General features: G+C 63.0%; 56 protein-coding genes and 1 pseudogene (2 of these 57 only partly in view). 22 read left to right on the top strand and 35 right to left on the bottom strand.

Going from position 1 to position 55,179, the window contains the following annotated elements:
- Positions 1–166, bottom strand: the beginning of a protein-coding gene (gene arsB / locus ACP3TE_RS08815) for an ACR3 family arsenite efflux transporter (RefSeq protein WP_426736093.1). 890 nt of this gene lie to the left of the window's left edge; the window shows 166 of its 1,056 coding nt (coding positions 1–166); the start codon lies at positions 164–166; the stop codon falls past the left edge of the window.
- 141 nt (positions 167–307) lie between these two features.
- Between arsB (ACP3TE_RS08815) and ACP3TE_RS08810 the strand changes: the two genes are divergently transcribed.
- Complete coding sequence (locus ACP3TE_RS08810; protein ID WP_332489430.1) at positions 308–682, top strand: ArsR/SmtB family transcription factor; 375 nt, start codon at positions 308–310, stop codon at positions 680–682.
- Between the two features lie 29 nt (positions 683–711).
- Here ACP3TE_RS08810 and ACP3TE_RS08805 read toward each other — a convergent pair whose 3' ends face one another.
- Together ACP3TE_RS08805 and ACP3TE_RS08800 are read right to left on the bottom strand one after the other, a co-directional pair.
- Positions 712–1,209: an N-acetyltransferase family protein gene (locus ACP3TE_RS08805; protein ID WP_426736090.1), complete on the bottom strand. Its 498-nt coding sequence runs from the start codon at positions 1,207–1,209 to the stop codon at positions 712–714.
- A gap of 9 nt (positions 1,210–1,218) precedes the next feature.
- A complete protein-coding gene (locus tag ACP3TE_RS08800; protein ID WP_286172296.1) occupies positions 1,219–1,608 on the bottom strand; it encodes a MerR family transcriptional regulator in 390 nt (129 codons plus the stop codon).
- 187 nt (positions 1,609–1,795) lie between these two features.
- On the opposite strand from ACP3TE_RS08800, the gene ACP3TE_RS08795 reads away from it, so the two are divergent.
- The gene (locus ACP3TE_RS08795; protein ID WP_426736089.1) at positions 1,796–3,319 is read left to right on the top strand and encodes a SulP family inorganic anion transporter; all 1,524 of its coding nucleotides are present in this window, start codon (positions 1,796–1,798) and stop codon (positions 3,317–3,319) included.
- A 399-nt stretch (positions 3,320–3,718) separates the two neighbouring features.
- On the opposite strand, the gene ACP3TE_RS08790 is transcribed toward ACP3TE_RS08795, so the two are convergent.
- From ACP3TE_RS08790 to ACP3TE_RS08775, 4 genes and pseudogenes are all read right to left on the bottom strand, one after another.
- Positions 3,719–4,129 carry an arsenate reductase ArsC gene (locus ACP3TE_RS08790; protein WP_426736088.1) on the bottom strand — a complete coding sequence of 137 codons (411 nt, stop codon included), beginning with the start codon at positions 4,127–4,129 and terminating at the stop codon, positions 3,719–3,721.
- Between the two features lie 11 nt (positions 4,130–4,140).
- Positions 4,141–4,863, bottom strand: a pseudogene (gene arsB / locus ACP3TE_RS08785) (ACR3 family arsenite efflux transporter); the annotation flags it as partial.
- 242 nt (positions 4,864–5,105) lie between these two features.
- A complete protein-coding gene (locus tag ACP3TE_RS08780; protein ID WP_133834746.1) occupies positions 5,106–5,321 on the bottom strand; it encodes a CDGSH iron-sulfur domain-containing protein in 216 nt (71 codons plus the stop codon).
- Positions 5,318–6,346, bottom strand: a complete 1,029-nt coding sequence (locus ACP3TE_RS08775) for an iron-containing redox enzyme family protein (protein WP_426736086.1) — start codon at positions 6,344–6,346, stop codon at positions 5,318–5,320. The genes ACP3TE_RS08780 and ACP3TE_RS08775 overlap by 4 nt, the downstream gene beginning before the upstream one ends.
- A gap of 922 nt (positions 6,347–7,268) precedes the next feature.
- Here ACP3TE_RS08775 and ACP3TE_RS08770 point away from each other — a divergent pair.
- From ACP3TE_RS08770 to ACP3TE_RS08755, 4 genes are all read left to right on the top strand, one after another.
- On the top strand, positions 7,269–7,505 hold the full coding sequence (locus tag ACP3TE_RS08770) for a hypothetical protein (RefSeq protein WP_105658704.1): 237 nt from the start codon (positions 7,269–7,271) through the stop codon (positions 7,503–7,505).
- 146 nt (positions 7,506–7,651) lie between these two features.
- Positions 7,652–8,749 (top strand): fatty acid desaturase family protein, encoded by a 1,098-nt coding sequence (locus tag ACP3TE_RS08765; protein ID WP_426736084.1) that lies wholly within the window; start codon positions 7,652–7,654, stop codon positions 8,747–8,749.
- A 464-nt stretch (positions 8,750–9,213) separates the two neighbouring features.
- The gene (locus ACP3TE_RS08760) at positions 9,214–9,417 is read left to right on the top strand and encodes a cold-shock protein (protein ID WP_105658961.1); all 204 of its coding nucleotides are present in this window, start codon (positions 9,214–9,216) and stop codon (positions 9,415–9,417) included.
- A 707-nt stretch (positions 9,418–10,124) separates the two neighbouring features.
- On the top strand, positions 10,125–10,559 hold the full coding sequence (locus ACP3TE_RS08755) for a hypothetical protein (protein ID WP_426736082.1): 435 nt from the start codon (positions 10,125–10,127) through the stop codon (positions 10,557–10,559).
- A 120-nt stretch (positions 10,560–10,679) separates the two neighbouring features.
- On the opposite strand, the gene ACP3TE_RS08750 is transcribed toward ACP3TE_RS08755, so the two are convergent.
- Together ACP3TE_RS08750 and ACP3TE_RS08745 are read right to left on the bottom strand one after the other, a co-directional pair.
- Positions 10,680–11,642 (bottom strand): cation diffusion facilitator family transporter, encoded by a 963-nt coding sequence (locus ACP3TE_RS08750; RefSeq protein ID WP_332489439.1) that lies wholly within the window; start codon positions 11,640–11,642, stop codon positions 10,680–10,682.
- The gene (locus tag ACP3TE_RS08745; protein WP_332727624.1) at positions 11,639–12,070 is read right to left on the bottom strand and encodes a transporter substrate-binding domain-containing protein; all 432 of its coding nucleotides are present in this window, start codon (positions 12,068–12,070) and stop codon (positions 11,639–11,641) included. The genes ACP3TE_RS08750 and ACP3TE_RS08745 overlap by 4 nt, the downstream gene beginning before the upstream one ends.
- 350 nt (positions 12,071–12,420) lie before the next feature.
- Between ACP3TE_RS08745 and ACP3TE_RS08740 the strand changes: the two genes are divergently transcribed.
- Entirely contained in the window at positions 12,421–13,650 is a 1,230-nt protein-coding gene (locus ACP3TE_RS08740; protein ID WP_388025859.1) for a CynX/NimT family MFS transporter, read from the top strand.
- Positions 13,651–13,887: 237 nt separating this feature from the next.
- Here the strand turns inward: ACP3TE_RS08740 and ACP3TE_RS08735 are convergent, their stop codons facing one another.
- From ACP3TE_RS08735 to ACP3TE_RS08715, 5 genes are all read right to left on the bottom strand, one after another.
- On the bottom strand, positions 13,888–14,775 hold the full coding sequence (locus tag ACP3TE_RS08735; protein ID WP_286134397.1) for an ABC transporter ATP-binding protein: 888 nt from the start codon (positions 14,773–14,775) through the stop codon (positions 13,888–13,890).
- The gene (locus ACP3TE_RS08730) at positions 14,772–15,872 is read right to left on the bottom strand and encodes a FecCD family ABC transporter permease (RefSeq protein ID WP_426736079.1); all 1,101 of its coding nucleotides are present in this window, start codon (positions 15,870–15,872) and stop codon (positions 14,772–14,774) included. The genes ACP3TE_RS08735 and ACP3TE_RS08730 overlap by 4 nt, the downstream gene beginning before the upstream one ends.
- Positions 15,869–16,978 carry a FecCD family ABC transporter permease gene (locus ACP3TE_RS08725; protein WP_105662362.1) on the bottom strand — a complete coding sequence of 370 codons (1,110 nt, stop codon included), beginning with the start codon at positions 16,976–16,978 and terminating at the stop codon, positions 15,869–15,871. The genes ACP3TE_RS08730 and ACP3TE_RS08725 overlap by 4 nt, the downstream gene beginning before the upstream one ends.
- A gap of 5 nt (positions 16,979–16,983) precedes the next feature.
- Positions 16,984–17,859, bottom strand: coding sequence for a siderophore-interacting protein (locus ACP3TE_RS08720; protein WP_426736077.1), 876 nt, complete (start codon positions 17,857–17,859; stop codon positions 16,984–16,986).
- A gap of 143 nt (positions 17,860–18,002) precedes the next feature.
- Positions 18,003–18,992 (bottom strand): ABC transporter substrate-binding protein, encoded by a 990-nt coding sequence (locus ACP3TE_RS08715; protein ID WP_426736075.1) that lies wholly within the window; start codon positions 18,990–18,992, stop codon positions 18,003–18,005.
- Positions 18,993–19,125: 133 nt separating this feature from the next.
- Between ACP3TE_RS08715 and ACP3TE_RS08710 the strand changes: the two genes are divergently transcribed.
- Together ACP3TE_RS08710 and ACP3TE_RS08705 are read left to right on the top strand one after the other, a co-directional pair.
- On the top strand, positions 19,126–20,874 hold the full coding sequence (locus tag ACP3TE_RS08710; protein WP_426736073.1) for an ABC transporter transmembrane domain-containing protein: 1,749 nt from the start codon (positions 19,126–19,128) through the stop codon (positions 20,872–20,874).
- Positions 20,871–22,652, top strand: coding sequence for an ABC transporter ATP-binding protein (locus ACP3TE_RS08705; RefSeq protein ID WP_426736071.1), 1,782 nt, complete (start codon positions 20,871–20,873; stop codon positions 22,650–22,652). Before ACP3TE_RS08710 ends, ACP3TE_RS08705 begins: the two co-directional genes overlap by 4 nt.
- Positions 22,653–22,861: 209 nt before the next feature.
- Here the strand turns inward: ACP3TE_RS08705 and ACP3TE_RS08700 are convergent, their stop codons facing one another.
- From ACP3TE_RS08700 to ACP3TE_RS08690, 3 genes are all read right to left on the bottom strand, one after another.
- On the bottom strand, positions 22,862–23,905 hold the full coding sequence (locus tag ACP3TE_RS08700; RefSeq protein WP_426736069.1) for a hemolysin family protein: 1,044 nt from the start codon (positions 23,903–23,905) through the stop codon (positions 22,862–22,864).
- Positions 23,902–25,248: a hemolysin family protein gene (locus ACP3TE_RS08695; protein WP_133833963.1), complete on the bottom strand. Its 1,347-nt coding sequence runs from the start codon at positions 25,246–25,248 to the stop codon at positions 23,902–23,904. The genes ACP3TE_RS08700 and ACP3TE_RS08695 overlap by 4 nt, the downstream gene beginning before the upstream one ends.
- A gap of 661 nt (positions 25,249–25,909) precedes the next feature.
- Entirely contained in the window at positions 25,910–26,698 is a 789-nt protein-coding gene (locus tag ACP3TE_RS08690) for an SDR family NAD(P)-dependent oxidoreductase (protein ID WP_105658950.1), read from the bottom strand.
- Positions 26,699–26,985: 287 nt separating this feature from the next.
- On the opposite strand from ACP3TE_RS08690, the gene ACP3TE_RS08685 reads away from it, so the two are divergent.
- Both ACP3TE_RS08685 and ACP3TE_RS08680 read left to right on the top strand, forming a co-directional pair.
- Entirely contained in the window at positions 26,986–27,564 is a 579-nt protein-coding gene (locus tag ACP3TE_RS08685; RefSeq protein ID WP_105658949.1) for a hypothetical protein, read from the top strand.
- Positions 27,561–29,147 (top strand): GMC family oxidoreductase, encoded by a 1,587-nt coding sequence (locus ACP3TE_RS08680; RefSeq protein WP_105658948.1) that lies wholly within the window; start codon positions 27,561–27,563, stop codon positions 29,145–29,147. The genes ACP3TE_RS08685 and ACP3TE_RS08680 overlap by 4 nt, the downstream gene beginning before the upstream one ends.
- Before the next feature lie 17 nt (positions 29,148–29,164).
- On the opposite strand, the gene ACP3TE_RS08675 is transcribed toward ACP3TE_RS08680, so the two are convergent.
- From ACP3TE_RS08675 to ACP3TE_RS08665, 3 genes are all read right to left on the bottom strand, one after another.
- Positions 29,165–29,965, bottom strand: coding sequence for an IclR family transcriptional regulator (locus ACP3TE_RS08675; RefSeq protein WP_105658947.1), 801 nt, complete (start codon positions 29,963–29,965; stop codon positions 29,165–29,167).
- Between the two features lie 95 nt (positions 29,966–30,060).
- Positions 30,061–30,381: a putative quinol monooxygenase gene (locus ACP3TE_RS08670; RefSeq protein ID WP_105658946.1), complete on the bottom strand. Its 321-nt coding sequence runs from the start codon at positions 30,379–30,381 to the stop codon at positions 30,061–30,063.
- A 191-nt stretch (positions 30,382–30,572) separates the two neighbouring features.
- Positions 30,573–30,989, bottom strand: a complete 417-nt coding sequence (locus ACP3TE_RS08665; protein WP_426736065.1) for a cold shock domain-containing protein — start codon at positions 30,987–30,989, stop codon at positions 30,573–30,575.
- A gap of 25 nt (positions 30,990–31,014) precedes the next feature.
- Between ACP3TE_RS08665 and ACP3TE_RS08660 the strand changes: the two genes are divergently transcribed.
- Positions 31,015–32,247 (top strand): glutaminase, encoded by a 1,233-nt coding sequence (locus tag ACP3TE_RS08660; RefSeq protein ID WP_133833961.1) that lies wholly within the window; start codon positions 31,015–31,017, stop codon positions 32,245–32,247.
- A gap of 10 nt (positions 32,248–32,257) precedes the next feature.
- On the opposite strand, the gene ACP3TE_RS08655 is transcribed toward ACP3TE_RS08660, so the two are convergent.
- Positions 32,258–34,144 (bottom strand): glycerophosphoryl diester phosphodiesterase membrane domain-containing protein, encoded by a 1,887-nt coding sequence (locus ACP3TE_RS08655; protein ID WP_426736062.1) that lies wholly within the window; start codon positions 34,142–34,144, stop codon positions 32,258–32,260.
- Positions 34,145–34,322: 178 nt separating this feature from the next.
- Between ACP3TE_RS08655 and ACP3TE_RS08650 the strand changes: the two genes are divergently transcribed.
- The gene (locus ACP3TE_RS08650; RefSeq protein WP_426736060.1) at positions 34,323–34,583 is read left to right on the top strand and encodes a GlsB/YeaQ/YmgE family stress response membrane protein; all 261 of its coding nucleotides are present in this window, start codon (positions 34,323–34,325) and stop codon (positions 34,581–34,583) included.
- Between the two features lie 88 nt (positions 34,584–34,671).
- Here the strand turns inward: ACP3TE_RS08650 and ACP3TE_RS08645 are convergent, their stop codons facing one another.
- Positions 34,672–34,971, bottom strand: coding sequence for a hypothetical protein (locus tag ACP3TE_RS08645; RefSeq protein ID WP_133833959.1), 300 nt, complete (start codon positions 34,969–34,971; stop codon positions 34,672–34,674).
- A gap of 283 nt (positions 34,972–35,254) precedes the next feature.
- Entirely contained in the window at positions 35,255–35,803 is a 549-nt protein-coding gene (locus ACP3TE_RS08640; RefSeq protein ID WP_426736058.1) for a MarR family winged helix-turn-helix transcriptional regulator, read from the bottom strand.
- A 207-nt stretch (positions 35,804–36,010) separates the two neighbouring features.
- On the opposite strand from ACP3TE_RS08640, the gene ACP3TE_RS08635 reads away from it, so the two are divergent.
- Both ACP3TE_RS08635 and ACP3TE_RS08630 read left to right on the top strand, forming a co-directional pair.
- On the top strand, positions 36,011–36,454 hold the full coding sequence (locus ACP3TE_RS08635) for a hypothetical protein (RefSeq protein WP_426736055.1): 444 nt from the start codon (positions 36,011–36,013) through the stop codon (positions 36,452–36,454).
- Positions 36,455–36,589: 135 nt separating this feature from the next.
- On the top strand, positions 36,590–37,072 hold the full coding sequence (locus ACP3TE_RS08630) for a hypothetical protein (protein WP_105658938.1): 483 nt from the start codon (positions 36,590–36,592) through the stop codon (positions 37,070–37,072).
- A 645-nt stretch (positions 37,073–37,717) separates the two neighbouring features.
- Here the strand turns inward: ACP3TE_RS08630 and ACP3TE_RS08625 are convergent.
- Both ACP3TE_RS08625 and ACP3TE_RS08620 read right to left on the bottom strand, forming a co-directional pair.
- Positions 37,718–38,221, bottom strand: coding sequence for a DUF3253 domain-containing protein (locus tag ACP3TE_RS08625; protein ID WP_105658963.1), 504 nt, complete (start codon positions 38,219–38,221; stop codon positions 37,718–37,720).
- A gap of 307 nt (positions 38,222–38,528) precedes the next feature.
- On the bottom strand, positions 38,529–39,029 hold the full coding sequence (locus tag ACP3TE_RS08620; RefSeq protein WP_105658936.1) for a hypothetical protein: 501 nt from the start codon (positions 39,027–39,029) through the stop codon (positions 38,529–38,531).
- Positions 39,030–39,312: 283 nt separating this feature from the next.
- On the opposite strand from ACP3TE_RS08620, the gene ACP3TE_RS08615 reads away from it, so the two are divergent.
- Positions 39,313–40,230, top strand: a complete 918-nt coding sequence (locus ACP3TE_RS08615; RefSeq protein WP_332488110.1) for an MsnO8 family LLM class oxidoreductase — start codon at positions 39,313–39,315, stop codon at positions 40,228–40,230.
- 125 nt (positions 40,231–40,355) lie between these two features.
- On the opposite strand, the gene ACP3TE_RS08610 is transcribed toward ACP3TE_RS08615, so the two are convergent.
- A complete protein-coding gene (locus tag ACP3TE_RS08610) occupies positions 40,356–41,057 on the bottom strand; it encodes a FadR/GntR family transcriptional regulator (protein ID WP_332488108.1) in 702 nt (233 codons plus the stop codon).
- Between the two features lie 169 nt (positions 41,058–41,226).
- Between ACP3TE_RS08610 and ACP3TE_RS08605 the strand changes: the two genes are divergently transcribed.
- Genes ACP3TE_RS08605 through ACP3TE_RS08590 form a run of 4 tightly spaced genes read left to right on the top strand, consistent with a single transcriptional unit; the run spans position 41,227 to position 45,893 of the window.
- Complete coding sequence (locus tag ACP3TE_RS08605) at positions 41,227–42,675, top strand: four-carbon acid sugar kinase family protein (protein ID WP_105662340.1); 1,449 nt, start codon at positions 41,227–41,229, stop codon at positions 42,673–42,675.
- Between the two features lie 29 nt (positions 42,676–42,704).
- Positions 42,705–43,598, top strand: a complete 894-nt coding sequence (locus tag ACP3TE_RS08600) for an NAD(P)-dependent oxidoreductase (RefSeq protein ID WP_426736051.1) — start codon at positions 42,705–42,707, stop codon at positions 43,596–43,598.
- Positions 43,599–43,656: 58 nt separating this feature from the next.
- Complete coding sequence (locus ACP3TE_RS08595; RefSeq protein WP_426736049.1) at positions 43,657–45,045, top strand: GntP family transporter; 1,389 nt, start codon at positions 43,657–43,659, stop codon at positions 45,043–45,045.
- 20 nt (positions 45,046–45,065) lie between these two features.
- Positions 45,066–45,893: a class II fructose-bisphosphate aldolase gene (locus tag ACP3TE_RS08590; protein WP_426736047.1), complete on the top strand. Its 828-nt coding sequence runs from the start codon at positions 45,066–45,068 to the stop codon at positions 45,891–45,893.
- Between the two features lie 61 nt (positions 45,894–45,954).
- On the opposite strand, the gene ACP3TE_RS08585 is transcribed toward ACP3TE_RS08590, so the two are convergent.
- A complete protein-coding gene (locus tag ACP3TE_RS08585; RefSeq protein ID WP_426736045.1) occupies positions 45,955–46,887 on the bottom strand; it encodes a ketopantoate reductase family protein in 933 nt (310 codons plus the stop codon).
- A gap of 52 nt (positions 46,888–46,939) precedes the next feature.
- Entirely contained in the window at positions 46,940–47,590 is a 651-nt protein-coding gene (locus ACP3TE_RS08580) for a LysE family translocator (RefSeq protein WP_426736043.1), read from the bottom strand.
- A gap of 67 nt (positions 47,591–47,657) precedes the next feature.
- Here ACP3TE_RS08580 and ACP3TE_RS08575 point away from each other — a divergent pair, with 67 nt between their 5' ends.
- On the top strand, positions 47,658–48,149 hold the full coding sequence (locus ACP3TE_RS08575; RefSeq protein WP_426736041.1) for an Lrp/AsnC family transcriptional regulator: 492 nt from the start codon (positions 47,658–47,660) through the stop codon (positions 48,147–48,149).
- Positions 48,150–48,164: 15 nt separating this feature from the next.
- Here ACP3TE_RS08575 and ACP3TE_RS08570 read toward each other — a convergent pair whose 3' ends face one another.
- The 6 genes from ACP3TE_RS08570 to purU all read right to left on the bottom strand — a co-directional run bounded on the left by ACP3TE_RS08570 (position 48,165) and on the right by purU (position 54,010).
- Positions 48,165–49,388, bottom strand: a complete 1,224-nt coding sequence (locus tag ACP3TE_RS08570) for an amidohydrolase family protein (RefSeq protein WP_426736039.1) — start codon at positions 49,386–49,388, stop codon at positions 48,165–48,167.
- 148 nt (positions 49,389–49,536) lie between these two features.
- Entirely contained in the window at positions 49,537–50,604 is a 1,068-nt protein-coding gene (locus tag ACP3TE_RS08565; RefSeq protein ID WP_426736214.1) for a M14 family zinc carboxypeptidase, read from the bottom strand.
- Between the two features lie 78 nt (positions 50,605–50,682).
- Positions 50,683–51,177: a hypothetical protein gene (locus tag ACP3TE_RS08560; RefSeq protein ID WP_332488091.1), complete on the bottom strand. Its 495-nt coding sequence runs from the start codon at positions 51,175–51,177 to the stop codon at positions 50,683–50,685.
- The gene (locus ACP3TE_RS08555; RefSeq protein ID WP_133833950.1) at positions 51,170–52,717 is read right to left on the bottom strand and encodes a sodium/proline symporter; all 1,548 of its coding nucleotides are present in this window, start codon (positions 52,715–52,717) and stop codon (positions 51,170–51,172) included. The genes ACP3TE_RS08560 and ACP3TE_RS08555 overlap by 8 nt, the downstream gene beginning before the upstream one ends.
- Positions 52,714–52,842, bottom strand: coding sequence for a hypothetical protein (locus tag ACP3TE_RS08550; protein WP_286134668.1), 129 nt, complete (start codon positions 52,840–52,842; stop codon positions 52,714–52,716). Before ACP3TE_RS08550 ends, ACP3TE_RS08555 begins: the two co-directional genes overlap by 4 nt.
- 295 nt (positions 52,843–53,137) lie before the next feature.
- Positions 53,138–54,010, bottom strand: coding sequence for a formyltetrahydrofolate deformylase (purU, locus tag ACP3TE_RS08545; RefSeq protein ID WP_105658923.1), 873 nt, complete (start codon positions 54,008–54,010; stop codon positions 53,138–53,140).
- A gap of 450 nt (positions 54,011–54,460) precedes the next feature.
- On the opposite strand from purU, the gene ACP3TE_RS08540 reads away from it, so the two are divergent.
- Complete coding sequence (locus ACP3TE_RS08540) at positions 54,461–55,129, top strand: GntR family transcriptional regulator (RefSeq protein WP_402735475.1); 669 nt, start codon at positions 54,461–54,463, stop codon at positions 55,127–55,129.
- 27 nt (positions 55,130–55,156) lie between these two features.
- Here ACP3TE_RS08540 and ACP3TE_RS08535 read toward each other — a convergent pair whose 3' ends face one another.
- A protein-coding gene (locus ACP3TE_RS08535; protein WP_105662331.1) for a BCCT family transporter crosses the window boundary here: on the bottom strand, positions 55,157–55,179 show its 3' end. It continues 1,849 nt past the right edge of the window; the window shows 23 of its 1,872 coding nt (coding positions 1,850–1,872); the start codon falls outside the window, past its right edge; its stop codon occupies positions 55,157–55,159.

Genomic DNA, 55,179 nt, shown 5'->3' with positions numbered 1-55,179 from the left:
TGACCAGCAGGCCGATGGCGATGGGTACCGAGACCCCGGCCACGGTGAAGCGGTCCAGCAGCTCGCCCAGCTGAGGGAAGATGCGGCCCAGACCCAAGCCGACGCCCATGGCCAGCAGGATCCACAGGGCCAGGTAGCGGTCCAGGAAGGAAAGTTTTGCCGCCACGGGGGCAGTGTCTAGCGCAGGCGCGGGTGCCACTGATTCATCACTCCAAGAATAGGCATCGACGATTGTCGATGTTTTGAGTATGATGAAACATATCGACGTTTGTCAATCTCTGGCGCCAGAAGAAAAGAGCCAAGGCCCGTGAGCACAGCCACCGTGAATCCTGCCGGAGAAACTTCCCCAGTACCGGCAGCCGACGCCTGCTGCACGCCATCCCAAGGCGAGGCAATCCTCAACGCCGGGCAGGCCGAAGCGTTGGCGCTGCGCTTCAAGGCCCTGGGCGATCCCAACCGCCTGCGCATCCTGTCCATCGTCTCCGCCAGCGAATCGGCCGAGACGTGCGTCTGCGACCTGCCCGAACCATTGGGCCTCAAGCAGCCGACGGTCTCGCACCACCTGAAAATCCTGGTGGAGGCCGGAATCCTGCACCGCGAAAAGCGCGGGGTGTGGGCGTACTACTCCGTCGTCCCTGGCGCTTTGGAATCCCTAGGATCCAGCCTGGCACCCAAGGGCTAGGCCGCAGACCCACCTGGGCAGGGCGCTACCTAGAGCCTGAGCTCATACAGGACGGTATCCAGCCACTGCCCCGCCACTGCCCCTCGGGCACCCTGGGCAATCCGCTCGCGCCGGCCAACCTCGCGGAACCCTGCCCTGGCATGCAGCGCCCTGCTGGCTTCGTTGCCGGCAATGACGGCCGACTGCACCATCCAGTAATCTTCTTTCCTTGCCCGGGCGATCAGCTCGGCCAGCAGCCGGGCGCCAACGCCGCATCCGGCATAATCCGGATCAATGTACACGGAGTGCTCCACCACGCCGAGGTAGGCCGGGCGGGCCGAAACCGGGCTGGCCGCAGCCCAGCCAAGAACCTTGGCATCGGGCGCAACGGCCACCAGCGACAATGCAGGAATTTTCGCCGCGAAGAACTTCTCGCGTGCCGGCACCTCGGATTCGAAGGTGGCCAGGCCGGTCTCGATGCCGCTGGCATAGATGCGGGCGATATCCGCCCAGTGGTTCTGCGCCATCGCGGCTAAGCGGATCTCCATGCTTCCGGCCTACTTGGTGCGAAGGTCCGCGATGAAGGACTCGGCACGCTGCAAGTTCAGCGCGAGCTTGTCGCGCTTGGCGCTGGCACGCTGGGTGTAGTCATCGAGCTTGGCCCGGGCGACGGAGTCCTGCGGATCTGCCGCGAGCGCGTCCACCGCGTCAAGCAGCTCCCCCATTTCCTCCAGCGAGAAGCCCAGCGGCTTCATCGATCGGATCACCAGCATGCGGGCCAGATCCGAGTCGGTATAGATCCGGAAACCGCCTTCGCTGCGGGTGCTCGCCGGCAGCAACCCCACCTCGTCGTAGTGGCGGATGGTGCGATGCGACAGGCCGGTAGCCTCGACCATGTCACCGATATGCATCGAACCGCCCGCACCTTCGGTCTTCGCTTGATCCATGAAGTCCTCCGTTTCCTCCAATTACAACCCTACCCTTACGTTAGGTTAGAGTTATATTCGACGGCATCAGGTCTACGACCGCTCCGGCAGCTCTTGCCTCGTCTGCGGCGCAATGATGCCCATCCCATGAATTCTACGCACTGCACGTGCCCCACGCTTACTGGCTTGAAACGAAGGGAGCTCATCCATGAGCACCAGCACCACAGCGGATCCTTCCGCACTGAGTCCCACCGAGCGCCAATCGGTATTGCGCACCCTGAAATCACCGCGGCTGCTGAAAACAGAGGTGCTGGCAGGCCTGGTCGTGGCCCTGGCCCTGATCCCCGAGGCCATCGCCTTCTCGATCATCGCCGGAGTTGACCCGCGCATCGGGCTCTTCGCCTCCTTCACCATGGCCGTGTCCATCTCCTTCTTCGGCGGACGCCCCGCGATGATCTCCGCGGCCACCGGCGCCATCGCGCTGGTCATCGCACCGCTGGTAGCCAGCCACGGCGTGGACTACTTCATCGCCGCAGTCATCATGGCAGGCGCCTTCCAGGTGGTACTGGCCCTGCTGGGCGTGGCCAAGCTGATGCGCTTCATCCCCCGCCAAGTCATGGTCGGATTCGTCAACGCGCTGGCCATCCTGATCTTCCTCTCCCAGGTCCCCGAGCTGCTCGGGGTCCCGTGGCTGGTCTACCCGCTGGTGGCCCTGGGCCTGCTGATCGTCTTCGGCCTGCCCAAGCTGACCACCGCCATCCCCGCCCCGCTGGTGGCTATCGTGCTGCTGACGCTGATCACCGTATTCGCCTCGGTTGCCGTACCCACCGTGGGAGACAAGGGCCAGCTGCCCGAGTCCCTTCCAACACTATTCTTCCCGGATATCCCGCTGAACCTCGAAACCCTGCAGGTGCTCTTCCCCTACGCACTGGCCATGGCCTTCGTCGGCCTGCTCGAGTCCTTGATGACCGCCAAGCTGGTCGATGACGTCACCGACACCCACTCGAACAAGACCCGCGAATCCTGGGGCCAGGGCGCGGCGAATATCATCACCGGATTCTTCGGCGGCATGGGCGGCTGCGCGATGATCGGGCAGACCATGATCAACGTCAAGGCCTCCGGGGCACGCACCCGCATCTCCACCTTCCTGGCCGGAACCTTCCTGCTGATCCTGGTCGTGGCACTGGGCGACATCGTGGCGCTGATCCCGATGGCCGCACTGGTCGCGGTAATGATCTTCGTTTCCATAGCCACCTTCGACTGGCACAGCATCCGCCCTTCCACGCTGCGCATGATGCCCAAGAGCGAAACCACGGTCATGCTCATCACCGTGGCTTTCACGGTCGCCACCCACAACCTGGCCATCGGCGTCGGGGTGGGCGTGCTCACCGCGATGGTGCTCTTCGCCAACCGGGTGGCCCATCTGGTCACCGTGGAACGCCGCCTGGCGGAGCACTTCGGGGAGCAGATCGCCAAGTATGAGGTCAATGGCGAGCTCTTCTTCGCCTCCTCCAACGATCTCTACACCCAGTTCCACTACGCCGAGGATCCGGACCGCGTGGTCATCGACATGTACAACTCGCACCTGTGGGACGCCTCTACCATCGCATCGCTGGATGCCATTACGGAGAAGTACGAGAAATACGGCAAAACCGTTCAGATCGAGGGTCTGAATACCGCCAGCCTGAAGATGCGCGAACGCCTAGGCGGAAAGCTCGGCGGCGAGCACTAAGAGGGCGCAGGCAAGCACGGGCAGCCAGGCTGCCGATAAAAATCCGTGCAAATGCTCGGCGGGGGTTTTGAACTGGTCCGCGATAGTTGGCCCAGTTAGAAGAATTCGAACCGCTCTTGGCGCAGGTTCTCGCTTACCAGCCGGTGGCCTCACCGTTTTCCCGCGGCGCCTCGGACTCGATCTGAGCGCAGAAATTCGCGGTAAGAGCTGCAATTGAAGCCCATGCAAACTAGCTGGGTGCTGCGCGCCGGGTTCTGCGAAAGCTTTCTACTATCCGCACTAGGGAGTATGCGGTTTCCAAACCAAAAGGCCTGGCAGACGCCAGGCCTTTTGGCGTTGAACTAGGACTCACTGGAAGCATGGAAGCCATGCCTGCCTGGCTCCTCGCCAAGAGCGAGACTAGGTGCCCTTGATACGCTCCCACAGATCGTTAACGCGAGTCTCGATATCGCTGAAGATCTTGCTGGTCTTCTCGAATGTCACATCCTGCGGATCGGCGATTTTCCAGTCAAGGTATTCTTTGCCCGGGAAGAATGGGCAGGCATCTCCGCAGCCCATAGTGATCACCACATCGGAGTCCTTCACGGCTTCGGTGGTCAGCACCTTGGGGATTTCCAAGGACATGTCGATGCCGACTTCTTTCATGGCTTCCACGGCGGCCGGGTTAACCGAATCAGCCGGGGCGGATCCGGCCGAGCGGACCTCAATGCGCCCTCCGGAGAGGTGGGAGAGGAAGGCGGCGGCCATCTGGGAACGCCCTGCATTGTGCACGCAGACAAAGAGAACTGAAGGCTTTTCGGCAGCAGTCATGGGTGTTGTCCTTAGGAAGAAGTAGTCGAAGTGCTTACAGCCGGGAAGAATTTCCGGGACCACAGGGCCACGTAGACCAAGGCAACCAGGATCGGCACCTCGATCAGCGGGCCGACCACGCCGGCCAGGGCCTGGCCGCTGGTGGCACCGAAGGTGGCGATGGCTACCGCGATGGCCAGCTCGAAGTTGTTGCCGGCGGCGGTGAACGCCAAGGTGGTGGTGCGCGGGTAACCCAGCTTCAGCCAGTGGCCGATGAGCATTCCGGCACCGAAGACCACCACGAAGTAGATCAGCAGCGGGATCGCCATGCGCAGCACATCCAGGGGCTTGGAGATGATGTTATCGCCCTGCAATGCGAAGAGCAGCACGATGGTGAACAGCAGCCCGTACAGTGCCCACGGCCCGATTTTCGGCAGGAATTTTCCCTCGTACCAGTCGCGGCCCTTGGCCTTTTCGCCCAGGGTACGGGTCAGGTAGCCGGCCACCAGCGGAATGCCCAGGAAGACCAGCACCGAGGCGGTGATGGCGGCAATGGAGAACTCGGCGCTGGTGGTTTCCAGCCCCAGCCACGATGGCAGCAGCTGCAGGTAGAACCAGCCCAGGGCACCGAAGGCGATGACCTGGAAGACCGAGTTGATGGCCACCAGCACCGCGGCCGCTTCCCGGTCCCCGCAGGCCAGATCATTCCAGATGAACACCATGGCGATGCAGCGGGCCAGCCCCACAATGATCAGGACTGCTCCGTCGTCCCTGACGCTTTGGAATCCCTGGGCGCCAGCTTGACGGCCAAACCCTACGCAGGCTTGCCGCAACTGCATTCCAGGCGGCTGGGATCGCGCCACCCGGGATCCACCAACTAGCCGCATTCCCGCGTCCGCGCAGGCAGCTCGGCGAACGGCATCAAACGCTGCAGGTCCCGGCAGTGCCGGCCCGCTGCGGACCGGATGCGCAATAGCCCGTTTCAGGAGCCAGTGTCCTACTTCGGGCGCTCGAACTTCATCAGCTTGTGCGTGCCATCGCAAAAAGGCTTGATGGCAGAGCCCCCGCAACGGCATAGCGCGACCGGCCCTTTCCGGGCCTCGATGGATTGCCCCTCGGCATCCACGATTTCAAATTCTCCCCTGAGCAGCAATGGGCCCTGCGGGCAAACAGTAATCATGGCCGCTTCCGAAGCGCTGCGCCCCTCGCTCATACCACTGCCCCCGCTCCGGCATGCAACGCCGACCTTCCAGCTTCCCACGCGTCCAAGTACTTCGCGCCTGCCAACGCGTCAACCGCTGCCGCGGCTTGGGCTCCGAAGAGTATGTCGGGCACCAGATCCGGTTCGTCTTCAGCCAGTCCGCCCGCGAGGTCGCGGCCGGCAATTTGCTCATGGACAGCATCAGCTTCCACATGCTCATCGAAGTAATCGGTCAGCGGGGATTCATATCCCAGGCGCCGGAACCCGCGGGCATAAGCGGCCTGGGGTATTGAGGAAGTCATCTCGTACAGTGCCAGGTGGCCAGTGATGGCTCCCCGAAGGCGCCGGTGCATGCCGAAGAGCGAAATCATGTTCACTGCCGCCAGCGTCACCGCCGGTATGCGGTCCACGTACGCGCCGAAATCATCACGCAACCCCACGCCCTTCATGGTCTGCCTGAACAGCTCGCTATGCATTCGCGGCAGCTGCCCATTTCCGTATTCATCAGCCTGGATCTCCACCATGGCGGCTTTTGCACGGCCTTCGAGTTTCGGGATCGCCCAGGTATGCGGATCAGCTTCCTTGAGCTGGTAAATCGACTTCAGTATCAGGAATTCGCGTGCTTGGCCGGCAGTGGCCTTGCGCTGGATGAACTTCGAAACCGACGGCCCAGCATCATCAGCAGCAAGCTCGAACAGGGCTTGGGCCACTTTCGCGGAGCTGGGTTCCACGCTTGGAATCGAGCCTGCCGCCTCGCGCAGCGCTTGCTCGAAAGCCTCCTCGATCCGGGCCCGAAGCGAAAGGAGCCCGGGGTCCCATTCCCAGCGGTCATCGACTTCTTCAAATCCCCGATAGTGCAGTTCGTAGAGCACGAAAAGGCTCAGCTGCAGGTCCCCGTCATCCAGCACATCCGAAGCCGCAGCCAACCGATCAGTTGCGACCGTTGCCAAATAGGCTGCGTATTCCTCCGAGGGGTTGCACAGCAACGCATTGTTCAGCGCTTGGGACAGGTCTCCGCGGGGTACGGGCAGATGCATGATGCTCCTTTGTTCACGCTGATCGCACGGTCAGCAATAGTGGCAGTAGGATGATCGTGCCAGCATCCCCGGGATATAACCACCATTGGGAGGAAAAGCCAAGGTAAGCCCCTGATCGTGCTCCCCAGCTATGTTCTCGACAGCACCTTATCCCTGAGGAACATAGGGCTGTCGGCCGGCCAATCTCGACATGATGTCTTGTCCCAGCTTTTCCATAGCCAGTGGGAGCTGCGACCGGGATTGGGTTGGGATCATGATGGCAACCGATTAGAGGCAGAACTTACCGGAGTCGTCAGGGAGCACCTGTCGCCGCCCACTCTTATTGGCACATTCAATCTGGCAAGTAAGCAGGTCATGCCGTGTAAAACTGCCGACAATACTGGCGCCCAGAAGTTGCTCGCACCTCTGACAACAAACCCGGTCCAGAATCTTTTGCTCCATGTCCACACCCAACTGCTAGGTGTCGACTCGTTCATTTCCCCAAGATGAAAAACAGGTTCCCTAGGGCTGTCGCGTTGCCACTTTAGTATCGAGTAGGCCCGTCTGCTACTCCAGCAAGGGACCAATTACTTGGCATCAATCACTCGCTCGCACTTTCGAATAACGAACTTTCAGGGCCGCACTGGTCGTCAGGTCCGTGCTCGCTAATCAAGGAGAGTCATGCCCCTAAGCCACTAATGTCACAGCTTTGAAGCAGTGGGCCCGGGCACTTCAGAGGCACTGGAAGTTACACAGAGTTACTACAGTTGCTCCATGGGCCCTACTGCGATCGATTATTCGGGATCCAGCGCTGGGCGCTTGGCAGGCGCTGTATTACGAGAAGCTGCTCCCTCAATACCCTGCTAGGCTCAAGATGCTGCCGACGTTGCGCCGCGTGTACGGAAGAAACATCCGAATTTATCTTCATCGATGGGAATATCTCATGGGCAACAGCCCTGAAGCAGCACTAGGTATCGCACTACTGACATCACTGGTCCGCCAAGACCGAGAAGCCTTCCTGATCATCGCCTCCGAGCTGGAAGGAGGCAACACGCAAGCCGTGGCCATCCTTGCACGGCTAGGTGAAGCAATGGTCGCGATGATCGCTGAGCTGCTGCAGATCGGCAACGAGGAAGCGCTCACACGCATCGCAGCGTCACTGGCCCTCAAAGCTGGATAGAACTCAAAGAAATATGTGAAAGAGCAGAATCTGACAGCGGAAGAACAGCGAGAGCGGCCGTGAACCTGAGTAGAATGGGGGTAATAGGCTCGGTCGGGTAATTTATTGTTCACGACGCAGCGAGCTCTTTCAATCAAGGATTATATTTGCCTCGCAGTTCTCTGCTGGACGCTCCAGCACCCACCGTTAAACCCGGTGATCCTCAAAGTTTCTTCCACGTCAAGAAGCTGGTCACCGAAGCTGGACTGGTCGGCCGCCGCCGCGGGCACTATCTCGGGTTGGGCATCGTGCTGACGGTGCTGCTAGCCGGCACCGTTACCGGTTTCATCCTCCTGGGCGACAGCTGGTTCCAGTTGCTGATGGCCGCAGCCTTGGGCCTGCTGCTCACCCAATTCGCGTTCCTGGCGCACGAGGCGGCACACCGCCAGATCCTGGCTTCGCACAAGCGCAATGACAAGCTGGGCCAGTTCCTGGCCAATATCGTCGTGGGCATCAGCTACCAGTGGTGGATGAACAAGCACAACAAGCACCACGCCACCCCCAATACCGTGGGCAAGGATCCGGACATCGAGTGGGACACCATCTCCTTCCAGACCGAGGACGCCAAGCGCCAGCGCGGCCTGCTCAAGTGGATCACCAACCGCCAGGGCTACCTGTTCTTCCCGCTGCTCACCCTTGAGGGCTTGAATCTGCATATGCATTCGATCAAGTACCTGTTCAAGGCCGGCCGGGTCAAGAACCGCAAGCGCGAGATGACCGGCATTGCACTGCGCATCGCCATCTACCTGGCGATCGTGTTCTACTTCCTGCCAGTGGGCATGGCTTTCGCCTTCCTCGGCGTGCAGCTGGCAGTCTTCGGCGTCTACATGGGTGCCTCCTTCGCCCCGAACCACAAGGGCATGCCGATGGTTCCCCAGGACGCCCGCATCGACTTCTTCTCCCGCCAGGTACTGACCGGACGCAATGTCATGGCCAAGTCCAGCTGGGGAAACCGCGTGCTCTCCCACGTCTACGGCGGATTGAACTACCAGGTAGAGCACCACCTGTTCCCGTCCATGCCGCGCGCCAACCTGGCCGGCGTCTCGCGCATCGTGCGCCAGTACTGCGACGAGCACCAGGTCCCGTACACCGTGGCCAGTGTCCGCGAATCCTACGCACAGGTGATCACCTACCTGAACAAGGTCGGGCTATCGGCCCGGGATCCATTCGAGTGCCCAATCATCTCCGGATACCGAATCCCATAACGGTCTTGCTGCAGGCACAGAACAACGAAATCAGCTCCCCTGGCAGGACTTCGGCTTCCCCTCACAGCAAACCGGCGAGATTAAGTGAGCTCCTCATGGTAGTCTAGATATTAGAGCCAATAAGGAAAATTGAAAATTCCTATTGTTCCTCCCTTGGATTTTTAATAAGCGTTTCCTCGGAATTTTTCCCATGAGAGCGAATCGCATCACTTGAAATATTCGTCCCCACTTCCGTGGTGGGGCAGTCGGTTTGAAACTGCGTTTCTATAGAACCTCTTCGACCGCTATTACATGCGTCTCCAGTGAATTCTTACTCCAGAACTCAGAATTCGATGTTCTGGCTCTCCAAGCTATTCATGCTTGATTAAGTTTCACGGGATGCAACAAAAATAATGGCTTCAGTGCTGCTACGGTGGCACAAGCTCAAATCGCGACATATCGCGAATTACGATTTAGGAATACACATGGCTACTGGCACTGTAAAGTGGTTCAACTCCGAAAAGGGCTTCGGTTTCATTGAGCCTTCTGATGGATCCGCTGACGTTTTCGCGCATTACAGCGCAATTCAGAGTTTCGGATTCAAGAATCTTGAAGAAGGACAATCGGTCGAATACAAGCTTGAATCCGGTCCAAAGGGACCTCAGGCTGCGGACATCCAGGCACGCTAAGCGCGTTTAGGCCGATCACCCCAAAAGCGGGGCAGGCGGTCGACGGGTTCTAACGGTCGTTGCAACATCCTGAACAATCAGGCGTTGCAACGACCGTACCTTTTTACGCCAAAGATCAGCACCCAGCAACCCGACACGGTCCTGAAGAGCAAGACCAACACCGGGCTAGACGCAACGCTTCGATCATGAGCCGGACTAACGAAAGATTTCAAGCCAAGCGAGACCAACGAGGGTTATATAGCCTACAGTTATATTCCTTCCAAGCACTTGACCGGCTCGTTGATACGCGCCGCTTCAGGCATCTGAAGCTTTTCCGGGACCTGCGCGGTCCAAAACGCTCTGGGTATTGAGTGCAGAATTACTTCGATCCACAGCTTTAAGAGGCGAAACAGGAAAGTGCCCATTCGCTATTCATTCAATTCTTCGACTCTAGTTAGCCCGGCAATCTCGTTCTGCTAAATGGATCTCTGCTCCACTGCTTGCGCAGGGACATCCCACTTGAAAACCTGCGAATTGCACCACATTGGGCATGTGTCCACATAAGGCGCCGCTCGGCGGTTGGAAACAAGATGTATTATCAGAAGAACACTCCACGATGAACACCGAGCGCCAAAGGCGAAACCCGGGGGATTCCGCGGCTTTATGCCGCAGAACTTCGTGGGCGGTCACCTTTCGGAGAGCTGCCATCAGCGGAGGATTAAATGAACATGCCTGAACTAAATATGCGCGCCATGCACCGCGTCGAAAAACTTTTGCATTGCCCCGAGGCCAGAACCCATCTCACTGCGTACGGCTGGATGGAGGGCATGCCCGTGGTATTCGCGCAACGCACTGATCCAGTAGATGAAGTAATGGGCTTCGTATCGGTCCATGGCCGGGCTGTACTCATGGTTCTTGACGATGACCAAACCGATGACCTGCAGCTATGGCACATCACGGTACCCAGCCCGCTGTTTCCCAAAGTTCCCCATTTGCCAGCTGGAACCACCATCAGCGAACTCTGCTCCCGGCAGCACACGGAGAAAATGATGCCCTTTCGCGTCGCTTTCTGGTCCCATAGCGCGGCAATCCATGAGATTCCCTGCTTCGTGCGCAGTGACTGGCCTGGCCAAGTAGCCACGTCACCCACCGATATCGGCTAGTCCGGCGGGGCAGCCAAGGCGGGCTGCTAGCTCCAGCGCCAGCACCCTGCCTCGCCGGTTCTCCTCGCCGGATCGCCGTGCTTCCACTGCGCTTCAAGCGAAGGGCCCGGGCCTCGGTTTTCAGTCCTGCTTGAGGAACTCAGGCAGCTCGGGAACTATCGTCACCACCACGTCATACGCTTTCCAGTCGGTTCCCTCTAGCACTTTTCGCGCTTCCTCGGATTGGGCCAGCGTCACGGTATCGGATTCCGGAACGATGAACGCTTCCGTGTGCTGGACCTGGCCGAGTTCGCGGACCCTCAATCCCGCAGTGCGAACCCAATCCAGGGCATGGAGCTGTTCCTCCATGGCCGGGATCAGCGGGTGCGGATCCGTGCCGTCGACACCTTTGGAACGGCGATCCAGCAAATCCGAGGTTGCGGACTTCGTGCTGTCCCAGCCGTCCTTGAGAATGCCGGCAGCGATCACCAGCGCCGCGGTGGAATCAAGCCACCACAATCCAACGCCGATTCCGGCGACACCGACGATCGAAGCAGCATTGGTCTGCCAGTCGGCCTTGGCCATCTTGGAGTCGGCGTAGAGCAGCTTATTGTGCAGCGGTTGGGCAATCTTGATTTTCAACCGTCCCAGCACCACGGCCGGTGCCGCGATCAGCGCCATGACCGCCATCATGATCCATCCTTGCCATACCGTATGGCCAAACAGGTTCATGGTTCCGATGGTCGGGTGCTCCAGTTTAACCAGAGCCGATACCGATTCGTACGCGAGCATCGCTCCGACGACCAGCAACGCCACTCCTGCGACCAGATGCCCGGCTCCCATGGACCGGTGGTAGCCGTAGGGGTGCGAGCGCCGACGAGCCCTCCGGGTGAACTGCAGTGATGCCAAAAAGGCCAGCTGCGGCAGGACTGAGAGCATGTCTTCGATCCACGCTGTGCGCATGGCCTGCGAATTTCCCACCACTAGTGCCACAAGGGTAATGGTGAGCGCCGTGTATCCGATGCTGATCCACTCGAGCTTCGCAGCGCGCGCCATGAGTTCGCGTTGCTCGGGAGGCAAGTGCGTTCCGGCAGCGTTTTTCATGGCATCTCCTGCGTCTGGTCCAGGAAGTACTCCAGCTCGGACAGGAAAGCATTTTCGCCTGGAGGCACGAGCAGGACTATTTTCCTTTCCTTGCCCTTGGCGTCAATGGCGGTCGTGTAGGGACGAGTGACTCCAGCCTTTTCCGACCACGGCGTCTTGGAGGTGATGCCTCCCGCCACCAAATCCAGCTGGCCTGCTTCCAGCTGCTTCACTAGCTGTTCTTCGCCACCAATGGTCCATTGGATTTCGGCACCTGCATGCTGGGCAAAGTCTTCTATGAGCGCTGGTTCGGCGCCCTGGGGTACTCCATCCCGGATTTCCACGAAATCCGAAGCAGGAGATACTCCGGCCCGAAGCGTCCCGGAACGAACCGTGTCCAGGGTTCCTTCGGGGTCCACCGGCACCGCTGGGAAGCAGGCTGTCGCCATGAAGACGCATCCAAGAGCCGCTGCTGCCTTCACTTGCCGGGTGCGGGACGAACTGTGCCGGAACACCATTCCTCCTGAGCTTGATCGGCCGGGTTGGCCTCCAAACTACTCCGAGGACTCGTGCTGCAATGCAACGCCCGGGAAATATCGGCGAACTCTCAGCTCGCACCTGCAACCTGCCGAAGGAGAATTCGCCCTGGGCTAGTGGATCCAGCCCGGAGTTCCGCCGGCAGGGATTCCCGTTCAATGACACGAATGCCGGATCGCTGCCCGGCCCGTGCCACAATCCGAAGTGGACAATAGCGCCGAGCACCAGTTGGCGCGTCCTATGCGAGGAGGCATCGGCGGCAGTGCAAGCCAAAATGGAACAAGTCCAGCAACGGACCAACGCGGCCTGGATCATCATCGTGGCCTCCGGCGTGGTGGCCGGCCTGCACATCTGGAAGCTCGCCCCCGCGCTGACCGTGATCCAGGACGAATTGGGCTTCTCGCTGATTTTCTCCGGCGTGCTGCTGGGCGTGGTCCAGGTAGCCGGCATGGCCGGCGGCCTGGCCGTTTCCCTGCTTTCGGAAGTCATCTCCCAGCGCCGCACACTGATCCTCGGCTTGCTGCTGCTGGTGCTGGGCAGCGCGCTGGGCGCCTTGTCCCCCAGCGCTCCGCTGCTGCTGGCCACCCGCGTCCTGGAAGGGGCGGGCGTGATCATGGCTACCGTCATGGGGCCGGGGCTGGTGCGCCTCCATGCCCCCATCCGGAACCTGAACATGGCCGTGGGGTGGTGGGCCGCCTACATGGGCATGGCCACCTTCATCGGGGTCTTCTCCACGGCGCTGGTGCTCCAGCACCTGTCATGGCACCTGTGGTGGGGCATCCTCGCGTTCATCACCCTGCTGCCGATTCCGCTGATCCTCAAGTTCGTGGGTGCGGATGAACCCGCCGGATCGGCGGCCCTGCGTGAGGCCGCCCGGCGCATCGCCATCACCGCCCGGGCATCGCGCGTGTGGATCAGCGGCCTGATTTTCGGCTGCTACACGGTGCAATGGATGGCAGTAGTGGGGTTCCTGCCCACCATCTACGAGGAATTCGGCCTGGATCCGGTGGCCGGTGGTTTGGCTTCCGCCGTGGTGGGCGGGCTGAACGCGGTGGGCGCGATCATCTGCGGAGGGCTGCTCCAGCGTGGCGCCAATGGGCGCACGCTGCTGCTAGCCGGCTTCGCGCTGATGTCCCTGGCATCGTTCTGCACCTTCGCCTTCGACTACCCGCCTGGGTTGCTGTGGATCCAGATGATCTGCGTTGGCTTCTTCTCGCTGGCCGGAGCGGCCATCCCGACCACCATGACCCGCGTGGTGGTCGATCTGGCTCCGCCCGGCGGTTCGGCCCCTGCCTCGATGGGCTTGACCCAGCAGATCTTCAACATCGGCAACTTCACCGGCCCGATGCTGCTGGCATCCATGGCCACAATCACCGGCGGCTGGAATGCCACCTGGTTGCTGACCACAGGCTTCGCGCTGCTCGGGGCAATGCTGACCTTGCTGCTTTCGCGCAAGAACTCGCCCTTCGAGTCCGCTCGGCGATCCCGGTAGCTGATGCCAGCCCGCGGCGCTTGACCACTGCACAAAAGGCTGCGGGAACTACCCCGTTAGCCAAACTTGCGCACCAAGAGCCCCGGCTATCCGGACCGGTTCCCAAGCAGTCAGGAAGCTCGTATCCAGCCCGGTTCATGGGATGGTCTCTAAACTCCCCCACCAAGGCTCAACCAAGCGACCGGGTTCTTGCCCATGGCAGCATCTTGCGCCGTGGGCCACCCCGGATCCGAGCTATCAATCGACTGATTTCGGCGCGGACTCGTGACGCAGCCTGCCGGGGACGGCGACCATCATCGGACCGGATGTCACCGGATCGGGGTGAATCTCGCAGTGCACGCCAAATGCCTCGCCAAGGCTCTGCGCCGTAATGACATCTTCTGGTGCGCCGGAAGCCAGTATCTTTCCGCCACGCATCATCACCACGGTGTCGGCGTATCGCACTGCCTGATTGATGTCGTGCAGCACCGCGACCACGGTTTTTCCCGCATCGCGTTGCCGGGCGAACAGGTCCAGCAGCTCCACCTGATGGGCGACATCCAGATAGGTTGTCGGCTCATCCAGCAGCAGAATGGGTGCCTGCTGGGCCAAGGTGGTGGCCGCCCAGACCCTCTGGCGCTGGCCGCCGGAAAGCTCGGCCAGCCGGCGGGTGGCCAAGGGAAGGGTTCCGGTCGCGGCCAGTGCAGCGTGGACCGCCGCTTCATCCTGCTCGCTATGCTGGGCCAGCAGCTTCTGATGCGGGAAGCGGCCGCGGGCTACCAGCTGGGCAACGGTGATCCCCGAGGGAGCGATGGCTTGCTGGCTCAACAGCGACACTTCCCGTGCATAGGCCTTGGGCTTGTAGGATGCGATGGGGTTGCCATCCAGCAGCACCCGGCCGGCCATGGGCTTCAGCAACCTGGCCAGCGCGCTGAGCAGCGTGGACTTGCCGCAGCCGTTGGGCCCGATGATCGCGGTGAATTTGCCCGCTTCGAAGGACGCATCGAGGCAATCGATGACTGGCTCACGGCCATATCCCAGCTGCACCCCCTGCACCTCAAGCCGAGGCGCTGGCTTCCGCGCCACCATGCCCGCTCTTACCGCGTCGGCTGCCTGCTGAGCGGGTTCGGTTCCCAATGCGCTCATGCGCGACTCTCCCTTATCAATAGCCAAATCAAATACACTCCGCCAAGGCAGACGGTCACAATGCCGACCGGCAGCTGGATCGGCATGAAAGCTATGCGTGCCACGGTGTCCGCCGACACCAGCAGCAACGCTCCGAAGCATCCAGCCGGAACGAGGTCCAGCTCGGCACGGCCGCTGAGCCGGGCCGAGATCTGCGGGGCCACCAGGGCCACGAAGGCGATCGGCCCAGCCGCCGCGGTGGCCACCGCCACGAGGCCAACTCCTACAACCACCATCGACGCGCGCACCAGCTTGGCATTCACGCCCAGCGAAATGGCCAGCGGATCCCCGCATTCCAGGATCCGGGCATGGCGTTGCAGCAGAACCGCGGCAAGCGTGAAAATGCCAATGCCCAGCAGCGAAGGACCCACTACGGCATTGCCGACCGAGTTCAGCGAACCAGCACCCCATACCGCTGCAGACATGGCTACCTGGCGTTGAGCTGCCAACAGCATGAACGTGTTGGCCGAGGCCAGCATGGCGCCAACGCCAATACCGACCACAATGAGCCGGAACCCTGTGGTCCCGTTGCGGCTGGCGATCATGAAAACCAATGCCGCGGCCGCCAGGCCTCCGGCAATGGAACCCACGGCAATCTGTGCGGCACTCGCGGTGGTGAAAAGCATCAGCGCCAGCGCCGCGGTGTAAGCCCCCGAACTGAAGCCAATCACGTCCGGGCTGCCCAGGGGGTTCCGGGTCAACGATTGGAAGAGTGCACCAGAGATTCCGAGGGCGAATCCGAATGCCAGTGCCAGGACCACCCGGGTCAGCCGCCAGTCGCGGACCACCACTTCATAACGGTGCTCGGAGTTTCCCAGCAGCGCGGGAATCACCTGGTCCATCGGCACACGCACATCCCCGAGGGCCAGGGATATGAGCCCAACCAGCAGCCCGCACAGGGCCAGGGCCGTACCTACCAGCAGCGAGGTGCGATCAAGCCGCCAACTCCAACGGCCACGACCGATCCGCACTTCCCGTCGTCCGGTTGGCACCTGGCACCCTTGCACACGCGCACCGGCTGCCTCAGCCGGTGCTGGGATCAGGGGCTTGAGGCTCATAGGGTACTCGCGTTCTTGCGCCGGGCCAAGGCCAAGAGCACAGGTGCACCGGCAAAGGCGGTGATGATTCCCGCCGAGACCTCCGCATTGGGCAGGATCACCCGGCCCAGGATGTCGGAACCAAGCAGCAGCACAGGGGCCAGGACGATGGTGAAAATCAGGATCCAGCCCTGTTGCACGCCAAACAGCCAGCGCACCACGTGCGGAATCATGAGTCCGACGAAACCAATCGGGCCTGCCAGCGCGGTTGCCGCGCCGCAGAGCAATGTCACCGCGGCGATGACCGCGATCCGCACCGGGGCGATGCGCACGCCCAGCGCCTTGGCCGGAGCATCCCCCAGGGCAATCGCATTCAGCGACCCGGCGCAGCACAGCGCGATGGCAAGGCCCACTGCCACGAAGGGGACAATCAGCAGCACTGCTGGAAGCTCGTGGCCGTTGAGATTTCCTGCGGTGTATACCCGCATCATGTCGAAAATCTGCGGACGCAGCAGCACCAGCGCGGTGGTGATCCCCGACAGCACCGCGCCGAAGGCCACACCAGCCAGCACCAAGGTCGACGGGTCGGCGGCGCGTCCTCCCTTGGAGAGGGTTAATCCGTATACCGCCAAGGTTGCGGCGAGCGCACCGCCCAAGGCCCACCAGATGGCACCGAGCACACTCAGCGAACCGAAAGCAAAACTTGCCATCACCAAGGAGAATTGGGCTCCGGCGTTGACGCCCAGGATGCCTGGATCCGCCAGCGGGTTGCGGGTCAGCGCCTGGATCAGGGCCCCGGCTACGCCCAACGCGACCCCGGCCAGAACGCCCAGGACCGTACGTGGAACCCGCAACTGCCGGATGACCTGCGCCTCATCGGTATTGAAGGAGGGATTGGTGATGGTCTGCCAGGCCACGGACAGGTCGATCTGGCGGCTGCCGAAGGCCAGCGAGCACAGCACCGTGAACGCCAACAGGGCAATCAGGCCGGCAAGCCATACCAGCTTGGCTCCCGGTGAACCCACCAGCACCCGGTGCCGTTGGTCCGCATCGGTACCGGCCGCGCTGCCCGGTGGTGCTGCGCCGGGTGGGGCCAGCAACAGCCCGGGGTCCCGTGTGGTTGCCACCGTGCTCAGAGCCCCAGGCGTGCAAGTTCGGACTCGTATGCGATCAATGCCTCGTCGTGGTCTTCGAAGCTGTCCCAGAGGGCATCAAGGGCCTCCTTTATACCGGCATCCAAGGCATCCCACTGGGCACGCCACTTCTCGGCTTGCTCGACCCAGTAGCCAATCACCTTGTATTGGGTGCTTGGCCACCGCAGTTCCCGGTGCAGCATCTTGCGGATCTCACGCAGCGCAGCGGATTGCCCGGCCACCCAGACGTACGGGCGGGTTTCCGATCCGGCCGCCGCCTCAACCGCCTTGCGTGCCACCTTGGGCAACACGCTGGGGGCCACGCCGTTTCCGGCCACAATCCACTGCACGCCCAGGTTCGGCAAACCCGACAGGTCCAGGCGCGAGGCCTCATCCGGGATCTCCACCACCAGCTCGGTGCACACCTGTTCACCGGTCAGTTCCACCAGCCGTACCGCGGCCGGCAGCCCGGTCAGGTCGCAGATCAGCACCTGCGAGGTTGCTTCCGGCGGGCAATCGTACAGCCCGGTCGGTGAGTTCAAGCCGATCCGGTCTCCTGGTTCGGCGGCCAGTGCCCACGCGGCGGCAATGCCTCCGTCATGGACCACGAAATCGATATCGATCCACCCCTCGCCGCAGTCGCGGATGGTGTAGGTGCGCATTGGCGCGTCCGGCTGCCCCGGAGGCGTGCGCCAGGTATCCCCATCGGCTACCGGAAGGCACAGCAGGCTGCGGTCCTCGGTATGCGGGAAAAACAGGCGAACATATTCGTCGCCGACCCCCGTGCTGGTGAAGCCCTGCACCGCGAAGCGCAGCCGCTTCAGCGTAGGCGAGAGCAGGCGGGTGGATTGCACGGTTGCTTCAAAAATTTCCATGAAAGGATCCTGAATCTGGGGGCGTCGGCTGCTTGAAGTGCGAACGCAGGAGGGGTGGTTGAGCTGCGCTCAGGCGCAGGCAATGGCCGTATCCGTCCGGCCGGGAAACTTGACGGGGCCGGACGGATGCGGCCATGGCTGGATTATCCGGCGAGGTCGCTGCGGACCTGCTGCAGGAACGCTGTGGCGCCCGACGGCGAACCGTAGGCCATTTCCATGTTGTAGGTGTAGATCCGCTCATTCTTCACAAAGGGCAGATCCTTCCAGTAGGGCGACTTGGCCATGGAGGCGATGGACTTGTCCAGCTCGGCCTTCGCATCCTCGCCAACGCCGGTGGACATCCACACCGCGTCCACGTCCTTGAGCCGGTCCAGTTCCTCCAAGCTCAGCGACAGGCCTTTTTCGCGGCTCAACTCGATGGTCTCCAGGCCAATGGTGTCAAAGACTCCGCATTCGAGGTAGGCGTAGCAGTCGACGTTGACCTTGCCATCCCAGTACCCCAGGGTGGCGACGGTCAGGTCGCCGTTTCCGGCTTCGTCGATAGCGGCTTTGGCTTCGGCACCCGCCTGCTGGTAGTCCTGCAGCCACCGGTCGTACTGGGCCTGCCGGTCGAGGTCCTTGGCGGTCCGCTCGAAGTGCGACTGCCACGTTTCGCCGTCAAAGGCGTTGGTCGTGTAGGTCGGGGCGATGGCCGCGAGCTTCTCATGCACCTCGGCGTCATACCCTAGGCCGTTGAGGATGAAGTCCGGGGCGGCGCCGAGGACGCGCTCGTAGTTGAATTCCGGGTAGTTGGCGAACGGGGTGACCCCCTCCAAGGCTTCCTGGTCGAAGTAGTCCGGGAAGGTAGTGAAGCCGGAGTCGCCGCGAATCGGCTGTTCAGCGGCCAGCGGCACCTCCAGGATGGTCAGGATATCCACGTCGGTGGTGTAGAAACCCAGGGCTGCGGCGGGTTGCTGCTCCAGCGAAACTTCGTGGCCTTGCGGGTCCACGGTCTTCAGCGGGGTTCCTTCGGCCGCCGGGGACGATGGCGCCTGGGAGGCCTCGGAGGACTGGCCGCAGCCGGTCAGGGCCAAGGCCGTGGCGGCAAGCAGCGCGGCTGGGGCCAACAAAGTGCGAGTGATCTTGCGGGTCATGCGGGTGATCCTTAAACGGTCGGCCGCCGGGTGCGTGGACTGCGAGGTCCCACGGAGCGCACCACAAATCGGCACTTAGCATAGGCTAACCTATGTGAGTTACGAAAATAATTAATAGCATATTATGGGTAGCATGTCCTCATCTATGCTCACCGGGCGCACTCTGCTGCGCGGCATGCTGCGAGCCGAACGCGGCCGCATCATCGGCGCCATCGCCCTCCTTTCCTGCTGGACAGCGGGCGAAGCGCTTGTCCCCGCGCTGGTCGGTGTCACCATCGACCACGCCATCGCCGGGCAGAGCTTGCCGCTGCTGGTGGTGTGGCTCGCCGCACTCGGCCTGTGCTTCCTCATGCTGTCCTCCGGCTACCGCTTGGGTGCACGGCTGGGCAACTCCGGAATGAACCGCCAGGTGCACCTGATGCGAACCCGGATCGCCGAGCATGTCATGGACCCCGGCTATCGGCCTGCCACCGCACGGATGCCCGGGGAAATTGCTGCCATCACCTCGGTGGACACCACCGTCACCGCGACGATCATCCGCCAGGCTTCCCTGGGCTTCAGCGCCTTGGCGGGCCTGCTGGTCTGCGCCGGATACCTGCTCTGGGCCAACCTCTGGGTTGGCCTGGCGGTGCTGGCCATCACGCCACTGGGCATGGCCGCCCTGCGCTGGCTGACCCCCAGATTGAGCCGGGCCAGCGACCGGTTGCAGTCCGATATCGCCGCATCCGGCGCGGCGGCCGCCGATCTCATGGCAGGAGTCCAGGTACTGCGTGGCATCGGCGGCCAGGACCAGGCATCCGAGCGCTACCGTGCCGCCAGCCGCAGCGCCGCCACCGCGGGGGTGGCCTCCGCTTCGGCCACCGGACGGATCGAGGGCGCCCAGGTATTGATCTCGGGGCTGGTGCTGCTGTCCGCCGCCAGCCTGGGCGCCTGGCAGGTTGCTGAAGGAGCCATGGGCATCGGCACCTTGCTGGGTGTGCTGGGCGTGGCCCAGTTCTTGTCCACGCCGCTGGGCACCCTGGTCTCAACGGTGGAAGCCGGCACCCGGTCCATCGCCGCGGCGGATCGCGTTGCCGCATTGCTGGCCGACGGCGGGCGGCAACCCGGAACCCGGCGTCCGGCAGCTGAGCCGGATGCAGCACTTGCCTTGGATGTGCCCGGGCTTGGCGAACGCCCGCTGGTTTTCGTGCCCGGCAGGTTCACCGTGCTGGTCTGCGCCAACGACAGCATGCGCCACCGGCTGGCCAAGCTGCTCAGCGAAGGCTCGGAAAATCCTGGCACCGCGGCAGTCCGCGAAGGTACAGCGGCGGCGGCTGCCGCGCGGCTACTGGTTGATGGAGTCGACGCCGCGCAGATCGATCCCGCCTACCTGCCGCAGCTGCTGCGCATGGCCCCGCATCAGGCGCACCTCATCGAGGGCAGCGTGAAGGAAAACATTGTGGGCGACGCAGCACTGCCCGACCCGCAGACCCTGCAGCTGCTGCTGCGCGCCAGCGGCGTCGACGAGCTGCTGGGCACGCTGCCCGATGGGCTCGAACACCAGGTCCAGGGCCGTGGACATAACCTTTCCGGCGGCCAGCGTCAACGCATCGCACTGGCCCGCGCATTATCCGGCGGACCGTTGGCGCGCGTGCTGCACGATCCAACCAGCGCAGTGGATTCGGTCACCGAGGCGAACATCGCCCAGGGCCTGGTCCAGCTGCGCGCGCATGCCGCCAGCAACGGAGCCGGGGCAGGCACCTTGCTGGTGCTGAGCACATCCCCCACCCTGCTGCATGCCGCAGATGAGGTGCTTTTCCTCGCGGCCGATGGAAGCATCACGCGTTCCACCCACCGCGCACTTGCAGAAAATACGACCTATGAAAAGGTGGTCGGCCGATGAGCGCTGTTCACGACCGGGCAGAACCCTCCGCTCCCGCCCTGCCGACCGCCAGCGCCGCTGCGGCCTGGCGGGCATTGCGGCGAACGCTTCGCCCGCACCGCCTGCTGATCACCTGGGCATCCGTGATCACCCTGGCTGCCTCCGCAACGGCCATGGTCCCGCCGTTTGCCATTGGCATCCTGGTGGATGCGCTGGGCACCGGCGCACCGGGCTCCGCCCTGGTGTGGTGCCTGGCCTCCATTGCCGCCTCCTTGCTCGGCGGCGCGCTGCTGACCTGGTACGCCCGGGTGCTGTACGCGCGCATTGCTGAGCCGACGGTGGCCACGCTGCGCGAGGACGCGGTAGAGCACGCGCTCCACCTGGAGTCGGGAATCCTGGAGCGCGCCGGTGATGGCGAGCTTGTCTCGCGTGTCTCGGATGACTCGCGCCTGATCTCCCAGGCAGTAGCCTGGCTGCTGCCCGCGTTGTTGTCCGCCGGCACGCTGCTGGTGCTGTCGGTTCCAGGGCTGTTCACCCTGCACTGGGTGCTGGGGCTCACCGGGCTGATCGCTGTCCCGATGTACCTGCTCTCGCTGCGCTGGTACCTGCCACGCAGCGCACCGCTCTACCGCGAAGAACGCGAGATCCTCGCTCGACGCACCAATACCTTCTTGAACGCATTCCATGGCCGGGCTATGCTGCATTCGCAAGGCTGGGCGCAAACGCAAATCGATGCCCTTGAACACGCAAGCGACGATTCACGCCACGTCGCGGACCGGGTTTTCCGCATGCTGACCCGGTACTTCGCACGCAACAACCGGGCCGAATTCATCACCATGGCCGCGCTGCTGACCTCGGGGTTCTTCCTGGTCCAGGCCAATGCAGCGACGGTTGGCGCTGTCACCACCGCGGCTCTGCTCTACCATCGGTTGTTCGACCCGATCTCCGAGGTGGTCACCTTGTTCGACATGCTCCAGGAAGCGGGGATCGCGTTGCGCCGGGTGACCGGAGTGTTGCTGGCCGCTCGGCGCACCCCGCTGGCCAGATCCGCGGTTCCCTCAGCTTCTTCCCCTGCCGAGGGACTGACTCTAAGTGGTGTCAGCCACCGTTTTGAGACCGGCCCGCAGGTCCTGGGCAATCTCGACCTGCATCTGCGCGATGGCCAGTGCGTCGCCTTGGTCGGTTCGACCGGCGCCGGGAAATCCACAGCAGCCAAGATCTTGTCCGGCATCATCGAGCCGAGCACAGGCACCGCGGCGTTGGATGGAACCGCGCTGGCCGCCCTGGACACCGCGACCCTGCGCCGCAACATCGCATTAATTTCGCAGGAGACCCATGTCTTTGCGGGAACTGTCCGGGAGAACTTGCTGCTGGGATCCACGGCGCCGTGCACCGATGCCCGGATTCAGCAGGCGTTGGAAACCTGTCACGCTGGCTGGATTAATGCACTGCACGAAGGCCTTGATACCCTGCTCGGCTCCGATGGGCATCAATTGACGGCCCACGAACAACAGCACCTGGCGTTGGTCCGCATTGAGCTGCTCAACCCGCGCATCATTGTGATGGATGAGGCCACGGCCGAGTCCGGTTCCAGCAACTCGCGGACCCTGGACATGGCCGCCGCCGCGCTGGCTGCCGGGCGCACCGCCTTGGTGATTGCCCACCGGCTTTCCCAAGCGCGTTTGGCCCACCGGATCATTGTGATGGAGCACGGTCAGATTATCGAGGATGGCAGCCATGAGGAATTGCTGGCAGCCGGTGGGCGCTATGCCCAGCTCTGGGCCGCGTGGGAAGGATAGTTCACGTTCTCCTGGCAGCCATGTTCAGTCCGACGTCGAATAGCTGCTGGCTACGGGCTTCGCACCGCTCGGGGCGGCGCTGGTGCTCTCGCGCAGGATTCCCCCTATGCCAAGGCGCCGTGATGCCTTGGACGAGCAGAGCTGGAGGCCCGAGATGTCCCATCCTGCCTCCAGCCCCTGCCCGGTGCTTTATTGTCCGGCTTGCGCGGCTAGCTTGCGCTGCGGTGCTCGTCCCTGATCTGGCCGACCAGCTCTGCGAGCATGTCTTCCAAGGTCACCATGCCGGTGACCTTGCCCGTTTCGCCATCACGCACCAGGGCCAAATGGGCTCCGGAGAGCTGCATTTCCTGCAGCGCGGTGCGCACGCTTTGCTGCTGCCCGAAGGACGGCAGCTCGCGGATGCCGCTGGGCTGCAGCGGCCGCGTCCGGGCTTGCGCGTCGGCGCCCAGCACGTCCTTGACGTGGACATAGCCCACCGGGGTGCCGCCGGCGTCCACCAGCGGGAAGCGCGAGAAGCCATGCGCGGCCGCCGCCTCGATCTGCTCTATCGTGGCATCCACCGGCAAGGTCTGCACCTTATCGAAGCTGATCGCCACGGACTCGATGCTCCGGGCATCGAAGTGCAAGGCGCCCAGCAGCAGCTGCTCGTCATGCGCATCGAGCAGGCCTCCCTCCCGGGATTCGGCCACCATGGAAGAGACCTCGTCGCGGGTAAAGGTGCTGGCCACTTCGTTCTTCGGAACGACGCCGAAGATCCGCAGCACCAGGTTGCCCATGGCATTCATCAGCCACAGCACCGGGCGCAGCACCTTGACCAGGATGACCATGCTCGGGCCCAGGATCAGCGCCATGCGCTCGGGTCCGGCCAACGCCATGTTCTTGGGCACCATCTCGGCAAGCACCACGTGCAGGTAGGTCACCGCGATCAGCGCAATCGCGTAGGACAGCGCGTCGATCATGCCTGCCGGAACGCCGATGGCTTCGAAGGGCCCGGCCACCGCGTACTTCACCAGCGGCTTGGTGACATAGCCCAGCGCCAGCGAGCAGACGGTGATGCCCAGCTGGGCACCGGCCATGACCAGCGAAACGTTCTCGATGGCCCACAGCGTCATCTTGGCGCTGCGGCTGCCGTCCATGGCCTTGGGCTCGATGATGCTCCGGCGTGCGGAGATCAGCGCGAATTCGGCGCCGACAAAGTAGAAGTTCGCTGCCAGCAGCGCGACCGTCAACAGAATTCCCATAAGGTCGCTCATCGCGCGTCCTCCCCTTCTGCCTGCTCGGACACCGTCACATCGACACTGGCGATCCGCTGCCCATCGGTGGCGTGGATGGTGAATTCAAGTTCCTTATGCGGTCCACCGGGCTCGCCCGGGACCACGAGGCGCACGACATCGCCCACCTCGCCGAACTTGCCCAGCTGCACGGTCAGCAGTCCTGCCAAGGTCTCGTAGTCCGAGTCCTCGGGGATCTGGCAGCCCAGCAGCTCATTGGCCTCATCCGGCCGCAGTGCCGCATCCAGCCGCCAGGAGTTCCCGGAGAGCACCTGGATGGTGGAATCCTCCGGGTCGTGCTCATCGCGCACTTCGCCGACGATTTCCTCCACGAGGTCTTCCAGCGTGAGCATCCCGGCGACGTCGCCGGTCTCGTCGATCAGTACCGCCAGTTGCAGCCCGCCGTTGCGCATCTGGTCCATCAGCTCATCGAGCTCGATGGTATCCGGGACCAGGAAGGCATCTTCTGCACTGTCCCCGGCCGCGGACTGCTGCCGCTGCGCGTAGGGGATGGCGAGCAAGGCGCGGATGTGCACCATGCCCAGCACGCGGTGCCCGCCCTCGTCCACCAGCGGGAAGCGGGAATGCCCGGTCCGCGCGGCAAGCTCCAGCACTTCGTGCACCGTCTCCTGGGCGGTCACGGTGATCATCCGCGATCGGGCGGTCATCACATCATGGGCCCGGCGGTTGCCGAAGGCCACGGTCCGGCGCAGCATTTCGGCAGTTTCCGAGGGAAGCAGTCCCTCGCGGGCCGAGTGCCCCACCAAGGCCACCAGTTCCTCGGCCGAACGGGTCGAGGCCAGCTCTTCTTGCGGCTCGATGCCGAAGCGGCGGACAATCCAGTTGGCGTTGCCGTTGAAGAATGTAAGGAAGGGCTTGGTCACGACGCTGAAGCCGCGCTGGAACCCCACCACGGCCTTGGCTGTTTCGAAAGGCTTGGCAATGGCCAGGTTCTTGGGAACCAATTCGCCGAAGACCATGGTCAAGATGGTGGCCAGGATCAGCGCAATGGCAATGGAGACCGAGCGGGCCAGGGTTTCGTCGAGGCCGAAGTCCTGCAGCGGCCCGACGACCAGGGCCGCGATGGCCGGCTCGGCGAGGAAGCCGATGCCGAGGTTGGTCAGCGTGATGCCCAGCTGGGCGCCCGAAAGCTGGGTGGACAATGTTTCCATGCCCTTGAGAACACCGGAGGCACGGCGGTCGCCGTTCGCGGCGGCCTGCTTGACCTGATTCCGGTTTACCGTGATCAGCGCGAATTCAGCGGCAACGAATAATCCGCAACCGAGAATGAGGAGAAGCGCTATGAGTAGCGAGATCCATTCCAATTACATGCACCCCCTGACCTGCGGAGCCTGGCCGGCATGCCTTCCGGGCAGAGGGTTGGAACTATGAGATCTACTGTCGCCTGAAGCGTCCATCATTCCCTTCCGACCGGAGTATCTTCCTCCGGCCTGCTGTGTTCCATCAATTATCAGGCATGTTGCGCGCCAAATTGGTTGAACCGTACAATTGTTTGCCCAATCCCCTGCTCTTGCATAGAGATTTCACAAGATTACCGGCAGGCGAGCTGATCGGCTATGCCGGAGATTCAACAAACCTGTATCTTCGGTTCAGATCCATTGGCTTCTTTTAAGTCCGCGAAATACGCTGGTCCGGCGCATGGCGCCCAAGAAGGAGAAGCTCTATTTCCGGGCGCTACCGTCTTCGGCGGTTCCTGACGGGCGTGGCTCACTGGCGTATTGCTCTTAGCTTCTTCCAACGACCTGGACACGCAGTTCAACTAGGCCGAAGACCCGCAGAATTTCGTCATCGTCAGGCACGGATCTCAAGAATGCGGACGTCGAAGGGCTGACTACCGCTTGCTTGAAGATGCGCAAATGCCTGGGCGGTGGGCACTGAGCCGGCCGTTTGCCGGCTCACCCAACAGCGAAGAGGTTCGCCGCGGAGCTACAGTGCTCCATGGCGAACCTCGTCAATGCCCATGCGTCAGGAGAAGTTGATGCCGCCATCGATCAAGACAGTCTGGCCAGTCATGTGGTCCGAGTCCGGCCCTGCCAAATAACTCACCAGCTTGGCGACGTCCTCCGGCTCGGAAACACGGCCAGCCAGAATGTTGTCCACCTGCGCCTGCAGGGCACTGCCCCTCGGGGTTCCTTCACGCGCCGTGAGCCGCTCGTCAATCAAATCCCACATCGCGGTTCCCACCACGCCCGGCGCATAGGAATTGACGGTGATGTTGTGTTTGGCGAACTCCATGGCGGCCGCTTGGGTCAGTCCTCGCACCGCCCATTTGGTGGCCGAATACGAGGCGAGGATGGGAAACGGACGGAAAGCAACGATGGATGCCGCGCCAATGATTTTCCCGCCGCTGCCCTGCTCAATGAAGCGCTTGGCCGCCAGCTGGTAGGAATAGAAGACGCCTTTGATGTTCACGTCGAGCATGCGGTCCAACGCCTCGGGTTTCACGTCCAGGATCTCGTCAACCTGCGCAATGCCGGCGTTGGCCACGAACACCGTCAGGTCGCCCAAGGCTTCGGTACCCTCCTTGATCATCCGTTCCACGTCTTCGGGGTTCGACACGTCTCCGGCTACCCCGACCGCACGGCGCCCGCGCTGCTGAACGGCGGCGATGACCTCATCCACGTTCTCCTGGGCTCCCGGGACATCGGCAACGATGATGTCCTGCCCATCATCAGCCAGGCGCTCGGCGATGGCCCTTCCAATCCCTCGTCCTGCGCCGGTGATGAGTGCGACCCCTGCGGTGGATCCTGCCATGGTGATTCCTCCTGTTAGATGCTGCTCGGACTTTGAAGCGGCCCCTTGGCCCGTCGAGTCTGCCCAGCTTGGGGCCCGCGCTCGCTCCGGGGATAGCTTCGTTCTCGCAGAGCGATAATGCCCGCAACGTGGCGCCGAGCGAGTTGCCGGGCCATTCTCACCAGCCGATAACGACGCTGGCAGGACTGTGACGTGCACTACATAATCCAAGTAAGGCTTCACTGCCGGTTTCTCTGCAGAATCAGCGCAGGAACTGACCTAACCGTCTAATAATCGAGGTGACAACAATGGTGTTCCCAGCAAAATATTCATCTCTCAACGCCCTGGAGCTCTCGGATGAGGCTCGGCGGATCTTGACCCGGATCATTCGAGTTTCGTTTCCGCACCCGCAGTTCCCGGATGGGCCCTACGAGCGCATGACAGAGAAAATCATCGAGGCTTCAGCCGAATCCAGCTGGTTCCGCATGGCTTTGGCCCAGGGCTTGATGACCCTGGATACGCTCAGCGAAGAGCATTTCCTGGATCTTCCCGATGACCGTGCACTGGCGGTGCTCAAGCGCATCGCGGATCTGGAGTTCTTCGCCTTCATCCGCCGCACCGTAGTCCTCAATTTCTACGATGACCCCGAAGTGCATCAGGCCCTGGGCTACGAAGGCGAATCCTTCTCCAAGGGCGGCTACGTGAACCGCGGTTTCAATGATCTGAATTGGTTGCCCGAACCGCGCATCGAGGAAAGCGGAGAGCCCGTACAAGACCAGGGCCCGCTTCCCTACGCCGTGAAAGCCTACGCCCCAGAAACCAGCAGCAAACCCGTGGACAACGTCCTGGGTGATTCAGGAATCCTCGAGGAAGGGACAACCCGATGAGCACCGAAGAGCAATCGGCAGTGCACGACCATGACGACGACTCGGTAGTTGTCGTCATCGGCTCCGGTGCCGGCGGCGGAACTTTGGCCCATGAGCTGGTTTCCAAGGGAGTCAAGGTGGTCATGCTGGAGGCTGGCCCGTATCTGAAGAATGAGGACTACCACCAGGACGAATGGGCCGCCTTCAACCAGATGGCTTGGCTGGATCCGCGGACCACCTCGGGGTCATGGCGCGTGGCCCGCGACTTCCCCAATCTGCCGGCCTGGATCGTCAAGGCGGTCGGAGGCACCACCACCCACTGGTCCGGGGCCACCCCGCGATTCAAGGCACATGAGTTCAAGGCGCGCAGCACCTACGGCCGGGTCGACGGGGCCAACCTGCTGGACTGGCCCATCACCCTGGACGATTTGGCACCGTACTACGACCGTGCCGAGCAGAAGATGGGCAGCACCCACCGCCACGGGCGTCCCGCGCTGCCGGCCAACAACAACTACAAGGTTTTTGCCAATGGAGCCCAGCGCCTGGGCTACCGCCAGTATGCCACCGGGCCCTACGCAACCAATGCCGAACCCTACGACGGCCGCCCAGCATCCATCCAGGATGGGTTCAACTTCCAGGGCGACAAGAACAAATCCAAATGGTCCACAATGGTCTCGGAAATCCCGAAGTCGCTGCGCACCGGCCTGCTGGATTTGCGTCCCGAATCGCATGCTGTTCAAGTTACCCATACTGCTGCCGGCAAGGTGGACGGAGTCATCTACATAGATTCCGAAGGGAACCCGCAGCGCCAAAAAGCACGCATCGTGGCGGTGGCCGGCAACGCCATTGAAACCCCTCGCTTGCTGATGCTGTCAGCTTCGCCGCTGTTCCCCGATGGATTGGCGAACTCCTCGGGCCAGCTGGGCCGCAACTACATGCGCCACACCACCGGCAGCGTCTATGCCAAGTTCGACCAGCCGGTGAACATGCACCGGGGCGAGACGATGGCCGGGCTGATTGCCGACGAATCCCGCCATGATCCGGATCGCGGATTCTGCGGTGGCTATTACATGGAAACCATCGCGTTGGGGCCGGCGTTCCTCGCCAGCTTCGTGGAGCCCGGCGGCTGGGGACCGGAATTCACTACGCTGCTGGACGACTACTTGAACACTGCGGGCATGTGGATTACCGGTGAGGATATGCCGCAGGAAAGCAATCGAATCACGCTGAACAACACGGTGAGCGACCGCTTGGGCCTGCCGGTGCCGAATGTCCATTTTGACGACCACTCCAATGACCTCGCCATGCGAACGCACGGCTACCAGCAGGGTTCGCTGCTCTTCGAGGCAGTGGGCGCGCGGTCCACGCACCACACTCCCCCGTACCCGTCGACGCATAATCTCGGTACGGCGCGAATGAGCCAGCGTCCTGAAGACGGGGTGGTCAACGCTTTCGGCCAGGCCCATGATGTTGCGAATCTGTTCATCTCCGATGGCTCGCAATTCACCACTGGAGCCGCGGCCAACCCGACCTTGACCATCGTGGCGCTGGCCATCCGCCAGGCCGAGTACATCGTCGAGCAAATGGCCCAGGCCAAGTTGTAGGCTGTCCGGGCACCTCGTTAGTCGGCGCAAGCTGCGCCTAGCATCGAGGTGCCCCGCAGCGCGCGGCTCACCCGCGAAGCCACATCGCGCAGCAGGACGGAGACGTCTCGGTGGCGGGTCTGGAATTCGGCCGGGTCCATGGAAACTGCCACCGATCCGATGACTTGCCCGGCGCCCGTGGTTACCGGGGCGGCCATGCAGGAGGCGCCTCGGATGAATTCTTCGCGTTCGATGGCAATGCCGGTCTCGCGTACGGCGTCCAGTTCTGCGGCAAAGACCTGCGGATCGCAGATGGTCGCGGAGGTCATCCCGGGCATGCCGTGCTTGTCCAGGTAGGCGTGGCAGCGTTCGGCATCCATGGCCGCCAACAGCACTTTGCCGAAGGCGGTGGCATGGGCACCATTGTTGAACCCGAAGCCCATGGGGGTGATGCGCGGGCGCAGTGGCGACTCAACGACGTGGGCGACCACGATATCTTCTCCGCGGTGCACTGCGTAGTAGGCGGCGGCATCGGCCCGCACATGCAATTCGCGGATCAAGCGCGCCACCGAAGGCGGGGTGCCTACCTGCCGGCGCAGCGAGTTATCCAGGGCGTGAAGCTTGTAGCCCAGGGCATAGAGCCCTTCATCGCGCAGGTGGACCAGGTGGCCCGACAGGGTCAAGGTCTTGAGCAGGCGATAAACGGTAGGCAAGGGCATCTGCAGTTCTGCAGCGATCTCCTTGGCAGCCATACCCCGGTTATGCGCGGCCACCACGTCCAGCAAGGCGAATGCTTTTTGAACTGAAGCAAGGCCAGCTAGTGAATCGTTATATCCCATAACCCCATCTTGTCGAGGTGAGCTGGGAACTTCAATATGAGTCGCAGCTGCCGCTGGCCTTGCCCCAGCAATTTCAGGGTTCATCGCAAAAGTTGCTAGCTGATTTCCAATTCGCCCATGCGGTCCCAGGTATCGCCTTCGATCTGCCGGCTGACAATGCGCGGAGTTTCAACCAGGGCCGGCGCCATGTCGATCATGGCCTGCTTGAAGTGGTCGCTGCCCACGTGGTCTCCAGCTGCGTCGTCCTGGAAGGCTTCAACCAGAACGAATTCGTTGGGGTCTTCAAGGCTGCGCGACCAATCAAACCAAAGGTTGCCTGGTTCCGCACGGGTTGACTCGGTGAAACTGCGCACCAGATCCGGCCAGCGGTCTGAGCAATCCGGCTTGACTTTGAATTTAACGACAATAAAGTACACGATGACGTCCTTTCGGTAAGCAGCACATCCCTGCAGAAACAGGGCCTACTGCCAGTTTCCCCGGTGCCACGCGGCTGGGCCTATACGCATTATCGACAGGCGAGAATGCGGCAATCCCAAGAGGACAACAGTGTCCTGCAGCAGCCATCCTGTCCGCGGCTCCAGGCGCGATAGTGGCAGTGAAATCCAAATCAGAGCAGCCTCAGCAGCGAGTGGTTGCCGGCCAGATCCTCATCGCCCATCACGGCATCCTTCGGCGGTCCCGCTTCAATCTTGTATTCGACTGATTGGCCTTCTTCGACGCTCATGAATCCGCAGCTCTGAATTGCACTGCAATGCGCGAAGGCATCGGCAAATCCGCCACAAGGCTGGATGAATCCGAAATTGCACGCATGATCAGCCTGCATTTCATGATCTCTCTCCTTATGATCGGGGCCAGCTTTCTGTCCCCATAGAAGTCGCCGCACGGCAAAGCCCTGCGCGGCTGAACGTCCCAGAATTCCAGCAACTTCTGCAGGCACTTTCTGACCGGCCGTAAGCATGGGTACACGGCATAGGGCGCTCTTGCCGATAGGGTGGGCCGTAACCGGAACAATGGCAGAATCCACCCGAGATCCAAGAGGAAATGGCACCATGAAGAATCCGATTCCCGATTACCTCCACGAAGTGCTCGATGCGCTGCGCGACGACACCTCCGGGCAGCGCGCCGGCTACATTCCCGAGCTGGCCGACGCCAATCCGGATTTCTTCGCCCTGGCCGTGACCACCGCTATGGGCAGCACCTACACCGCCGGGGATGCCGGGATCGAGTTCACCATCCAGTCCATCTCCAAGCCCTTCGCCTACGCAGCGGCCATCATGGACCGCGGGTTGGAGCATGTGCTGGAACATATCGGGGTGGAGCCTTCGGGCGAGGCCTTCAACGAGCTGTCGCTGGAGGATGGCACCAATCGGCCGAAGAACCCGATGATCAATGCCGGGGCCATCGCCGCCCACGGCCTGATGGTCGGCGCCGACGCCACCGGCGAGCAGCGCGTTGACCGGGCACTGGATTTGTTCTCCGCACTGGCCGGGCGCCGGCTGCGCATCGACGAAGCGGTCTTCAACTCGGAGCTGGGCACCGCGGACCACAACCTGTCCATGGCCCACATGCTGCGCAAGCACGGGATCATCGACGATGACCCGCATGAGGTGGTCACCGGCTACACCCGCCAGTGCTCCATCCTGGTCACCGTGGCGGATCTGTCGGCGATGGCCGCCACCTTGGCCAATGGCGGGGTGCAGCCGTGCACGCACGAGCGGATCATGGACGAGGCCACGGCCCGCCAGGTGATGTCGGTGATGGCGGTGGCCGGAATGTACGACGGGGCCGGCGACTGGCTGACCCGCGTCGGGATCCCCGCCAAGAGCGGGGTGGCCGGCGGGCTGGTGGGCGTGCTGCCGGACCAGGTGGGCATCGGCGCGTTCTCGCCGCGGCTGGATTCGCACGGCAACAGCCAGCGGGCGCGGCGGGCCTTCGAGCGGCTGTCCACGGACATGGGCATGCACCTGCTGGCCCCGAGCCATGGCCGGCTCGATGTCATCGACGTGCAGCGCGGCGGCACGCGCGAGACCTTCTCGCTGCAGGGCAACGTGCAGTTCACCGCTGCTGCCGAACTGCTCGATATCATGTCCGAGTCGCGTTTCGACGGAGACGTGCACGTGGATATTTCCCGGGTCTTCTCCTTCACCGATGTGGCCCGGCGAATGACCTTGGAAGGGCTGCGCCGGCTGCGCAATGAAGGGCGTCGGGTGTTCTTGCATGATCCGCTGCAGTCGCTGGCAAATCCGGATTTGGGCGATGGTACCTATCCGGAGACGCCCTGAGCGCCGGAATCTAGCGGAAGATGTCCAGGTACGCCAGCGCGGAACCCACCCGGTACTCCGCGGCGGGGTTGTTGGCCACCAGGTAGCGGTCCCGGATGGCCAGTTCCACGTTGTCGGTGACGATGCCGTCCACGCCGATGCCCAGCAGCTCGCGGATGGTGGACTCGTCATTAACGGTCCAGGCATACACCTCCCGGTCCAGCGCGTGGGCCTGCTCCAGGAATTCGCGGGTGAAGGAGGCCTGCTCCAGGGTGTAGAAATCGGCGTTCGCCTTCGGCAGCCCGCCCACGCTCATGGCCACGGTCAGCCCGACCCGCAGCTCGGGGCGCTGCGCCTTGATTTCCTTGACTGCCCGGGGGCTGAGCGAATGGTAGATGTTCTGCGTGGTGTTCCCGGTCGCGTCCAGCTGCGCCAGGAAGCGCTCCAGGTAGCCCTTGGATTCGTGGCCGGTGACCTTCAGCTCCACGAGCACCGGGATGCCCAGCTCATCGGCGTGCTCCAGGTACTCCTGCATGGTGGGGATGCGGTCGGCGAAGCCGCCTTCGCGCACGGTGACCTTCCGGACTTCGGCCAGGGTCATCTCGTGGATGTTCCGGTTCACCCCGGCGACCACCAGCAGGTTGGTATCGTGGCTGGCTACGAAATGCCCGTCCGCGGTTTCCTGGAAATCGGCCTCGACGATGTCGGCCTGATGCGTTGCCGCGGCTTCCAGGGCTCCCAAGGTGTTTTCCACCCCGCCCGCCGAGTAGCCGCGGTGGGCCAGGATCTGCGCGTCCCCGGCTCCCGTTGCGGTCTGCCCCAAGGCAGGGGATGCGGCAAAGCTCGCTGAAAGCACCAAGGCCGCGGCCGCGGTCCCGGCGGCGGCCTTCAGCGCGCGCGACTGCGCGCTGCGATGCCGCTGCGAGCGCTCCTGCAGGGTGACGGGCAGTGCCAGGTACTCGCGGCTCAGGGCCACCACAACCTGGATCGCCACCACGGTCGCGGCTCCGATCAGCAGGAAACCGAGCGTGTGTCCCACGCCGATGCACAGGGTCGCCACCAGCGCGGAGTTCTGCACGCCGAGCAGGCTGGCGGCCAGATCCGAGGTCCATACCAGCGCCTCGACCAGCAGTGAGGCGCACAGGGCGCAGACTCCCAGCGGGATCCCGATCAGCAGCAGGTAGCGCAGGCTGTTGCGGTGCGTGGCCTTCAGGCTGGTGCCCAAGGCAGCCAGCGGCCGCTTCGGCCCGACAGCCAGCAGCGGCAAGGTGAGCACCAGGCGGAGGTTGGCGTAGATGATCGCCCCGATCATCAGCAGGTAGATCCCCGTGCTCAGCGGCGCCTTGAGGTACTCGCGGGTCACGAAGGGCGGGATCCCCACACCCTGGATCAGCACCGAAGACAGGCCCAAGCCGCCCAGCGGCAGGGCGAGGAAAAAGTACACCATCATCAGCGGCGAGGGGTAGGACAGCATCCGGCCAAGGCAGGCGGCGGTCTCGCGGCACTCGGCCCGCAGGTTGGGAGGCTTCCCGGATTGCTGGCGGTTGACCATCACGATCAGTGCCACGAACTGCACGCTCACCGCGCCCAGTGCCAGCACCGCGATGGCCAGCAGGAGCAGCACCGAGACCGGGTGGGCCAGCAGCACGGTGTAGGTCCGGTCGGTGACGTTGTTCAGCTTGCTGATTTCCAGCGCCAGGCCGAAGAGGTACTTGATCGCAGGGATGACCAGCAAGCCATTAGCTGCCTGCAGGGTGGTGATCACCGCCAGGTAGCGGAAAACGCGCACGTGCCCAAGCTTCAGCACGCGCAGCAGGAAACCGAGGATCTGCCTCAGGGCAGGCAGGCCGCGGCCCGAGGGCAGCGCAGCGGCAGGAAAGTTCTGCCTGTCCTTGCGCGATGAAATCCTTGGGTCCACTGCTTTGCTATGCCTTCCCGCCCGCCGGGTACACCTCGGCGGCTCCTTGCAATTCTATCGCCGCCACGTGCCGTTCGCTGTGCGCCTGCTGGATGGCACCTGCGGGTAGCTTGCTGGACAAGGGGCGAGTGTCGCCGCCAACGGGCAAGACCCAATACGAACTAGTCGAGAAGAACCCATGGATATTTTAAGTTGGATCGTTTTGGGACTGATCGCCGGTGCTATTGCCAAGGCCATCAAACCCGGAGAGCAGGGCGGCGGACGGCTCGCTACTTTGCTGCTGGGCGTCGTCGGCGCAATCGTAGGTGGCTGGATCGGCCCAGCAGTCTTCGGCGAAGGCGTGGACCAGTTCTGGTCCCTGTCCAGCTGGGTCCTGGCCATTGGCGGTTCGCTGATCGTACTAGTCATTAGGGGATTGCTCACGCGCAAGCGTGCCTAACTGCACCTGCAGAGCAACGGTCCACCACGGAATAGTGGTGGACCGTTGCCGTGTGATGAAGTGCCTCTCGCATGCCTGCGCCGGTTGCTCACTGGCGAGAATCGGATTCAAAGTCCCGATCCCGAGCCGAATCAACCTCGGGGCCAGTGTCCGCTTCTCTGGTGGAAGACTCAAACTGTTCCAGTTCATCAGTACTGTGCTCGTGAATCGTCTCGCGTAGACCCTCGACTTCCTGGGCCCGTCCTTCCCAGTAGGCCGGCTCTAAGCCGAAGCCATTAGTCGCTTCTTCGGCCATCTTCTTGAAACCATCTCGATGGTCCTCCAGAGCGTTATTCAGATCCTCGAACTCAGCATGACTGACACTTACATCAACGTGCTTTCGTGGCATTTGCATCATCCTAACTTGTTAGAAAGGCTAAATACTTTCTGGTTTCGTCTAACTTACGCGTCCAAGTTGCCTGCGACAGCTACCACAAGGTTTTCCTCAGAAACCTGTCTTCAGAAACACAGGAACTAGGCCCCTCGCGCGTCAGACGATCACTCAACTAGAGACGTGGAGAATCAAAATCACTGAAGGAAACTAAACGGGCAACTATCCCTTGGTCGGTCTGCTAACTAAGGTATCGGTCAGATCTTCCAGCGTGGATAAAGCGGTGCTATGCGCTCTGCACCTACCGGGAAGACGCGGTGCTCTCCGCCATCTGAGATTTCCCCCTGGAAGGCTGGCTTGGCTCGTCCTCGACCTCGACGCTGCGGATCATGGCCTTCAGGAACTTGGCAACCGCAACCCTCTCGGCCTCGGAGAGCGTGCCTACGGCATCCATCATCTGCTCATGCATCCGATGCAGCGTTCCTCGAACGTCCGTATCACTGTAGTCAGTGGGCACAATTCCCACAGACCGCCGATCTGCAGGATGCACAATACGCTCGGCATACCCATCGCGGCATAACCGGTCGATCAATACCGACACCGAAGCATTGGAGATCCCCAGTTCCTCAGCAAAATCCCGCTGGCGGGGAACCAACCCCTTACGGTGCGCAGCGAGCAGGAAGCGCAGCGCCGACATATCGGTCTCATTCATTCCCATCGAACCGCGGGTCGCAGCTCGCATCTTGCGCTCCGCCTCACGGTACTTGCGCATCAGATTCAACAAATCCACCGCCTCGGGCACCGAACGGCCCTCGCCGTACCAATACCCACTGGCTTGATACCTACTCATGAAAACTCCTTCCGCCGGATGCGAACGCCATGCCCGCAACCCCTGGGGTTCCAATACCCTTCTTCGCGAGGTCCAGCTTGCTCAACACAGAAAAAATCATGTAACCTATCTAATAGTTAGCTTGTCTAAAGATATTCTACTACGAAACAGCTATCAGTACCGGAGTGAAAGATGAAAGAATCCTTAGCAGTTCCCGTAGAAACAACGATGCATGACACCAATTCGTGGACCAGGCGAATCCACAAAATTGCCGCCTTCGCCTCTGAAGAGTGTCGGAGCCGGGACGCGGTGCATTCAGCAATATGCACCATTACCGGGTCCCCGGAGCAGCTGGTCGTGAATTTGGCCTGCACCGCGAAGAGTGAACGGGACGTATCCTCGCTGATGCAATATGTCAACGACACCCTCATGCCGCAGATGGAGACAGCACTCGGTGTCCGATTCGAGGTGAAGAATCTGCAGTTCGCCGTCGCCGGCAAGGAGAGCCTGCTCGCAGCACCAGAGCACGCGCCCGAAGCTGGACTCCCAGCACATTGGCTCGATCAGCCTTCCACCGCACCTTCGCTGGCCCCCACCACTGGTTTAGTGTTCGAACCTACCAGTTTGGGAAGTGAATCAGATGGATCCCATGCAGATTTGAGCATGGCCTAGGATCTGCAGCACCCGCCGCACGCCAAGAGCGGCACCACCAAAACGACGGGACCTTTCCGAAGCGCATCTCACTGCGGAGAATTACGTCCACATCGATATTTTTCATGAGCAGTGCACGAAAGGGAAGTATCTAAAATGCCAGGTCGAATCGCACGAACCCGAACCGCAGTCAGAGTCGCTGATTTTCTCGCCACCCGTGAAGGCAAGTCCCACCTGTCCGACTACGGCTGGGCGCAGGGAATGCCGATCGTCATGACGCAGCCTGCCGAATCGCTCAACGATGCCATGGGCATGGCATCAATCCATGGCCGTGCAGTGCTGGTGGCCATGCTCGATCCGCAAACCGAAGAACTGCACATGATGCATGTCACCGTCCCCCAAGCAGCACTGAAAGTCACCAGGGCCTGCGCTGATCGACTCACCATGGAAGAGTTCTTCGAACGCCTGGCGACCGAGCTCATTGCTGAGTTCCGTGTGAAATTCTGGAAGAACACTGCCGTCGCCCACAAGATCCCAGCCTGCCCCGCTATGCAGTCGCGAACCACCTCACCGGCTCGATATCCTCTCCCGGAACGCTGCCACGCAGAAGCGCCCGTCGCGGCGGGCGCCAGCCAGTAAGCCCTTCAGCCCAGCGGTCCTGGCTCATTCTCATGGCCGGTCAATACCCATGTTGGGTTGGACCGCTAATGGGCCAGAACCGGGCTTCTTCTGGGGGCTAGTTGTTGGCCTCGGTCCTCTATCCAGGGTTGCGGATACCAGGATCCAGAACAGCCACTAAGCCACAACAAAGTGCACAAAGCGTGATGGCATTACCCATGAAGCGATGATGCTCCCCTTTCGTAGCCTTCGAACCGGGATCTTCTGCCTGCCAGTTCCCTTTCAATGACGCCTTTTCGTGAAAATCATTAAGAAATGCTCACCATCAGCACGTAAAGTTACCTGGGACGCAGCGTCCACTTCAGTCGACTGCCTCCTTTCGTTGGAACTTCGGCAGTTAAACATTTAAGGACGGATTCCAGGAGCTCAGCGAAAAAGTTCATCCCCTACCGAGTTATGCTCGATATTGACCGCGAAGACGACAGCTACTGCCTCTTTAAAGCGCTCCAGCATTACGGTCGATAGCTTAGCGACCACAGCCGGCTCATGGTCACCGAGCACGGCGTCTAGAGGGTCGACTCCTTGCCCGAAGCACTCCCTCTTCACCGGGCATGAAGACCTCGGTGCCAGCATATTCTCGGTTCTTCCCCTAGAGATCGGGCAATTTTATTCGCCTGGGTGTCGGCGTCTAATCCGAATTGGCCCTTTGACACCGTCAGCTTCCACGGGCTCGCCATTTTGAGTTGCAACGACTTCACCTTGCACGGCCAATGCCGCGGCAATCTGGCGCACTTGTCCCATGTACTTACGCCACCCTTCGTCCGGCCCGCCCACTATGCGTGCAACATCACTCGGGCAGATTGACGTGTTTGCCCTATGGCTCAGCAAGCTGCGAATGGTCGCGCGAATTCGCTCTCCCATTGAATCCGATTCCGGCTCCTCCCACCACGGCTGTCCACGTTCGCCCAGTGCGAGCTTGGCATTATTCACACGCTTGCTAGCGCCGATTTCGCCTTGCTTGACTGCCCGGCGGGCTGACATCAGCTCGTTGACCAGCTCTTGTCGTAATTTCGCAGGGATCGAGGGATCACTGGCTCTCCACCGCCGCCCCTTGATTATCAGGTAGCGCCCGTCGGTGGTGGTTTGTACTGGCTTCTCTGAAGGTGCCATCCTATACCCCATCTCCATTCAAAGTCCGACTCCCGAAGCGCACCGTCGCGCTGATCGCATCCTATGGCGAATGAGTCAACTACTAGAGAATTTGCTTTCTATAAATCGTCGAAAATTAACTTGATGAAGGGCAATTGCATTCGCGGACTGCCGCAGGGTTACAGCTGTTTGATAGCTGCAGGGCTTCGGCATTTTATCTTCGTGGCTAGTGCCAGATAGGCGCTGGCACTCCCCCGACCTCTGGGGATGCTCGCTTGGTTTCGGAGCACGCCAACTACTCATCAAATGCTTCCGATACCCGCTCCGATCATGGTTTGGCTGATGCCGGGTTCAATTTTTCCCCGAAGGCAGGGGTCGTTACGGCGCATTCCACGCGTTCGCCGGGCTTGCCGGTTTGCGCCGCGATCTCCTTTACCCCGTCGAGCAGGATCCGGCAGGTGGCGGTGCTGCCTGCGGCAGGCGTAGCCGCGATGGCTGCATCCTTTTCGGCCGTGATGACGCTCTGCGCAGTCCAGATTGATTCGCTGTTCTTGCCAGCACCGCTGGTCGTGGCCACCGCTTGCTCGGTCACTTCGGCCGAGTCTTCGCCGCGGCTGGGCGAGTCCAGGTAGGACACATCACTCAGCGCATCGGCGGCTTCCCCGCTCACGGTGATCTCGTAGGTCACCGCCCAGGCATCCGCAGTCGATTTGTCGAAGCTTTCAATGGCGCCGCATCCAGTCAGGCCCATGCCGAGGACAAGCGCTGCGGAACTGGCCGCCAGCCAGGTCGAAGTGCGGTTGGATGCTGAACGCGAAGTGCCGTGCATGGGATTCCTTTTCTCAGTTGGACGCAGCTGCTGCTTTCACTACGTGTCAACACTAGTTCCGCGCGCCGGCGATGTCCTCCCGACCGGGAATGATATCCGTTGCCCCGCCTCCCCCTCAGGGTGGAGGCAAGGATCGCCAGCGCTCCCCCCCTGCCTGCCGCGTCTTGGATGCCCCGCAGCCCTGCGCAACGCGGTAAGCTCACTGACTGGACCCTCGCCGTTGAAAGGACATGATCATGCAGCTGCAGCTTGCCCCGGAGAATCGCAAAGCAGGGCTGCCTGCATGAGGCTTTCCATACTTGACCAGGTCCCGCTCACCGAGCATGCCCCCACCGCAGGCCAGGCCTTGTCCAGCGGCCTGCAATTGGCTCAGGATGCGGAAGCGCTGGGCTACCACCGCATCTGGTTTGCCGAGCACCACCACTCGAAATCCTTCGCCAGTGCCGCCCCGGAAATGATGACCGCGCTGGCTTTGGAACGCACGGAGACCATTCGGGTCGGCACCGGTGCCATCTTGCTGCCGTACTACCAGGCGCAGAAGGTCTCCGAAGCCATGGGACTGCTGGCCGCCGTGCACCCGGACCGGGTGGACATCGGTGTGGGCCGCGCTGCACTCTCGGACCCGCATTACGCGCAGAAGATTGCCACCCTGGTGCATGATCTGGACGCCGTCCACGAGCCCTCGGATACCGAACCGGCAGGCCGCGTCTGGGTACTGGGCGCCGGCGGTTCCACCGCGCCCTTGCCTGGAATGCTCGGGGCGGGCTACGTCCATGGGCACTTCCTGCGCCCTGCTGGCGGCGAGCCTGCCACCCGGGCCTACCGCGAGGCCGCGGCCAACGCAGGGCACGCCGCCCACACCGTGCTGGCCGTTCGCTTTGCCACCGCCTCAACCGAAGAGAAGGCGCAGGCCCTGGCCAATGCGCTCTTGCTCTGGCGCGTGCGCAAGGACCTCGGCCACGATGGACCGATCCCCTCGACGGCAACGGCGGCGAGCCACCCGTGGAATACGCAGGAACTGGCCCGTGCCGAGGAGCGCAGCAAGGCGCTGATCGTAGGCACCCCGGACCAGGTCCACGACCGGTTACTGGCCTTGGCCGAGGAGCACGGTGCCGACGAGCTGATGCTCAATACCTTGGTCTGCGACCCGGCAGACCGGTTGGATGCCTATCGCCTGCTCGCCGAGAGTTTCAACGCCTGAGCTCGGCTTCTGCGTCATTGCCTCGCATCCCGGTCAGCTGCTCATGGCCCAGCACGCAGGGATGCACTCCGCATCCCTGGATACCGCGTTCCCGCCAGGGTGCCAAACGGCAATTGGCTGGGTGGCTATCTATTGAGCACGAAGGTGTTCAAATCATCCAGCGTTTGCTGCATGTGGTTGTCCATGGCTTGGCGTGCTTGGGAACTGTCGCGCCGCTGTAGCGCAACGAGGATCTGCTCGTGCTCGGCGATGGCGTGCTGCTGGATCTGCGCGAAGGCGCTGGTCTCACGCCGCCGTGAGGAGAGCACTCGGCCCAGCGGCTCGTAGAGCGCCGAAACGAAAACATTTCCCGAGGCCCGCAGGATCACGTCGTGGAATTCCAGGTCCGCTTCGACAAAGCCGTCCAGATCGGCGGCCGCGTGTGCTGCGCGCATGGCTTCGAGCAGTTCGCCCATTGCTGCCAGCTGCTCCTCGGTGATCCGCGAAGCGGCCAGCTCGCAGGCGCCGGTTTCCAGCATGCGGCGCAACTCGATCAGCTGCACGGCAGCCGCGGCCGCCCCCACGCCGGCGGTTGTGGCGCGTACTACCGCCTCCAGCGAGTTCCACATGTTGACCGGATTCACATAGGTCCCGCGGCCCCGTTCGACGCGGATGATGTTCTGCGCCGTGAGTGTCTTGATCGCTTCGCGCACCGTCATCCGGCTGACTTCCAGGGTCTCGCAGAGTTCCAGCTCGCCAGGAATCAACTCGTCAACCGACAGTTCACCGCTGACTATGCGGTCCAAGACGCTGTCGGCGACCTCTACGACCAATGACTTCCGGGCCATGCTTCCTCCATCCCCGGGACAATTCATCCCGCCAAAGACCTGTCCAGTCTATGTCCCGCAGGCAGTTGCGGCTGACCGCGATCCATGTAACACTAATCGTCATGACAGATGTCTGACATCTTACCTGTGATGCCGAGGCGTTGCCCAATGACAAAGGAGTCCTTGTACCATGCTTGAGTCCGAGTTGCTCGCCGGATACCTCCCGGAGCGCGAGATCGCGCCCGCGAAAATCGCCGAGGCCGCGCGCTCCACCGGCAGCGTGCTGGTGGTCCTGGATGACGACCCGACCGGAACCCAATCGGTCAGCAACCTTCCGGTGCTCACCAGCTGGGAAGTCGAGGACTTCCGCTGGGCCTTCGCCCTGCAGCTGGATGGCGAACGCCCGCTGGCCGTCTACGTGCTCACCAACACCCGCTCCCTGGACGCCGACGACGCCGCACTGCGCAATGAGCAGGTAGCCCGGGCCGCCTTGCAGGCAGCGGCGGAAACCGGCCTGTCGGTGTCCTTTGTCAGCCGTAGCGACTCCACCCTGCGCGGGCATTTCCCGCTGGAAACCGACACCTTGGCCGCCACCGTGGCCGCCGTGGATCCGGATTCCTCGGTGGATGCCGTGCTGATGGTTCCTGCTTTCGGCGAAGCCGGGCGGATCACCGTGGCCGGCGAGCACTACATGCGCACCATCGATGGCCAGGTCGCCAAGGTCAGCGAGACTGAGTTTGCCAAAGACGCCACCTTCGGATTCAGCACCAGCTATCTGCCGGACTACGTCGCCGAGAAGACCGCCGGGCGCATCGCGGCCAAGGACGTGATGGTCCTGGACTTGGACACCATCCGTTCCGGCGCTTCCTCCATCGCCACCCGCCTGGCCGAAGCTTCCAACGCACAGGTCGCCACCGCGGATATCGTCACGGAAAATGACCTGCTGGCCTTGTCCGAGGGCCTGCAGCAGGCCGAAGCGGCCGGAACCCGCGTGCTGTGCCGCGTGGGCCCGCCCTTCGTGCGTGCCCGCATCGGCCAGCAGCAACGGCAGCCATTGTCCGCCGAGGAGATCTACGCGGGCAACGGCGCCGAGCGGCGCACCGCCGGCGGGCTGATCGTGGTGGGCTCCCACGTGGGCGTGACCACCCGCCAGCTGGCCGACCTGACCAGCCGGCACTCGAATGCCACGGTGATCGAGCTGGACGTCCCGGAAATCCTCGCCGACGGCTCCGAGGCCTACCTGAAGGGCAAGGCCGCGCAGATCAGCGCCGCCCTGGCCACCCAGGATGTCATCGTGCACACCTCGCGCAAGCTGGTGAAAACCGATGACGCGGCGCAGTCGCTGGAGATCGCCCGCACCGTGAGCGCTGCGGTGGTTTCGGTCGTCAACCTGATCCTGCACGCCACTCCCCCGCGCTTCGTGATCGCCAAGGGCGGGATCACCTCCTCGGATGTCGCCGCCCATGGCCTGGAAATCCGCCATGCCATCGTGCGCGGGCCGATGCTCCCGGGCATTGTCTCGCTCTGGGAATCGGTGGACGGACCTGCCGCCGGCATCCCCTACATCGTCTTCGCCGGCAACGTGGGCGACGACAGCTCGCTGACCGCCGTCACCGCCAAGCTGAGCGCCACTTTCTAACCATTCTTTACAATTTCTTGGAGATCCCAATGAGCACTACCAAAGTTGCAGTCCTCGGCCTGGGCGCCATGGGCCTGCCCATGGCAACCCGCCTGGCCACCAAGCTGGAAGTCAACGGATTCGACATCTCGGCCGAACGCATGGCCCTGGCCAGCCAGTCGGGCATCACTACCTTCGCTTCCGCCCGCGAAGCGGTCACCGGCGCTGATGCACTGCTGCTGGCAGTACGCAACGGCGAGCAGCTGGATGCCGTGCTCTTCGGCGAGCAGGGCGTGGCCGGGCAGCTCAAAGCCGGCGCAGTGGTCATCCTGACCTCCACCGTTGGCCTGGAAGCGGTGCCCGCCACCGCCAAGCGCCTGGCCGAACTGGGCTTGGGCCTGGTGGACGCGCCGCTCTCCGGCGGCCCGGTGCGCGCCGGCGAAGGCGACCTGCTGATCGTGGTCGGAACCGAGCCGGATCAGCTGGAGAAGGTCCGCCCGGTGCTGGAGCTGCTGGCCTCCACCCTGAGCATCGTGGGCGACAAGCCCGGCGATGGCCAGGCCCTGAAGACGGTGAACCAGCTGCTGTGCGGCGTGCACATCGCCGCGGCCGCGGAGGCCCTGGCCCTGGCGGACAAGCTCGGCCTGGACCAGGCCACCACCCTGGAAGCGCTGCAGGCCGGCGCCGCGAACTCCTTCATGCTCGGCAACCGCGGCCCGCGCATGCTCGAGGCCTACTCCGAGGATGGTGCCGAAGTGCTCTCGCGCCTGGACATCTTCGTCAAGGACATGGGCATCGTAACCTCCGCGGCCCGCTCCCTGCACCTGTCCACCCCGGTGGCCTCGGCGGCCGAACAGCTCTACCTGCTGGGCGAAGCCCACGAGCTGGCCGCGGCCGACGATTCCGCAGTCATCAAGGTCGTAGCCCCGAAGGCTGCCCAGTAAAGTCATCAGCGCGCGAGTTCGACACCCGCGCACCGCGTCAAAGGAGACGACACAACCCATGAGCCCGCTAATGCTGCTACTGATCGCAGTGGCCGGAGTGGCCCTGCTGCTGCTCGGCGTCATCAAGTTCAAGATGCCCGCCTTCATTGTCCTGCTGCTGGTCAGCATGCTCGTGGCTCTGGCCGCGGGCATCCCCATCCAGGAGGTGGCCGGCCTGGTCACCGAGGGCATGGGCGGCACGCTGGGCAGCGTGGCCGTGCTGGTGGGCCTGGGCGCGATGCTCGGCAAGGTCATCGAGATTTCCGGCGGAGCCCAGGTGCTTTCCACCCGCTTCACCGCGCTCTTCGGCCCGCGCCGGGTGATCGCCGCGCTGACCACCGCGGCCTTCCTGCTGGCCATTCCGGTGTTCTTCGACGTGGGCTTCATCGTGCTGGTGCCGATCATCTACGGCTTCGCCAAGGCCCTGGGGGTCTCGCCGGTGAAGATCGGCCTGCCGGTGGGCGCAATCATGCTGGCCATCCACGTAGTGGTTCCGCCGCATCCGGGTGTGGTCGGCGGCGCAGAGATCCTCGGCGCCGACATCGGCTGGGCCACCATCCTGGGCCTGGCGTTCTGCGCCCCGCTGGGCGTCTTGAGCTACTTCGTGGCCAAGCGGATCAACCGCCGCGAGATCCCGATGCTGCCGGAAACCGCAGCGCAGTTCGAATCCTTCGGCTCCGGCCAGGGAACTAGCGGGGGCAGCACCATGGTGGAAACCAAGGCCCCGACCTCGTCCATGGTCATTTCCATGATCCTGCTGCCGATCGTGATGATCATGCTCGGCACCGTGGGCGGTTCCCTGGTGGCCGCTGAATCCACTGCGGCCAACATCCTGGGCTTTGTCGGATCCCCTGCTGTCGCGCTGCTGGTCACCGTGCTAGTTTCCTACTACCTGCTGGGCGTGCGCAGCGGCTGGACCAGCGAGCAGACCGGCAAGGTCATGGACTCCGCTCTGGCCCCGGCGGCCATCGTGATCCTGGTGACCGGCGCCGGCGGGGTGTTCGGCAAGGTGCTCACCGAATCGGGCATCGGCACCGTGCTGGCTGAGTCCCTGGCTGCGGCCGGCCTGCCGATCATCGTGATGGCCTTCATCCTGGCCGCCATCCTTCGCGCTTCGCAGGGCTCTGCAACGGTCGCAATTATCACCACCACCGGCCTGCTGGCCGCAGCCGTAGAAGCCGGCGATTTCTCCACCGTGCAGACGGTGCTGATCCTGGTCGCTGTGGGCTTCGGCGCCTTCGGCCTGAGCCACGTGAACGACTCGGGCTTCTGGATTGTCACCCGCTTCCTGGGCCTGTCCGTGGCCGAGGGCCTGCGCACCTGGACCGTGCTGACCACGGTGCTGGGCGTGGCCGGGTTCGCGCTCACCGCCATTACCTACGCCATCATCACCGCTGCAGGAGTGTAATCATCCCGATGCTCACCCCCATGAACCAGATGGCCGCCCAGGCCATTGCCGCAGGGCACGCCGTCCCCGCCTTCACCTGCTACGACTTCACCACCGCGCTGGCCGTGGTCGCCGAGGCCGAAGCCCAGGACCGCGCGGTCATCCTGAATGTCGCGCCGAAGGCCGCCAGCTCCACCGCGGGCCTGCGGCTGATCTCCGCCCTGCGCACCCTGGGCGAGCAGGCCGCAGTTCCGGTAGCCATCCAGCTGGACCACGCCAGCGACGCGCAGCTGATCGTGCGGGCGGTGCAAGCCGGCGCCACCGCGGTGCTGGCCGACGGCTCGGCCGGGACGCTGGAGGAGAATACCGCCTTCGTCCAGCAGGTTCGTTCGCTGATCGGCCCTGAGGTGGTGCTGGAAGCCGAGCTGGGTGCCCTGCCGGGCAACGAGGACAAGGCCTTTGAGCAGAGCGCCTCCCAGCTGACCGATCCGGCGCAGGTGGCCCGATTCGTCCAGGACAGCGGCGCGCAGCTGCTGGCCGTGGCCATCGGCAATGTCCACGGCCGCTACAAGGGCGAACCGAAAATCCACTGGGATGTGCTTGAAGCCATCCACGCCGAATCAACGGTGCCGCTGGTGCTGCACGGGGCTTCGGGCATTGCGCCTGCGGACCTCTCGCGGTCCATTTCCTTCGCGGTGGGCAAGGTCAATTTGAACACCGAGCTGCGCACCGCGACGCTGGCCGCACTGGCTGGGCAGCTGGAAGGCCGCCGTTCCGATGGTCAGAACGTGCTGGGCTTGCTCGGCGACTGGGAGCGCGCGGTCACCGAGGTCGTTTCGGCGACGTTCGTCGCGCTGCGCGCCACATAGCTTGCTGCCTTCGAAGGCCGCGGCGCAGGGACTTTCAGGTTCCGGCACCGCGGCCTTCGGCTTATCCGGCGGCGGAAGTGCCGGCACGATCCAGCGATTGCTGGTGGGTGCGCAGCTGCAGCAGCGCGGCATCCAGCAGCGGGGCGGCGACGCCCAGCTGCTGCGCCCTTGCGGCCAGATCCCCGATGATGTGCTCGGCCTCGACAGGAGTGCCGTGGCCCAGGTCGCGGTAGAGCGAGGAGGTGAATGAGCTGCCCGGCTCGGTCAGCAGCCCGATGGACTGCTCATGCCCGGCTTCGCTGACCGGATAGCCGGCCGCGGACGCGATCCGTTCGCATTCGCCGACGGCTTCGCGGATCTTGGGCTCTCCCCCGGCGGCGAGGATATCGCCGATATTCCCGCGGAACAGGCATGTGATCACCCCGGCCGCGGCGATGAAAGCCCACTTCTCCCAGAGCCGGGCGAGAACATCGTCGAGCACTCCAAGCTCGATGCCACCCACATCAAGAGCCTCGATGATCGGCTCGGGGATCTCCTGTCCGTGCAGACCGCCGAGACCCAGCTGGCACAGGCCGGTCAGCTGCTGGACGACTGCCTGCTCATCCAGCGTGGCAACGATCTTCACAATGCCGCCGAGCACCCGCCCGCCGAAGGCCTGCTCCAGGGCGTCGATATGGGCCATGCCGTTGAGCAGCGGCAGGATGCGGGTGCGATTTCCCATAGCGCCGGCCAGTTCCGGGATCAGCGAGGCCAGCGCCGGGGCTTTGACCGCGACGATCACCAGGTCGAAGGGTTCTTCATCCGCAAGAGCGGTGACTGCCCGAACCGGCCAGGTACCTTGGTAATCCGGGGCGCTGAAGCGCAGCCCATGATCGGCAAGCTGGGCCTGTCGGCGTTCGCGCACCAGAAAGGTCACGTCCCTTCCGGCCGCCAGCAGGCGTGCTCCCAGCGCACCGCCGGTCGCACCGGCACCGGCAATCAGAATGCGGGTCATTTTCTCTTCCTTTCCAACAGGCAGCCGATGAGCGCCCTGTCGATTTAGTGGTTTACCGGTGCCATCCGGCATTTGGATCAGCCAGCCCCAGCACCGCGGCAGCTAGCAGTCCGAGGGCAATTGCCACCAAGGATACCCCGCCGGCCAGGGTCACGATGCGGCCAGCGGATGGCGATCGATGCACGCCGGAGAACCGGATGACCGTGATGGCCCCGGCCCACCATAGACCGGCCCCGAGGACCACCGTCGCGCAAAGCAACGCGGTCCGGACTGAGGCGCCTTCGGCTTGCCCGATGAACTGCGGCAGGATGGCAGCGAAGAACAGCAGCGCCTTGGGGTTGGTTGCATTGGTGAGCAGCCCGCGGGCGTAGCCGCTCCGGGCCTGTGGTGCCTGTGCCGGCATGGTGCTGTCCGCCCGGGGCAGTCCTGCGCGCAGCATGCTGGCCCCCATCCACAGCAGCACCACGGCACCCAGAATCTGGGCGGCGGCCATGGCCCCTGGCGCCGAAATCAGCAGCGCGGTCAACCCGGCCACCGCCAGCAGCGCATGCAGCATCAGCCCGGTGACTACTCCTGCAGCCGTGGACACGCCTTGCTGGACCGAACGCGTGGCCGCCTGCACCACCAGGGCCAGGTCGGGGCCGGGCACTGCCAACGCCACCAATAGCGCTAGGGCAAATGCCACCCATGATTCGATCCCCATGCCATACCTCCAGCCTCAACTGCGATTCCAGATTCAGACTAGGGGTCCAATTCGCTAGAATCAGTCCATGAGTGACTCAGAAATGAAATCAATCAAATATCCCGAATTGGATTCGGTAGATTGGGCAATACTGGAATTACTGCAGGTGGACGCGACGATGCCGAACAAGGAGATCGCGGCCAAGGTGGGGGTCGCGCCCAGCACCTGCCTGGAGCGGATTCGGCGCATGCGCCGCAATGGCACCATCGTGGCTACCCGCGCCCATGTACTGCCTAGCCTGCTGGGCAAGGGCGAGCAGGCGTTTTTGGGAATCCAGATCCGCCCGCACGCCCGCGACACCGCCAACGACTTCGTGCAGAAGGCCCTCGCTTTGCCCGAAACACTCGCGCTCTACAACGTCAGCGGCAGCGAGGACTATCTGGTCCATGTCGCGGTGGCCAACAGCACTGAGCTCCAGACACTGATCATCGACAAGTTGCTGGCACTGCCCCAGGTGGCGCACTGCCGCACCCAGCTGATCTTCGGCGAGCCGTGGGTGGCTTCGCTGCGCCACCGCTAGCGGTAGCACGTCCCGTCAGTACGGTTTTTCGACCGAGAGCACTTTCAACCCTTCGGCCACCACCCGCCCGTCGTGGATGACGGTGCGGTCGGTGCCCCGGTCCATCACGGTGGAGGCAATGCTCTCGCCATCCACCAGGACCAGGTCGGCCCGGTCCCCCACGGCCACCCCTGGGCGGTCGGCCACCGAAGCCAGGCGCGGCACCGAGCGGTCCATGATCGAGGCACCGCCCATGGTGGCCACGGCCAGCGCATGCCCGATCAGTTCGTCCTGGCGGAACCCGTTGACGAAAGCCAACTGCCAGGTCCGGTCCAGCAGATCGCAGTTCCCGTAGGGGCTCCAGTAGTCGCGCTGCCCGTCCTCGCCCAAGCCGAAGCGCACCCCGGCTCCAACCAGGTCCACCAGCGGCAAATGATTGGAGGTGCTGGGCGCAACGGAAGTCAGCGAGATGTCCAGCTCGGCGAAGGTGTCGATCAGCCGGTGGCTGGCAGCCTCGCTGACACTGCCCAGCTCGTAGGCATGGGACAGGTTGACCCGGCCCTGCATGCCCAGCGCCCGGGTGCGTTCAGCAATCAGCTCTGCCGAGAAGACGGCGAGCGCACCGGGCTCATGCAGGTGCACGTCGATATCCACCTGGTATTTATCGGCCAGCCCGAACACCACGTCGAGGTGGCGGACCGGGTCGCGGTCCAGTGCGCAGGGGTCGATGCCGCCCATGGCATCCGCACCGGCTTCCAGCGCGTCCTCGAGATGCTTGACGGTACCCGGCTCGCGCAGGATCCCTGCCTGCGGGAAGACCATGATCTGCACCTCGGCCTCGTTGGCGAACTTCTTTTTCGCGGCCACCACGGCCTCGTATTTCTCCAGCTTGGAATCCACATCCACCTGGGCGAAGGAACGCACCCGCGTGGTGCCGCGGGCAATCATCCGTTCCAGGGTTCCGGCCACGCGCTCGGGCAGCGGGATCTCCGCATCCCGCCAGTTTTCGCGGTCGTTGCTCATCATGCCCCACACTCCCGGGCGTCCAGTGTGCTCGCGGAAGGGCAGGCCGATGCGCGTGGAATCCAGGTGCACATGCACGTCGGCGAAGGAGGGGATCAGGATGCGCCCGCGGCCATCGACATCTGCCAGGTTGCGCACCTGCTGCGGGTCGTGGGCGGTGATCGCTGAAATCTTGCCGTCGCCAATCAGGATGTCGCTGGGCGGACCGCCCCAGGGGCGGGCATTGCGGATGAGCATGGTTCAGCTTCCTTGCCGGTATGGACAGTGCTAGTAGAAACGTACCGCATGCGCCCCTAGGGCCAGCAGCGCTTCGGGCCGAGCGCGGTTCTCCTGCTCCAGGCAGGACAATGGCGGGCCCTTGCGGGCCCGCCATCAACTGGATCGGCTATTCGTCAGCCTCTTCTCCGGGCAACGTCGACTGCTCCGGCAGGCTGTTCCAGAACGAGGTGTCCATGGTTTCCACGGAGCCATCGGCTACCGCCTTGATGGTGCTCTCCAGGGTCAGGATGGTCTGCTGGCGCAAGTAGCCATTGGATTTCTGTCCCAGGACATAATCCGGGTTGCTGTGATCGCTCATGCCGCGCATTTCGAAGAGCAAGGTGGACATGCCGTATTCGGCCGCGATGCCATTGCGCGCAATGGTGTTGGCGGTCCCGCCCACGTACTTGCCCAAGTGGCCCCAGCCGGTCCGGTCGACATTCTGGTAGACCACTGCGCCCAGGCGCTTGGAACCCTCGCGGACTTCCTCAGGCACGTCCGGGGTCGTCGGGTAGAGGATCGAGCCGGACACCAGCTTGCCGTCCACCGCCGAGCGGGTGCCCTGGTGGTGCAGGTCGATCATGTAGTCGATGCCGTAGGCGGAGAGCACATTGTTGTGCAGCGCCTGGATTTCCGGTTGCGTCTTGGCCACGTGGTCCCGGTTGATGTCCACGTTGTTGGCGTTGTAGCGGGTCAGGTGCCGGTCCCCCGAGGCGATGTAGTCATCGAGCGGGAAGTCCACATCGCCCATGGCGCCATCCGGGTTCAGCATCGGCACCACCAGGATGTTGACGTCCTTGAGCACCTCCTTCATCCGCCCCGAGCCCAGGTGCTTGATCACTTCCAGGGTCCCCTCGGTGGTCAGCTGCTCGTTGCCGTGCTGCTGGGTGAGGAACATGATCGTGGGATTTTCCGGGTTAGAAAGGTACTTGGCCAGGAACAGATCGCGTCCCTTGGCGGATTGGCCGATGACTTCCAGTTCCATCGCCGATTGCTTGGCATCCTGCTTGCGCAGTTCGGCGGCCATCGACTCGTGCGTATGCAGGATCGAGGTGTTGATGGTTTCATTTCCGGCGTAGTCCGGCCCGTTGCCTACGGCATTGGCCGGGACAAGCCCCAAGCCGAGGAACAGTGCCGAGCCGGCAACGATGCAGGAGCCCTTCTTCAGCAACTGAGCGGGGAACTGCTTTGGCATATTCTTCATTGAATCTCCGATGTCTTCCTGTGATGGGATGGATCTTGGTCATTGCGCCGTCCTCCGGCGTTTCCAGTCTCAGCTGCCGATGATGAAGTAGCCGCCGTTCAGTCCGTCCACCATGACGCGGTAGGACTTTTTCTCCAGGCTCGCTTCGATCATCCAGTTGGGTTTCCAGACCTTTGCGACACTGCTCTTTTCCCGGACCCCGCCGCGCCAGGCCAGCCGGGCCCGGCGCAGCGCCGCGGTGGACAGCAGGGCCTTGGCCCGCCGGCGTGCGGTGTCGAAATCGATGGTGTTCCACTGCGGATCAGCCACCCGGTCCAGCACTTGGCCGGTTTCCGCATCTTCGGCTTGCCACGGATCGCAGACGAAGGCCTTGCCCGAGTAGTAGTCCACCAAGGCGTGCGCCTGCCCTGACCGCCCGGCCAGCTGCGGCACCTCGAAGATGAACCCCGCAAAGGGATGATGGCGCAGCTTGGCCGACTCGACTCTCAGCCCTGGCGCCTTGGCGGCAAGGATGCGTTGCGCGTCCTGGTCATCGACCAAGGTTTTCAGCACCAGTTCATTCACCGCGGGCCGCCATTTCCGCCTGGCTGGCCAGCAGTGCATCCTGGCCCATGAGCATCTTCTTCGGGATCGGGCCGATCTTCGCAGTCTCATCCAGGGCCCGGCCAATATGCTCCGGCACGGGATGCGACTTCTGGCTGGCCAGGCTGCCGATGACCATGGCCGCGGTGGATGCCAGGATGCCGGTGACCATCGGATCAATGCCGGTGGCATCCGGCGCGCCGGACACCTGCCAGAGCACCGAGACCAGGGTGCCGGCGGCCATCGATGAGATCGCGCCAACGGTATTGGCCTTCTTCCACCACACCGCGCAGATATAGGAAGGGACAAAGGCGCTGCCCAGCACGGTCGTTGAGAAGATCACCACGGCGGCCACCGCGGGAGGATCAAAAGCGGCAATGCCATAGCCGATGATGGCCAGGGCCAGCACGGTGATCCGCGAGACCCAGACCATCTGCGCATCGCTCATCTTCTTGTTGATGAACCGGGCGTAGATGTCCTGGCTGGCGATGGTGCCGGCCTGCAGCAGCAGGGCATCGGCGGTGGACATGATGGCTGCCATGATCGCTGCCATGACGATGCCCACGGCGAAGGTCGGCAGCACCGCGTCGGCGACCTCGAAGATCGCGGTTTCCGGGTTGGCCAGGTTGGGCAGCAGGATCAGCGCGAACAGGCCCACCAGGTAGGGGCCGGGGATGAACAGCAGGTTGAATACCAATGAGTAGACCCCTGCGGTACGTGCCACCGAAGGCTTCTTCATGGCCATGTGGCTGACCACCACGTGCGGCCAGCCCATGTAGCCGATGGAGAAGACCAGCAGCGCACCGAGAATGACTCCCCACTGTCCCTGGTAGCCCAGATCCGCTCCCCACATGGTCAGCAGGTTGGGGTTGATCCCGCCCACGGCTTCATTGCCCTTGGTGAAACCGCCCACGGCCATCAGCGTGGCAACCAGGATCCAGACCATGCCGACCACCATGATGATGGCCTGCACGAAGTCGGTGTAGGCCACAGCCAGGTAGCCGCCAAGGAAGGTATAGAGGACAATCACGCCGATGGCGATCGCCAAGGCCACCGGGAAGGAAACCCCAGAGACCATTTCCAATCCGCGGCCGCCGGCGATGAACTGGGCCAGGACGTAGAAGAACATGCAGAACAGCGCAACGGGAGCGGCGATGAGCCGGATCCACTTCGAGGGGTAGCGGTGCTCCAGGTACTCGATGGAGGTGATGGAACCCAGGATCTGGGATAGCTTGCGCATGCGCCGGCCCAGGACCGAGAGGTTCAGGATGCCGCCGCCCAGGTCGCCCAGCGCGTACCACATGCTGAAATAGCCTTGGGTGTAGCCCATGGATCCGGCACCCATGAACATGTAGCCGGACATGGAAGAACTCTGCAGCCGCAGCGCGGTGACGCCGGGGCCGAGGCTGCGTCCGCCGAGCAGGAACCCTTCGGCATCTTGCTTGCCTCGCTTCATCGCCCAGAAGCCGATGGCGGCCATGGCGATGAAATAGATGACCAGGAACAGGATCTCGATGCTCACTGCTGCTCCTTCGCATCCTCGCGCTTCCAGCCGCGGCTGAGCCACAGGAAAACAGCTGTGTAGATCACCCAGAGGGCCGGAACCCCGATGATGACCATGGTCGTGAACGCCGGTAGTCCAAACATCGACACATTCCTTCTGGGAGCCGCTGGTTCTTGTTTCATGAGCTGGGTCACAAGCACCCGCTTGATCCATAGCCTTGCATAGCCCCAGTGGCCAAGACAAGGATAATTCCTAGGTTAACTTGGGAAAACTTCCGTGCCCCTGCATTCGACCGCACTGTCTTCCCGGCCTTTGCGCCTCCGGTCGAGCGCCTCCGGGCCCAAACGGCGGGCAACAGCAAAGGCCCCGGCCGGGTTCGGCGGGCATCGTCATATGATGTCCGTAGAATCCCCGCCGGGGCCTTTGGCCCGGAGGGTGCTAGCGCAGCACCACAGTGCGCGAGCCGCTGAGGAAGACCCGGTCTTCGCAGTGCCAGCGCACCGCATCGGACAGGGCTTTGCACTCGGTATCGCGTCCGGCGGCCACCAGGTGCTCGGGCGCGTAGCTGTGGTCCACTTCCTGGACGCGCTGGGTGATGATCGGCCCCTCGTCCAACTCCGAATTCACGTAGTGCGCCGTGGCGCCCACGGTCTTCACCCCGCGTTCGAAGGCCTGGTGGTAGGGCTTGGCCCCCTTGAAAGAGGGCAGGAACGAATGGTGGATGTTGATGGCCCGGCCGGTGAGCTTGCGGGTGAGGTCATCGGAGAGCACCTGCATGTAGCGGGCCAGCACCACCAGATCCACCTCGAAGCGCTCCACCAGGTCCATCAGCTTGGACTCGGCTTCGGGCTTGGTCTCAGGGGTGACAGGAATATGGAAGAACGGAATCCCGTTCCACTCGACCTGCTGCCGGTGGTCCGGGTGGTTGGAGACTACTGCCGCGATCTCCACCGGCAGCTCCCCCATCCGGGCGCGGAACAGCAGGTCATGCAGGCAATGGCCGAACTTGGAGACCATCACCACCACGCGCTTCTTGTTGCCGGCCGGGCGCAAACCCCAGGTCGCCTGGTGCTCATCGGCGAGTTGGCCGAGACCCGACTCGAGTTCGGCGATCTCAGCGGGGATATCCTCCGCCGCGGCGACCTCGAATTCGATGCGCATGAAGAGCGTCCCGGAAAGCTGGTCGTCATGCTGCTTGAGCTCCCGGATGTCGCCATGGTGCTTGAGCAGCAACCCGGTGACCGCATGCACGATGCCCGGGCGCTCGGCGCAGGTGAGGGTCAGGACATACTTGTTGTTCGGTTCGGTCATCGTGCCGCTCCTTGATTTCGCCGAGATGGCATTAGCTTCGCCATGGCTCGTAGTGGTTTTTCGGGGGATTTTCATGCGGTTGCACCTGGCTTCCGCGCAGTGCTCTGCGCCGCGGCTTCAAAGCCGTCCGGACTGAGTTTTCCCAGCGGAACTGCGCGCCGCCCCTGCCTTCGGAAGCAGCTGCGGGCAGACCCGCCAACCTCTGGCCGGATACTGATATATCAATTGATGATCACAATACTATGTGTGCTTCAGCACAGCGTCAACAACTTTTCCGGCGGTTCTTCCTGGCGCCTTTCCCAGCGCCCCCAGTACGGTTTTCCGCTCTGCCGCTGGCCGGCAAGCCAAGGGCTGTTGAGCGCATCGGCACAGGAAAAGCGCCCAAATCGAAGCCGGGGCGATACTCTTTGTGTGTCGGCAATTGATTTTTGAACAGTGATAGAGAGCGATATGCCAAGGCCCACCGAACTGACCAGCGCCGCCACCGAGCAAGGCTCGATGGCTGATCGAGCCTACAACGCATTGCGCGACCGGCTGGTGCTGCTCGAAATCGCTCCGACGCACCCGATCCACGAGCCGCAGCTGGCCGAAGAACTGGGCATTGGGCGCACCCCGATGCGCGAGGCTCTCAAGCGGCTGGAAACCGACCATCTGGTGGTGTCCTATCCGCGCCGCGGCACCTTCGCCACGGCCGTGGATTTCCATGAGCTGAACTACATCTCCGAAATGCGCCAGGTGCTCGAGCCGCTGGCCGCGCGCAACGCGGCCGCGAACAAGGACCCGCAGATCCGCGAGCAGCTGGCCAGTTACCTGCAGCAGATCGATGCCCTGGATCCCGCCCTGGACCAGCGTTCGCTGCTGCTGCTGGATGTGCGCATCCACCGGCTCATCTACAATGCGGCGGCCAACAAGTACCTGGAGGAAACCCTGGTGCGCCTGGATAATCTGGTGACCCGGATCTGGTGCCTGGTCATCGACCAGATGCCTCCGATCGCAGAGCACATTTCCGAGCATTCGGCCCTGCTGCGCGCCATCCTCGACGGCGACGCGCAGCTGGCAGCGCGGCTGGTCTCCGAGCATGTGGCCCACTTCGAGCAGGCCCTGCGCCGCGCACCCTAGCTGGATGCCGGGGACGCGAACCGGCCGCTAGCGGCCGGCGCCCTCGGGTT

Source organism: Glutamicibacter sp. 2E12 (genome assembly GCF_050030965.1).
Taxonomy (GTDB): domain Bacteria; phylum Actinomycetota; class Actinomycetes; order Actinomycetales; family Micrococcaceae; genus Glutamicibacter.
The sequence above is the reverse complement of the archived record's forward strand: the minus strand, read 5'-3'. Positions and strand labels throughout refer to the sequence as shown.

What these genes read in the sequence shown, in the direction of transcription:
- ACP3TE_RS08805 (WP_426736090.1), bottom strand. Translation starts at nt 1,209, where the DNA reads ATGGAGATCCGCTTAGCCGCGATGGCGCAGAACCACTGGGCGGATATC.
- ACP3TE_RS08800 (WP_286172296.1), bottom strand. Translation starts at nt 1,608, where the DNA reads ATGGATCAAGCGAAGACCGAAGGTGCGGGCGGTTCGATGCATATCGGT.
- ACP3TE_RS08795 (WP_426736089.1), top strand. Translation starts at nt 1,796, where the DNA reads ATGAGCACCAGCACCACAGCGGATCCTTCCGCACTGAGTCCCACCGAG.
- ACP3TE_RS08790 (WP_426736088.1), bottom strand. Translation starts at nt 4,129, where the DNA reads ATGACTGCTGCCGAAAAGCCTTCAGTTCTCTTTGTCTGCGTGCACAAT.
- ACP3TE_RS08780 (WP_133834746.1), bottom strand. Translation starts at nt 5,321, where the DNA reads ATGAGCGAGGGGCGCAGCGCTTCGGAAGCGGCCATGATTACTGTTTGC.
- ACP3TE_RS08775 (WP_426736086.1), bottom strand. Translation starts at nt 6,346, where the DNA reads ATGCATCTGCCCGTACCCCGCGGAGACCTGTCCCAAGCGCTGAACAAT.
- ACP3TE_RS08770 (WP_105658704.1), top strand. Translation starts at nt 7,269, where the DNA reads ATGGGCAACAGCCCTGAAGCAGCACTAGGTATCGCACTACTGACATCA.
- ACP3TE_RS08760 (WP_105658961.1), top strand. Translation starts at nt 9,214, where the DNA reads ATGGCTACTGGCACTGTAAAGTGGTTCAACTCCGAAAAGGGCTTCGGT.
- ACP3TE_RS08755 (WP_426736082.1), top strand. Translation starts at nt 10,125, where the DNA reads ATGCCTGAACTAAATATGCGCGCCATGCACCGCGTCGAAAAACTTTTG.
- ACP3TE_RS08750 (WP_332489439.1), bottom strand. Translation starts at nt 11,642, where the DNA reads ATGAAAAACGCTGCCGGAACGCACTTGCCTCCCGAGCAACGCGAACTC.
- ACP3TE_RS08745 (WP_332727624.1), bottom strand. Translation starts at nt 12,070, where the DNA reads ATGGCGACAGCCTGCTTCCCAGCGGTGCCGGTGGACCCCGAAGGAACC.
- ACP3TE_RS08735 (WP_286134397.1), bottom strand. Translation starts at nt 14,775, where the DNA reads ATGAGCGCATTGGGAACCGAACCCGCTCAGCAGGCAGCCGACGCGGTA.
- ACP3TE_RS08730 (WP_426736079.1), bottom strand. Translation starts at nt 15,872, where the DNA reads ATGAGCCTCAAGCCCCTGATCCCAGCACCGGCTGAGGCAGCCGGTGCG.
- ACP3TE_RS08720 (WP_426736077.1), bottom strand. Translation starts at nt 17,859, where the DNA reads ATGGAAATTTTTGAAGCAACCGTGCAATCCACCCGCCTGCTCTCGCCT.
- ACP3TE_RS08715 (WP_426736075.1), bottom strand. Translation starts at nt 18,992, where the DNA reads ATGACCCGCAAGATCACTCGCACTTTGTTGGCCCCAGCCGCGCTGCTT.
- ACP3TE_RS08710 (WP_426736073.1), top strand. Translation starts at nt 19,126, where the DNA reads ATGTCCTCATCTATGCTCACCGGGCGCACTCTGCTGCGCGGCATGCTG.
- ACP3TE_RS08705 (WP_426736071.1), top strand. Translation starts at nt 20,871, where the DNA reads ATGAGCGCTGTTCACGACCGGGCAGAACCCTCCGCTCCCGCCCTGCCG.
- ACP3TE_RS08700 (WP_426736069.1), bottom strand. Translation starts at nt 23,905, where the DNA reads ATGAGCGACCTTATGGGAATTCTGTTGACGGTCGCGCTGCTGGCAGCG.
- ACP3TE_RS08690 (WP_105658950.1), bottom strand. Translation starts at nt 26,698, where the DNA reads ATGGCAGGATCCACCGCAGGGGTCGCACTCATCACCGGCGCAGGACGA.
- ACP3TE_RS08685 (WP_105658949.1), top strand. Translation starts at nt 26,986, where the DNA reads ATGGTGTTCCCAGCAAAATATTCATCTCTCAACGCCCTGGAGCTCTCG.
- ACP3TE_RS08680 (WP_105658948.1), top strand. Translation starts at nt 27,561, where the DNA reads ATGAGCACCGAAGAGCAATCGGCAGTGCACGACCATGACGACGACTCG.
- ACP3TE_RS08675 (WP_105658947.1), bottom strand. Translation starts at nt 29,965, where the DNA reads ATGGGATATAACGATTCACTAGCTGGCCTTGCTTCAGTTCAAAAAGCA.
- ACP3TE_RS08660 (WP_133833961.1), top strand. Translation starts at nt 31,015, where the DNA reads ATGAAGAATCCGATTCCCGATTACCTCCACGAAGTGCTCGATGCGCTG.
- ACP3TE_RS08650 (WP_426736060.1), top strand. Translation starts at nt 34,323, where the DNA reads ATGGATATTTTAAGTTGGATCGTTTTGGGACTGATCGCCGGTGCTATT.
- ACP3TE_RS08645 (WP_133833959.1), bottom strand. Translation starts at nt 34,971, where the DNA reads ATGCCACGAAAGCACGTTGATGTAAGTGTCAGTCATGCTGAGTTCGAG.
- ACP3TE_RS08640 (WP_426736058.1), bottom strand. Translation starts at nt 35,803, where the DNA reads ATGAGTAGGTATCAAGCCAGTGGGTATTGGTACGGCGAGGGCCGTTCG.
- ACP3TE_RS08635 (WP_426736055.1), top strand. Translation starts at nt 36,011, where the DNA reads ATGCATGACACCAATTCGTGGACCAGGCGAATCCACAAAATTGCCGCC.
- ACP3TE_RS08630 (WP_105658938.1), top strand. Translation starts at nt 36,590, where the DNA reads ATGCCAGGTCGAATCGCACGAACCCGAACCGCAGTCAGAGTCGCTGAT.
- ACP3TE_RS08625 (WP_105658963.1), bottom strand. Translation starts at nt 38,221, where the DNA reads ATGGCACCTTCAGAGAAGCCAGTACAAACCACCACCGACGGGCGCTAC.
- ACP3TE_RS08620 (WP_105658936.1), bottom strand. Translation starts at nt 39,029, where the DNA reads ATGCACGGCACTTCGCGTTCAGCATCCAACCGCACTTCGACCTGGCTG.
- ACP3TE_RS08615 (WP_332488110.1), top strand. Translation starts at nt 39,313, where the DNA reads ATGAGGCTTTCCATACTTGACCAGGTCCCGCTCACCGAGCATGCCCCC.
- ACP3TE_RS08610 (WP_332488108.1), bottom strand. Translation starts at nt 41,057, where the DNA reads ATGGCCCGGAAGTCATTGGTCGTAGAGGTCGCCGACAGCGTCTTGGAC.
- ACP3TE_RS08605 (WP_105662340.1), top strand. Translation starts at nt 41,227, where the DNA reads ATGCTTGAGTCCGAGTTGCTCGCCGGATACCTCCCGGAGCGCGAGATC.
- ACP3TE_RS08600 (WP_426736051.1), top strand. Translation starts at nt 42,705, where the DNA reads ATGAGCACTACCAAAGTTGCAGTCCTCGGCCTGGGCGCCATGGGCCTG.
- ACP3TE_RS08595 (WP_426736049.1), top strand. Translation starts at nt 43,657, where the DNA reads ATGAGCCCGCTAATGCTGCTACTGATCGCAGTGGCCGGAGTGGCCCTG.
- ACP3TE_RS08590 (WP_426736047.1), top strand. Translation starts at nt 45,066, where the DNA reads ATGAACCAGATGGCCGCCCAGGCCATTGCCGCAGGGCACGCCGTCCCC.
- ACP3TE_RS08585 (WP_426736045.1), bottom strand. Translation starts at nt 46,887, where the DNA reads ATGACCCGCATTCTGATTGCCGGTGCCGGTGCGACCGGCGGTGCGCTG.
- ACP3TE_RS08580 (WP_426736043.1), bottom strand. Translation starts at nt 47,590, where the DNA reads ATGGGGATCGAATCATGGGTGGCATTTGCCCTAGCGCTATTGGTGGCG.
- ACP3TE_RS08575 (WP_426736041.1), top strand. Translation starts at nt 47,658, where the DNA reads ATGAGTGACTCAGAAATGAAATCAATCAAATATCCCGAATTGGATTCG.
- ACP3TE_RS08570 (WP_426736039.1), bottom strand. Translation starts at nt 49,388, where the DNA reads ATGCTCATCCGCAATGCCCGCCCCTGGGGCGGTCCGCCCAGCGACATC.
- ACP3TE_RS08565 (WP_426736214.1), bottom strand. Translation starts at nt 50,604, where the DNA reads ATGCCAAAGCAGTTCCCCGCTCAGTTGCTGAAGAAGGGCTCCTGCATC.
- ACP3TE_RS08550 (WP_286134668.1), bottom strand. Translation starts at nt 52,842, where the DNA reads ATGTTTGGACTACCGGCGTTCACGACCATGGTCATCATCGGGGTTCCG.
- purU (WP_105658923.1), bottom strand. Translation starts at nt 54,010, where the DNA reads ATGACCGAACCGAACAACAAGTATGTCCTGACCCTCACCTGCGCCGAG.
- ACP3TE_RS08540 (WP_402735475.1), top strand. Translation starts at nt 54,461, where the DNA reads ATGCCAAGGCCCACCGAACTGACCAGCGCCGCCACCGAGCAAGGCTCG.